Source organism: Chryseobacterium pennae (assembly GCF_003385515.1).
In the GTDB taxonomy this organism is placed as follows: Bacteria; Bacteroidota; Bacteroidia; order Flavobacteriales; family Weeksellaceae; genus Chryseobacterium; species Chryseobacterium pennae.
In genome coordinates, this window is record NZ_QNVT01000016.1 from 1 (window position 1) to 57,671 (window position 57,671).

Here is a 57,671-nt window from a genome sequence, read left to right on the forward strand (position 1 = left end):
GAAAATAGAGTCTGATACACGAAATAGTTCGTTTCTATGCATTCGTTTAGTTCACTTTATTTTCTCTGGTTCTTCAGTATTTAATTATTATCTAATTTACTTCTAAATCCTTTTGCAAATCTAAAGGCATTCGTGGCAAAAAATCAGGTCTTAGAGTTTTCCAACAATAATCTTAATGATCATCAAACTCATTATTCTTTAGCAACTCTGCAAGAACCTTTTTAGCACGCATCACGCGAACTTTGGTATTGGCAACAGAAATTCCCAGTTCTTCGGCAATTTCCTTGATACTTTTTTCTTCAAAAAACCTAAGCTTGATAATGTCTTGATAATTGGCATCCAGAGATTCTATGGTTTTAATGATTTTCTTCTGCTCTTCTTCAGAAATCAGAAGTTCTTCCGGAGATTTTGCATATTGATTTTTTACCTCATCGAGATTTTCAACGGCATCTTCGTTTTCACGGCTCTTCTTTCTCCAAAAGTCTATAACTGTGTTTTGAGCAATGGTGAGAATCCAGGTTTTAAACTGAAAATGCGGATCAAACATATCCAATTTCGATAATACTTTGGAAAAAACATTCACAGTAATTTCGTCAGCATCATTTTCATCTTTTACTTTTTTCATTACAAAAGAGAAAACATCCACCCAAAAAATATTGATGAGTTTAGTCTGGGCCTTTTGGTCTTTATCTTTGGCCTTTTGAATAAGCAGGAATAGCTGTTCGTCGTTCATTAATAACAAATATAGAGTATTTGGGGGGGAAATGCAAAGCGCATAGGCTCTCATTCGTTAATTTTGCTTTGCAAGTAAATGGCCAATCAGGAAAAGTATTAATTTTATCTCCTGTTTGAGATATTTTGCCATTTTACCTTCCCTGGCTTTTGAATTTATACTTTTGAATTTATTATCTTTGCAACTTAAAATTTTAAAGAAAAAAATCAATGAATTCCTTTATAGAAGAACTGAAATGGCGTGGTCTGTTTGCTGATATGATGCCTGGAACCGATGAACAGCTGAATAAAGAGGTAACCACTGCATATATTGGTTTTGATCCCACTGCCGATTCTTTACATATCGGAAGTCTTATTCAGATTAAAATTTTAGCTCACTTCCAGCAGCATGGCCACAAACCGATCGCGTTGGTAGGAGGAGCTACAGGAATGATCGGTGATCCATCCGGAAAATCTGCCGAGAGAAACCTTTTGGATGAAGAAACTCTTTTACATTATGTAGACTGTCTGAAAAACCAGCTTTCAAGATTTCTGGATTTCGCAGGAAACGGGCCTAATAAAGCTGAGCTTGTAAACAACTACGACTGGATGAAGAATATTTCTTTCCTTGATTTTGCTAAAAATGTTGGGAAGAATATCACTGTAAATTACATGATGGCTAAAGACTCTGTAAAGAAAAGATTTTCAGGAGACGGAGGTGCAGACGGAATGAGTTTTACAGAGTTTACTTATCAGCTTATTCAGGGGTATGATTTCCTTCACCTATACCAAAACAATAATGTGAAACTTCAGATGGGAGGTTCTGACCAGTGGGGAAATATCACTACAGGAACAGAACTGATCCGTAGAAAAGCTCAGGGTGAAGCCTTTGCATTAACGGTTCCCTTGATTACAAAAGCTGATGGTTCCAAATTCGGAAAATCTGAGAGCGGAGAAAACTATTGGTTGGATAAAAAGAAAACTTCTCCATACAAATTTTACCAGTTCTGGCTGAATGCTACCGATGAAGATGCTGAAAGATTCATTAAATTCTATACTTTCCTTGGAAAAGAGGAAATTGAGGCTTTAGTCGAAGAGCACAAAACAGCTGCCCATGAAAGAAAACTTCAAAAAAGATTAGCAGAAGAAGTAACAGTCTGGGTACACGGAAGAGAAGAATATGAAAAAGCGCTTAAAGCTTCTGAAATTCTTTTTGGACGCTCTACTGCTGAAGATTTGGTAAGCCTTGATGAGGAAACTTTCCTTGAAGTTTTTGACGGAGTTCCACAAAAAGAAGTAGCAAAAGCGGATGTATTGGGAGTAAACATTGTTGAGCTTCTTTCTGAAAAATCCGGATTCCTGAAGTCCAAGAGTGAGGCACAGAGAGAAATCAAAGGGAATGCAATCTCTATCAACAAGCAAAAAGTAAATGATACTTTTACAGCGAATGATACGGATCTTATTGACGGCAAATTCTTATTGCTGCAAAAGGGTAAGAAAAGCTATTTCATTGTAAAGGTTATTTAATTTTAATACTACATAAAAAACGGCCGCCGAGATAAATCTCGGCGGCCATTTTATTTTAAGTCAAACAATATTTTTTCTAAAAAAAATTAATTGACCTTATTGGAGAATTCCCGAAAGCGGTTGGCTCTTCTGAAAGTCCCCAGATCATTAAACCGGACCCCATATTTCCTCAATATTTCCTGGGCCTGTTTTCTTCCTATATGACGTACATAAAATGTCTCGTTAACCACAAAATGATGAATGCTGTGGGTCCAGCCAAAAAAGAAACAAAACACCTGCATAGGGAAAGTCCACCATACATTCAGGACCTGTGTCTGTTCAATCACATTTCCTTCCTCTATATCACCGAAATAATGCATATTGGAGGTGATAAAATGTAAACAGAACTGTCGTAATAAATTGGGAAGAAAAATCGTATAAATAACCACATGTAAGCTGCTTAATATGTTTTCAATATAAGAAGGAAAACCGAAGTCTGTCATCATCCTTGCATTGATCCAGTGCAATAGCAAATCTGCAAAAAAGAGATACAATATCACATGAGCCAAAATGGTCACGGGTATTAAACTCAAAAATGTAATTCGTTTTAAGGTTAAAGAAGTTTCTTTCTTAAGGTTTCCGTTCTCCACTTCCCTGTCCATATCCTTAAACATTTGCTGGAGACGCAGAAGGCCACCTAAAACAATATCAGCCGTGGTCAATAAACGTTTGATGGACCAGCGTTCACCATTCGTTACCCCACGTTCCTCCACGTCATGTAAGGTCCCTGAAAATTTATGATGATGATAATGCAATGTACGTCTGATCCAAGGATTAATCGTTAATGGACGTAAAATCCAGACACTTAAAAGCATAAAATGATGTATTGGTTTTTGCTTCTTAAAATAGAGCCAATGAATAAGGTCATGCTCGATCTCGTGAAGAACTCCCATAAAAAAGGCATTCATAATAATCATCAGCCAGGTTGGAATAATTGCTTCATACCAGCCAACAGATGTAGCAATAATCGCAATAATTGAAAGTAAAAATATAGAAAACCCAATGCTGTCCTGCCTCTTCAATAGAGGATATTGTTCCTTAAGCTCCTGATAGGATTGATTAATCTCTTTCCTTATGTATCTCGATTTCTCCTGATGTTTCACTATTTAGTGATTTTGTAATCAAAAATAATAAATTATACAATCACTCAACACATAAATAATTATTATTAATACAAATACATTAAAAAATAATATAAATAGCATCATATCTAACTAAAACAAAACCAGCGTTAAGATGAATCTCAACGCCGGTTTCTTTATTTTGAAAGTATTAGTTTTTTTTAAAATACATAACTGGAAGAAGCAGAAAGGTACTGACCGCTGGAAGTTCCTTCTTTTTTCAGTTCACCGTCTACCCAAATCTGAACTTTTAAAGTAGAAGATGCGTTTGCACCTACAGCATTTACCGCTACATTTGCATTATAAGCTCCTTTTTCTGCAGTCACTTCAGGGCTGGACCACGTTGTTCCGCTAAGGCTGGAAGCTGTAGTTGGGTTACCATCAATTCCATACACTGCTACACCTATATCACTTCCTGCAGAAGCTATTGCCTTGAAAACCACTTTATGACTTTTATTTGCTCCATTCACATTGTTATCATCATCGTCATCTTTACTGCAAGAAGTTACAAACCCCAATAACATAGTTGCAAGAAGTACTACAAACGTACCTTTCAACAGCTGACTCATTCCTGGTTTTTTCATAATTTTTTTGTTTAAATTTTAGTTACTTTATTTGATATTCTATGATTAGTGATTCTGTATGTGCAAAGCTATTAGAGTCATCAAACATTATCAATCCTGAAAAATGTGTAATTTTTTCTACCTAAATTCAGGTATTTTTTATGCTGAAATTTTTAATTAAATTCAGCGTTTATAAAAAAGATATTCTACAGAACCGATACCCGATGAAGAGATTACTGATCCTGTTAAGTCTATTGCTGTCTTTTGGTGTACAGTCACAGCAACTGATTCCCCTTAATGAGAAATCTTACTTAGACAGCTTACAAAGCGTAATAAAGAGTAACGGAGCAAACACGGCAAAGGCAAATGCTTCTTTTCTGCTGTCCAATTATTACAGAAATATAGATTCTCTTTTAAGTAAAAAATATCTGGAAAACGGTAAAACATTCATTAAAGGCGATGACTTTCTATCTGCAAAGTATAATTTCTATGAGGCTCAGTATAACCTTGACCGAAATAAAGGGAAAGCAGCTATTTCTTATCAAAAGGCTATTAAACAATTCTCAAAATTCAAAAATGAAGAATCCGATCTCTTTCAGGCTGCAGCCTGGTACAGCTATGGAGTAACACAGAAGGACAAGGAAGGATATCCTTTTTTGGTAAAGACAATCCTTGAAAAGAGTATTCCACTGGCAAAAAAATATGAGAACAGCAGAAACCTGGGATTTTTATATACTCAACTTGCCGTGATCCTTACCTATAATGCAGAATTTAAAAAGTCTGAAGATTATAATACTAAAGCTTTACAGATTCTTGAAAAACACGATCCCAATTCTCCGGAATTATTTTTCACTTACTTAAATTTAGCCAACAATTTCTGCTATCAGGCCAAGGGAGATGAAGCTAAAAAGTTTTTGGATAAAGCCGAAACTCTTATTGAGCCTCATCCGGATTCCTCCGTTAATGCTTTTTATTATTATGGTAAAACGCTTTATTATATTACCAGACAAAAGAACCCGGAAGCCTTACCCGTTATTGAAAAAGGGATTTATTATGCTAAAAAGTTTAATCAGAATCTATTGGCACAGATGTTCTATTTCAATAAATATGACATTTTAAGAAAGTTAAAAAGATATAATGACGCAAAAAATGTTCTTGAAGATGTTTTAACAGAAAAATCCCTTGCGCTTGATCTTAACAACCGAAAAACCATTTATAAGCAGCTCTCTTCTTTACATGAGGAAATGGGCAATACTAAACAGGCTTTGATATGGGAACAGAAATATTCCAAGCTTAATGACAGTCTGAATACAGAAAATGTAAAACTGGAAATCAATAAAATTGAATCCAAGTTTAATGCTGCAGAAAAAGAGAGAAAAATAGCTACGTTAAATTCCGAAAAAAAGCAAAAAGAGCTGGAAGTTAATAAGAAAAATTCCTATTTATGGGGACTAAGCCTTTTTTTATTACTAGTCCTAAGCCTCCTGATTTTTCTTTATATCATCTTCAGAAAAAACAAAAAAATCTCTGAGCAGAAGATCAATGATATAAAACAGAAAGAAGAACTTTCCTTAACCAAAGCCATTCTGGACGGAGAAGAAAGGGAAAGAGAACGTATCGCAAGAGATCTTCACGATGGTTTGGGAGGAATGCTTGCCGGAGTAAAGATCAATTTTTCTACGTGGTCAGCCAGTCACTTAGACCCTGAAAAAGATGCAGAGTTTTACAGGATTCTTGGGCAACTGGATAACTCTGTCAGTGAATTACGACATGTTGCCAGAAACCTAATGCCTGAGTCATTGCTTAATTTCGGTTTGGAAACAGCCCTGAATGATCTGTGTGAATTTTACAGCAGAAAAGATATGGACATTGATTTCCAGGCGATCAGCATTGAGAAAAATCTGCCAATCAATATTCAGCTCAATATCTACAGGATTGTACAGGAATTATTGGCTAATGCCATTAAACATGCTGAAGCCAGCAGTATTCTATTACAGTGTTCGCAGTCTGAAAAAGACTTCTTCATTACTATTGAAGACAACGGAAAAGGATTTGAAAGCAACAGGGAACAGAAAACCAAAAGTATGGGACTCCATAACTTAAAAAACAGAGTAGATTATCTGAAAGGAAATATGGAAATCAGTTCCGACAGTCAGGGCACAACGATTAATATAGAACTCAATATAGATGGGGACTGAAAAAATAAATATTGTCATCGTAGACGATCATCCTATCGTCATCGAAGGACTGAAAATGATGCTGAGCAGCCAGCCATTCTTTAATATTCCGGAAACTTTTACTTCCGGTTCTGAAATCATCAGCTTTATCGGATCCAATAAAGTGGACATTATCCTTTTGGATATTACACTTCCGGACGCCAATGGTACAGAGCTTTGCCGGGAGATTAAAAAAATATCTCCCGATACTTCTGTCATTATGTTCAGTAACCGTTCAGAAAGAAGTATCATCATGCAATCTATCCAAAACGGAGCGAGTGGCTATCTTCTTAAGAATACCTCTATTGAAGAATTAGTGATCTGCATTAAAGGTGCGTTATCCGGAGACATTGTTTTTTGTAATGAAACCAAACAGATCATCAGTAAACCTTCTCAAAATGAACTACCAATTCCAAGACTTACCAAAAGGGAGAAACAGATCCTGCAGCTGGTAGCACAAGGGAAAACAAGCAACCGGATTGCGGAAGAGCTGTTTCTAAGTCCGCTTACGGTAGATACTCATCGTAAAAACCTTCTCCAAAAATTTCAGGCTAAAAACTCTACAGAACTCGTTAACCAGGCTATAGAGTATCATCTGATTGAAAAATAAAAAAACCGCTCCAGGAGCGGTTTTTGTTTTATATAATAGTTTTATTTACGGTTCTAGGAAACTGAAAGCAACTTTGGCAACTTTGTTATCACCTTGTCCTGTAACTTTAGCAGTTCTGGCAATTTCTCCATCTATATAAAGAGTAATTGTCATTTCCGAGTTCGCCTGTGGCAACATAGCATTAGCTGCAAAATTAATCTGTGCCTGGCTTGAATTTACCCATACTTCTCCACTTGACCAGCTTTCTTTTAAAGGCTTAAGATCAGTACTGTAGGTAGTATTCTGAGCAGTTCCTATCTGAGTTACTGTAGAGATAAGTTCTCCACCTGTACTGGTTTTAGCTACAAATTGAACCACGTGATCCTTAAATTCTTCATCTTCATCTTTTTTACACGAATTTACAACAGTAATCACTGAAAATAACAAAACGAATAAAGAAGAAAGTCTAAGTAAACTTTTTAAATTGTAAAATTGCTTCATTTCTCCAAATAGATTTTTTAATGTTCCAAATATAAGTTTTTTATTAATATAAAAATATCTTTGATAAAAATTTTACAACATTTTTTTACAAAAAATATCAAATTAATAAAAAATAAAATCAAGTTAAAAAACCCAATAATACAATGTAATTCATTAATTATTAAACATAAAACATCTTTATATTTAGAATTATTTTAATACTGATAAAAACAGAATATAAATATTCATAATGATACGCTCTCAGATCAGAGATCAATCCTTGCTGTAGCCGGAAAATGATTTTCAGATTCCTCTATATGAATAATAAAAGATAGGATTTACAATGTAATTTATTAATTATATTTGCTGTATGAATTTAGATTACTTAGTAAGAGAGCCGGAAAATATTACATCTTCGACCCCTATACTTTTTATGCTTCATGGCTACGGCAGCAATGAGCAGGACCTTTTCAGCTTCAGAGAAACCCTTCCTAAAGATTGGATCATCATTAGTTTCAGAGCTCCCAGAGATACTCAGTTTGAAGGGTATTCATGGTTTGATATCAACTTCAATGATCCTGAAAACTATATTGATGTTCCTCAGGCTAAAGAATCTTTAAATTCTGCATTGGAAAGCATATTAAAAGCAATCAATCATTATGGTCTTACAGAGAGTAAGGTCCATTTGTGCGGCTTCAGCCAGGGAGGGATATTATGCTATGCCTTGGCCTTAAAACACCCTGAGTTATTTACAAATGTTGCCTGTCTGAGTGCTTATGCGGAAGAAAAGATTCTGGACGGAATTGTAAAGGACAAAAAGAAACTGGAAAAACTGAGATTTTTTGTATCCCATGGTACGGATGATGCTGTAATCCCTCTGGAATGGGGAAGAAAATCGGCTGAGTTACTTTATGATCTTAACTGCTACTTTACATTCAGAGAGTATATGAGTGGTCATGGTGTGAATCAGAAAAATTATATGGATCTGATGGATTTTTTCTCTAAATAAGCAGAATTCATTTTTTCAGATAAATTCAACACAAAACAATAATTCATTGTAGTTTATATAAACATTCCTGCATTTGGGATGTTTTTTTATTACAATAAAGATAAATTCAGTAAATTCAGTAAATGAAACTAAAGCTTCTTTTACTGGGTTTATTATTAGGTATTTTTATTAATGCCCAGGACACTTTCAGGCTGATCAATACCAACAAAACGGTTATTCCTTTTCAGCTTATCAATAATCTGATTTTCATTCCTGTCAATATTAATGGAGCTGACCTTACCTTTATGCTGGATACGGGAGTAGCAGAAACCATTCTGTTCAGCCTGAATAATAAAGAAATTAAACTGGAAAATGTTGAAAAAATAAAATTCTCAGGTCTTGGAGGAAGTTTAAGTATCGATGGGTTAAAGTCTGAGCGTAATCTTGCCAGGGTCGGTGATCAGATCATTAATACTTCCATGTCTATTTATGTGATCCTTGATGAGGAATTCAATATTTCTTCCCATGTTGGAATCCCCGTAAACGGCGTTATCGGCTATCATTTTTTTAAGGACCATCCTATCGCCATTGATTATATTTCTAAAAAAATAACGGTCTACGAAAATATAGATTCTTTAAAAAAGAAGATCAGAAAGTTTGATGAAGTTCCGATCAGCATTGAAAAAGATAAACCTTATCTTATTGCTGATGTAGAAATGACCAATGAAAAGAAAGGCTCAAAACTGCTGATCGATCTTGGAAACAGTGATGCCATCTGGCTCTTCCCTACTCTTATCAAAGATTTTGTTTATAACAGACCTAATATTGATGATTTTCTCGGCCGTGGATTCAATGGAGATATTTATGGTAAAAGAAGCAGAATTCATAATTTTTATATCAACGATTTTAAGTTTGCCAAACCTCTTACAGCAATGCCTGATGAATTCTCCATTCAGCATGTGAAATTGGTAAAAGACAGGAAGGGCTCTGTAGGTGGCGAAATCATGAGACGGTTTTCCATCATTTTTGATTATGCTAACAATAAACTATATTTGAAGAGAAACAGAAATTTTGATGATCCTTTTCATTTTAATATGAGTGGACTGGATTTCAAACAGGATGGACTGGAATGGCAAAAGGACAGAGTTCAAATTGAAACCCAAACAATGGGTCATACAGATAATACGAGTAATGCCACCGAAGTATATAAAGACTCCTTTCAGTATAAATTCAGTCTGAAACCCATATTTTCCATTGCTGGGATCAGAAAAGATTCGCCAGCTTATGAAGCAGGGTTAAAAAAAGATGACAGGATCATCAGCATCAATGGAAATAAAACTTCAGATATGAAGCTTGAGAGCATCCTTGAGATCATGAAATCATCTGAAGGACGAACCATCACCATGATTATTCAAAGACAGGAAAAAGAAATGACTTTCCGTTTTAATTTGGAGGACCCAATTCCTTATCAAGATAAATAGTATGACAACCGAAGAAACCACCTTAGACAAAATAAGAACCCGCCCGAGATTTAAGATGTTTACCCATCTTACCAAGGAAGAGTATGCTGTTAATCTGAAAAAATATCTCGCCGAACATAAAACTGAATTCTCCGGCAATATCAATAAGGAAGTAGCTACTATCTGGGTGGAAACGAAGGATGATAATTACTGGAAACCCCGCCTTGCCCTCCGTGTTGAAATAGAAGATGATGAAACAGTAATACGTGGAATTTTTGGCCCCAGCTCTGCAGTCTGGACATTCTTTATGTTCCTTTATTTTACCTTTTCCATTTTCTGGATGACCTTCTTTACCATGTATTACGTAGAAAAACAAATAAAAAGCGCTGAATACCCTTGGGCACTGAGCGCTTCTTTTGTCATGTTATTTTTTATTCTTCTTACTTATATTGCTGCAAGGTTCGGGCAGCATAAAGGGAAAGATGAAATGCTTAAATTAAGACAATTTGCTGAGGAATCCACTTTACAGTTTGAGAAGAAGATTATTTAGACAAAGTATCTGTAGGTCTTTCATTCTGAATTGGAGTAGCCATTGCTTTGGCTGTTTTAATAGAATCGGCTACTTTTTCTCTGTTGGCTTGTTCCTTCAGCATTTTAGGAACATCCGGTTCCAACAATTTTGTCAGCTCTTCTACAGAAATGTTATTGGCATTAGGATCATCAAGAAGTTTTTTCCATGGTCTTCTTCCGCCCCAGTTATAGTCACCAAATACCATTACTGCAGTACCTCTTGCTTTTGTAGTGGCCCCACCAGGATTCAGGATCCAAGTATCAGCATAAGAATACAGCCACTGGGCATCTTTTCTTAATAATCTTAAGCAAGAGTGTGAAGCCGGATATCCCGGAAGTGTATATTCATGCCATCCGATACCACCTATATTGTGGATATTAAAGTTATAAGGAAGTTTCCATTCACTGCTGACTGTAGAAATAGAGAGTTTCTTTTTCCAGTTGGCAAAAGTAAGACCTCTTGTGGTCTGTGCTGCTTTTTTTCCCATACTCGTTGGCCCCCATTTTACAAGACCTCCATTGGAGTACACAGCATAAGCCTGAATAGGATATGAAAAGATCACAAATTTTTTCACACCGCTTAATACATCAAGCTGCATGGGAAACGGCGAATATGCCATCAGAGTAGTATCTATTTTCGCAGGAACCACCAGCGTATCGGCATTCCATTTGCTTTTAGAATCCAGCCTGTTTAAGGCTAAAATAGCAGTACGTTCCTTCTCATCATATTTTTTACTGAATTCCGCATATACAGAATCCCTCATTTTCTTGTCTTTTGGAAGGACAAAGGCATTATAAAAACCATTCTCCTGCATCATCGGCGGAGCTGATTCTTTTTTTACCACAGGTACTGAATCTTTTTTTATAGAGTCTTTTTCTGCTTCAGGAGTCTCAGAAGCAGAAACGGTATCTTTAAAAGTATCGCTTATCTTTTCTATTTCTTTCTTACAGGAAACAAGAAATACTGCACAGAAACAGGCGTATAGAAATGATTTTTTCACAGATATGTTCTTCATAAATAAAACAGGTCATTTAGTTTGGCTACCCAGTACAAATATCAGACCTAAAATTGAATCCTAAAAGACATTCTGAAAAATACCGTAAAAAAACGGTATCTAATAAGTTTTATCTACAGTAATTTATTGGTTTTAGCATAAGATAATGCTTCTGCAATATTGCTTACTCCAATTTTTTCAAAAAGTTTTTTCCGATGAAATTTCACCGTATCTGCCGTAATAAAAAGCTTGTCAGCAATTTCGCTGATCGTATGACCACTGGTATGCAGGCTTAAAATCTCATATTCGCGTGAGGACAATTTTATCTTTTCACTTTTCTCCCATTTATCTGCTGTGAGATCATACTTCCAGACTTCATCGGAGCCTTCTCTGCTAAGTACTACATTCCCGGAGGAAGTATTATTAGAAAGGGAAACAGCACATAGAGCCTTCCACACCTGTCCGTCTTCAGTAAGGAACATAGGGGCAAGTTTATGATTCACCAGGATCATATTCTTTTTGCTATTGATAAGATAAAAGTCATAGGAAATGGAATACAGCTTCCTGTCCTCTATAGGAATCTTATCATAAAACTTAAATCCTGCTTCATTGATCTTAATCAGCATTTCCACATCTTCAGGTTTTACATTCTGAAAATAGAATGCATACCCCAGATTTTTTACTTCTTCTGACGTTTTCCCACATAAAAAAAGAGGATTTTCTGAGACATATTCAAACCCTTTAGTTTGATAGTTGATGACATACAAACTCTGGTATGTGGTTCTGGCAAGTGCTTTTATAGCCTCCAGATAATCACCACCCTGGCTTAAATCAATGTCAGCATCTTTACTGACCTCATTTTTTTCGTTGAAAAACCTGTTAATCTGTTCCATATTTTTTAAAAGCGTTCTTCACTACTACACTAAAGGATAGTTTTTAGCTTTCATCCCACAAATCTACACAAAAGTGTAGCGATTCTCAAAATACCGTGATATACATTTGCAAATGATTTGCATGATTGTACCTTTTTCAGAACCGCATCATCAGGATGAGTCTGAAAAACATCACATATAGGCTATCAAAAAACACCAACTTTTGTCATCAATAACCATGATATAGAAGCTGCAGAAATTCGGTCCAAACAAAGTTGATTCGTCAAGTTTTTATCGTAAAATAACTCAGACAATGACACCTAATTCAGACTAAATATTAAATAATTGACCGAATAGAAACAGCTCAAAAGATCAGCCTTTTAAACAGCATAAATCTCTGCTTTAAATTACAAACTGATCAGCACACCATATCACTGATTTTTACTATTACTGTCCTATCAGACAGTAATTTTTTTTTATATAATATTCACCTTTTCAATTCATAATCCAAGAAAGAGATCCCATTATCTTTATGACTGAATTTTATGATTGAAATAAAGAGTTCCAAATCTCCAATAATAAAAAATCCAAATTGCAAACCAGGGCAGATTCGTAATCAGAAAAAACAGAATATCCTCTCCATTGATTTTTTGTCCTTCCGTAATCATAAAGAAATAATAGATGATAAAAAGAATCGGAAGCAAAAACCAACACAGAAACGTTTTCATTTTGCTATGAAAAGATCTAAAAAGTGAAAACAGACTACTGAATGAAACAATACTTAAAAATAAAATCCAGATAATCACCAGACCATAAGCCAAACCACTCATATCACAATTTCTTGGATGTTCCCCCATCTCGGGTTTAGTAAGGTTCATAAATACAATGAGAAGAATGGTTGAAATAATAGTTGAGAAAAACCAGGTCTTCAATACTGATAATAATATGAACTTCTTTTTTGACATCAAATTCTGCTTTAAATGCTAAAGTAATTATAACTATTCAATTTTACAAAATATACCTGATTGTTTTCTGACTGATATTTAATAATTTGTTAAAGATACCATACCCATATTATCTATAATTTTGACAAAATATCAGTTATCATGTTATACATCATTATGGTAGTTGTACTACAGGCACTTATCACCCTAACCCTATTACTCTATCTCATTAAAAACAGGGAATCTGTCCTGAACATGCTGATACTGTATATCGGAGTGGTTGCATTGGATATGGGATATGAATATTTCATTATTCAGAGATTCGGCTATGAGTCTGTTCTTTATGAAATTCCGGGAAGTCTCCGGGTTTTTAAAGGGCTTATCTTTTTATATATTACCACTTATTTAATTCATGCCAAATGGAGAGACAAGCTTAAATATCTGATTGTTCCACTTACATTAATTGTTGTTCATCATGCCATTGCCTTATCTGCAAAAATCTTTGATCTGTCCTGGGCAGATATTGCTATCAGGTCATACCAGGCTTATTTTACTTATTATAGCTATTATTGGGTAGCATGTCTTATTACCTGTATTTATTTTCTTACAAAATACCGTAAAAGCATCACTCATCCCGTGGCCAGTAATTTCCGCTATCTGGTCTGTTATGTATTAATGGGTGTACTGGTTTTCTGGACGGTTTATCAATTGGGCTGGGATACACTAATCTATCAGAAGGTCTACAGTCTTCTATTTCTTTTCCAGTTTGGATGGATTTTGTACGTTTATATTTTAACGTACCAGCATAGGCTGCTGGAACAGCAAAATACATCTCCCTTTCAGGTTCCCAAAGAAACCTATCAATATAAAGACCTCTCAAAAATAGATTTTGACACATTACAAAATGCAATTATCTCTTTTTATAAAGAAAGTGATATCTATCTGGATGAAGAATTTACTTTGGATCAACTTTCCAGCCATTTAAAAATAAGTAAAGCAGATCTAAGTCTTACTTTTAATAAGCACCTCAGCACCAATTTCCATGAGTACACCAACAGAAACCGGATTCAACATTTTAAACAAATCTTATCAGAGGATCCGTCTGCCAGTGTCATTGATCTTGCTTTTCAATGTGGTTTTAAATCCAAATCAACTTTTTATAAGTATTTTAAAAAGGAATTTGATTGTCTTCCCTCTCAGCTTATTCACTAATTTACAATTATTTAATATTAACAACCCATTGATTTACAATACAGTTCACCTCGAACCCAGCAGAATTGGTTGTCTTAAATTTAAATGAACTAAAACTTTTTGATGAGCCGGCATCTTTGTAAAAATTTCACTAAGATGTCACGAGAAAGTCTTTTTCTAACAAAAGCAGCATTTTTTCTTTTAGGCCCTTTAGCCTTTGCACAGACCTCAGTTCACGGAACTGTAATAGACAGTCAGGGAAATCTTCCCAATGCCCTGGTTTACATTGAAAACAGTGGTCAAAAGGTTACTTCCGATACCGACGGATCCTTCGTTTTGAATAATGTTCATGATGGCAGTTACAAGCTTGTTGTAGAATACAAGGGCTATGATACCGTTTACATTCCTTTCAATGTAACAGACAAAAAAGAGGTAGATCTTGGATTGGTTAAGTTTGGAAGTAAGCCTAAAGAAAACAGTATTCAGGAAGTAGTGGTCACCAGTGTTTACAAAGCCTCACAAGCCAGAGCCATTACAATGAAGAAGAACTCCAACACCATCACAGAAGTGCTTTCTGCCGATGCCATTGGGAAACTTCCGGATCGTAATGCAGCAGATGCGGTACAACGGATGCAGGGAGTATCTATTGAACGTGATATGGGTGAAGGACGCTTTGTAGCGGTAAGAGGAACTCCTATACAGTGGACAGCTTCTACTTTAAATGGTAACAGAATGCCTAGCGCAAGTGGTGACAATGCCAACCGTGGAGTTCAGATGGATATCTTCCCTTCAGAACTTATCCAGAATGTTCGTTTATCTAAAGCCCTAACTCCGGATCTGGATGGTGATGCCATTGGCGGAAATGTAGATTTTATTACCAAAACTTCCCCCAATAAAGAAACTTTAGCCATCAGTATGTCTTCCGGATATGTTAACATGTCGAAATCCCCAACGTACAACTCTTCCATTGTTTATGGCAACAAAATTACCAACAAACTGAAATTTATTTCTTCTGCCGTGATTTGGGAACGTTCTACTGCCATAGATCAGATGAGAAATATTTTTAACTATGGCCTGAAAGACAAAACAGCCTCCTACTCTATCAATCAGCTTCAGCTCCGTGATTACCTGGCAAACCGAAGAACACTTGGATTTAATCTAGGTTTGGATTATGAGATCAACAGCAGGAATAAATTATACTTTAAAGGGTTGTACAGCCAATATAAGGATGGGCAGTCCGTAAGGGAAACCTATTTTAATTTTGATAATAAAAATGTAACCCTTCAGGCCCGTCATGCAGATTATCTCACAGACCTCTATTCTATGCAGCTGGGTGGAAATCATCAGGTGGGACAACGTTTGGAAGTAAACTGGTCTTTATCCAAAGCCCGTTCAGAGTTCAGATTCAACTCTCCGGAAAATCTTGACAGAAATGAGAGAGGCTATCCTATGGTCAATTTTGTACAGCCAATGACCTATGGAAATCTTTCTGCAGATGGAAGAAAATATATGGCAATGGATGCTCCTGATGGCATCGGAGATACCGGAAGCTACATCTTACCTTATAACCAACAGGTTATAGCAGCGGATAAACTGAAATTAAATCAGGTTATCCTCAGTCAGAATCACAACAGTGAAACAGACCTTAGAGGCCAGGTGGATTTAAAATATAAAGTCTCTGATAATTTTGAACTTAAATTCGGGACAAAATATAACAATAAGAATAAAAACGTAGACAGTTCTTTACTGGTATGGATGCCTAAATCCGCACTTGGAATTCCCGGAGCTCCGGTAACTTTTATGAGCCAGCTTGAACGCGAAGCATTCCCATATAAAGGAGGTTTTATGAATCCTCTTGGAAATCCTTACAATCCTGTTATCATGGATCAGATTACGAACGGACAGATTGATCAGATGTACAACCCCGGTACACAGAACAGTTTAGGACTGATGCAGGTAAGCAGTAAAGACAGCAGTTCCAATATCACCAGCTCTTACCGCGGAACCGAAAACGTATGGGCTGCTTATATGATGGGAACATGGAAAGTGACCGATCAGCTTCAGATACTGGGAGGTTTCAGAAATGAATACAATGATATTACGTTCTGGGGTAAAAAAGTAGTTTCGGATAAGGATCATAAAACGGAAGATATTAAAGACAGTAAAACCTACAATGTTATACTTCCCATGGTCAATATGAAATGGAATATCAACAGTAACCGTATTCTAAGGCTGGCTTATACCCGTTCCTTTGCAAGACCTGATTTCAATGACCTGAATCCGGGAACCATCGTCAATGATATCACTAACACCATCACTCAGGGAAATACTAAACTGGATCCTACATTTTCCAACAACTTTGACCTGATGTTCGAGAACTACTTTGGAAAACTGGATCTGATTACCGCCGGAGTATTCTATAAAGACATTACCAATCTCATTTATAAAGATCAGTCAGTGGCAGATATTGGAGGCAGAACCTACACCTTTACCGCTCCTAAAAACCTTGAAGGAGCAAAACTGTTCGGTTTTGAGTTGGGGATCTCCAAACGTTTTGAAAACTTACCAGGATTTTTGAAAAATCTAGGTTTTGAAGGGAATTATACCTATATCTCTTCCAAAATGAATATGCCGATTTATGAAAACGGACAGCAGAAAGGAACCATGTCTACTACAATTCCTAATCAGGCAAAACATATCTTCAATACCATCTTATTTTATGAAACCCCTAAACTGATGCTTCGTGTTGCCGGTAATTATAAAGGCAATTATGTAAGCGAGATTAGAGCTGCTGCAGGGGCAGATCATTATCAGTATTTTGATAAAAACTTCACTGTGGATCTTTCTACCTCATACAGTATTTCAAAAAATGTCCGGTTATTTTTAGAGCTTAACAATATTTTCAATGAACCCAACCGCTATTATATGGGAACTAAAGACCGTGTAGAAAATATGTCCTACTCAGGGATGCGTGGACAAATGGGATTCACTTACAATTTTTAATCAAAAAATTTATTCATCAATGAAAAAGTATATCTATGGAGCTGCATTCTGTATGACAGCATTATTACAGGCACAGAACCAATGCCAGAATCCAAAGATCAATCAACTGCAGATTGTGGGAACACATAATTCATATGCTCAGCCTGCAGACCCCAAAGTTTTGGATATGGTAAGCCCAATCATTAAAGGGATGATGCAAAAATATGACAGTATGATGTCTGAAGAACAGAAAGCAAAGTTCAAGGAATATCATCCTAACGGAATGGATATCCAAGAAGGTTTGAACTATAACCATCCTGATTTTACAGAACAGCTCAATGCCAATCTGCGCGGCCTGGAAATAGATGTTTATTATGATCCGGAAGGCAACAGGTTCAGCCATCCCGCCTCATATGAAGCTTTAAAATCAAAAGGAGTAACAGATTTAGCTTCTTTTAATACCAAAGGATTGGATCAGCCTGGATTTAAAGTGTTACATATGGCTGATATTGATTTCAGAACCCATTATCCTACTTTGAAAGATGCCCTTATCACTCTTAGAACATGGTCGGATCAACATCCCGGACACACCCCTGTCTTTATGATGATTGAAGCAAAAGATTCAGGGTTTCCTATTCTTGAAAACAGTACAAAGGTTTTAGCATTTGATAAAAAGGCTTATGATGATCTGGATGCTGAAATTGTAAAATATTTGGGAAAAGATAAGATCATTACCCCAATACAAGTTCAGGGAAAATACAACACCTTAAAAGAAGCAGTCACCCATAATAACTGGCCAAAACTGAATGACAGCAAAGGGAAATTCATCTTTATGCTGCTGCCGGGAAGTGCAGGAACCTTGTCATCTAAAAACAATCCTTATCTTATAAACGGCTCACTGAAAGAAAGAGTGATGTTTCTGAACAGTGAACCTGAGGATTCTTTCGCAGGATTTATATTAAGGGATAATGCCATTGTAAGACAAAAAGAAATTCAGAAACTGGTAAAACAGGGATATATGGTAAGAACAAGATCAGATATTGAAACCTATGAAGCCAAGGTTAATGATTTTATACGATCTAAAGCAGCCTTCAGTAGCGGAGCACAAGTAGTCTCCACAGATTTTTTCCGTCCGGGAAACACCTATGGTACTCCTTACTTTGTACAGCCTCCTCAAGGAAAAGACTTCCTTGATAACCCTGTCAACAGCTCATGTAAATAAAATTAAAGCCGGCTCTGTTTCCAGAGCTGGCTTTTTACAATATTTTATGCTGATCTTTTACACTTTATTTTTATCGTAAATCACTTTTCCTTCTTTAATGGTTTGAAGGACCTTAATGTCTTTAATTTTCATCTTACCCTCTTTTAACGGATTCTTATCCAGAATGACCAGATCTGCAAGCTTATTTTTCTCCAAAGTTCCTTTAGTAGCCTGTTCCATATACTGAATAGCCGGGTGTATCGTAATAGCCTGAAGTCCCTGATAAGGAGTAATACGTTGATCTGGACCTATTGACACATTATCCGATGAAATTCTATTGACTGAGGACCAAAGCACCATCATTTGATTCAATGGAAGAACCACAAAGTCTGTATGATTGGTTGGCTTTAACCCCAATCCTATCGCATCTTTCATTGGACTCATATACGCAGCCTGCTTAGCTCCTCTGTTTTTAATATGTGCATCAGCAAAGTAGTATGTATGCAAGGTATAAAATGAAGGTAAAATTTTATATTCCGGATATTTCTGCAACTGCTTGTTGTTCACAAACTGAGAATGTATCATTGTCACATGTCTCTCTTTTCCAAGGTCATGTTTGGCTACCATCTCATGAGCTTTCAGAAAGGTAGCAATCGCAGAATCCCCATTAGCATGAAGATTCAGAGGAACTTCCATTTCATACACCATTCCAACCATAGCATTGATTTCAGCTTGTGAGAAAGTAAGTTCTCCTGTCCAGTTTTTGTCATCTTTATTACTAGGGCTTCCGGTAAGATAAGGGTCCTTAAAGAAAGCTGTTTTACCTTGAGGTGAACCGTCTATTGTAATTTTAACGCCTCCTATTTTAAGGTGATTATCATATTTCAACCAATCTTTTTTAGGGTATTTTGCCAGAATAGATTTCAAATCTCCAATAAAGGGAAATGCAATAATATCAATCATATTCACATTTGCTTTATTAGCATTTTTCATAATTTCCAGGTCATTAAATTTGGTAGCTCCATCATGAGCTGTTGTAATACCAGCTTCTGCATATAACATCTGACCTCTTTTTGACCACGCAATCTGCTGGTCCGGACTAGGTTTCGGTAAATTGTCAAAGATTGGTAAATAAGCAGTTTCCATAATTAAACCATAAGGTTCACCATTGCTGTCCCTTACAATCACACCTCCTTTTGGAGTTGGAGTATCTTTCGTGATATTAAATCTTTTAAGAGCTTTAGAGTTTAATACCGCCCCATGCATTGAAATATGTCCTACTATAACAGGATTATCCGGAAAGGCTTTATCCAGATCATCCCTGTTCAGCAATCTTCCATCCGGCATTTTTGTATCATCATAACCATACGACTGAATAAGAGAATCTTTAGGAATGTTCCCTTTATCCTTAAGCTGTTTTATGGTGGCAATAATTTCATCTACATTATCACCTTTTCCATCAGTAATAGGCTTAGGAGAAACATTTGCCTGATCTGATACCGTTAAAGAATTGATGTAATGACTGTGAGCATCAATAAAGCTAGGCATTAGAGTTTTTCCTTCAAGATCTGCCAATTTTGCGTCCGGAGCCTGTTTTTTTGCTTCCTCCAAACTGCCTATATAAGCAATTTTTCCATCTTTAATCCATACCGCTTTAGCATAATTTGGAGTATCTCCTGCCATCGTGAGGATATCGCCCCTGAAATAAATAACTCCATTACCTGTAGCTTCCGTAATGTCTTTGTACGTAGTGGTTGAGTTCTTACAGGAGATTAAACCGGCAAGAGCAATACTCAACAGAAAAAACTTAATCTTTTTCATGTCAATTTTTGATTTTTGTTATTAGTTTTTTATTATTAAACCGTCCCTACTATCAGGACTAATTTTTTAAACAATAAAGAATTACCTCACAATCAACATCATACAGGAGGCTAGTATCATCATCAATTTATTTGAGAGTGTTCCGTAAAAGTATTTTGAGAATGATAAAAAGAAAATGATATTGCCGATCCTACAATCCAGGGTGATCTTTTCTTAGTTTAAAGCTGGTCTGATTTTTAAATTTAATTAAACACAGATCTACAAATTCCTTTCCATGGAACTTTCACTCTTAACGGCTAAGCAATATTTACAAAAATAAAAGAAATTAAAAGATAAATTTAAAATAATTTGTAGAAATAATTACAACTATTAATAGAAATAATTTTATATAATTAAAATAATCACAATACAACAAACGATTTAAAATCCTTATTATTCAAAAATTCTTAAAACCGATACAAATAAAAAAAGTCTTCCGATGATAGAAGACTTTCTTTTTCTTTTGATAAGTATTGTCCGGAATTTTCCGTGGAAATCTATTATCCCGGAATATCTGAACCTTTTCTGCTAATCATCATTCTTGTCGCCAGAATATGTTCGCAAGGCCCTTGTCTCAAACCGTTTGCTTTATAAAAGCTGCATTGGCAGTTTCCATCAGTTAAACGTTGGTCTTTATCAACAAAAGCTTCCGTTTTGTGAGTGAAATTATTTTCTTTTATGGTTCCCTTAATATGGAGAACCTCATTTTTTATACTGTAATCAATTTTTACCTTCCCTTCGGAAATGAACTGATCAGCTTTTTCTTCTAACGGGCTGGAGAAGCGAAGCTGTTTCATATCCAAAGGTTCCTGAGTCAGTTCACGAACTCTGTACAATCCCGAATTAAGATCATAAATAACCCTTCCCGCCTGTGTATATGAGGTAAGTGAAGCTGAAATGGTAGCAGTATCAAGATCTAGTTTTTTGGAAAGATCAGTAGTTGTTCCAAACCATGTTTCCTTTAAGGCATTGAAAACTTTTTCCTGTGTCAGTAAATCTACATGACCTCTTGGAGCCATCAGATCAAAATTTCCAGCTCGGCTCCAGTCATTGGTTGTCCAGCCTGAAAGTCCCAGTGTAAAGGACATGTCTCCAAGATCTGCAATATAAAATGAAGGCAGCCCATTTCCCAGCAAAACCACTCTGAAATTTTGAGTGATAGGAATTAATCTTTCCAGAATCAGCAGCCTTCTTCTCCCCCAGATTCTGATCGTCTTGCTTTCCGGTCCTTTATAAATAGAGCGGTGAAAGGTTAAAACTTCATACCATGGCTCAAAAACGGCCTGAATAGGTTTTCCAGGCTCAAGAATAAAACGCAGTGCTCTCGGCCCTTTTTTCTCTTTAAACCTTCTTAGATACTGACAAATACTGAAAATATCCATCGGATGAAGATCAAAAGTGGTGGCTGGTAAAGTCATTGCAGAGCTTACCTGTAAAAATCCACGAACCCAGGAATCAGGTAAATCTATTTTTTCTTCTTTGTAAACTTCTTCATTTGTAGTAAGCGCTTCAAACCCTGAAGGATCAATTTTAAACTCGGTATCCTTATAATCTCTTATTTTTTGGAACTCATTATAAAGTGCAGCTGAATAATCGATATTGGTTGTTCCACATTTGAATTCGTTGATTTCTGTGAAAACATTATAGCTGCTGCTCAGTTTTCCGTAAGTGGATTCGTCCTGACTGAAACATTCAAAGAAAACTTCATCAGGATGTACCGTAATAACAGGATCAAGAACAAACCAAGCATCTTTATCTTTTTGATACAGATAATCAAAGTAGGCCTTTTTTGCGGTATTGAAAGGGCCTAACACCCTATTTTTTTCTTTATAAACATGATCCAGCTCTCCTCTTACTTCAGCCATTCTTTTCCGGACTTCTTCTATCTGAAATTCTGCCATATAATCACTCAGCCAAAGTTTTTCCTGTTCTGCAACCCATTCTCTGTACTCCTCTCTATCCTTTGGTTTGAAACGAAGATCGGAAACCACCACATCATGCAAAGCTGAAATCGCTTCCCTGAAAGGTATTTTTTTATTGAGCTTACCCACAAAAAATGTTGGGTCTCTTTGCAGATCAGGAGAAAAGCTCATCTGCGTACTCGTTGCAGAGTTGGTAACCGCAGTATCTTTATGAAATTTATAATCGAATTGCATGGCTTAAGAGATTAATTGAAGATGAACATTCAGTTGAGGATAAATCATTTTCAGCTCAGAAATAATATTGATGCATTTAGCTTTATCCTGAATGGCTGTTGTTGCTGATAAATCGTCTAAAATTTTACTGACAATTTCTGCCGATTCCGTATTTTTTCTTCCTTCTTTTTCCAGAAAAGTGAAAATCCTGTTTTTGGCAGTTCGCGCCCGGTTTACCCTTGAAAGTACAGAACGGAAGTAAAATTCCAACTCTTTAAGTTTTTCAGCATTATCTGTTGCATATTCTTCAAGATAAGAAGTCACAAAAAGCTGTATGTTCTGGCTCGGATGTTGGCTCAATTTTGTAAGATATTCCAATCCCTGTTCTTTTTTGAAGAATTTCATAATGAGATTTTTACCGAAAGTTTCCACATCAGGACGTACAGAATCTGCAATTCCTACTAAGCAATCGGTATCCCAATCTTTTTCTGTGAATTCGGTTTGGAAGAAGTGAAAAGCAAACGCTCTGCTGTCATCCCATTTTGCATCCAGGATTCCCAAGGCATGATTCCGGTCTGATTTGATTCTTTCCACATTATTTTTATAAAAACTCCAGGCCCACTGTCTTATTGCCAAAAATTCGTGATTGGCCAGAGCTATAACCTGTTTTAAGGTGAATCTACTGTCATCATTTACTTTTTTAAGCAACTCGAAACCGAAAAGCTGATTTTTCACACTGTTCGCAAACACTAATCTGATCATCCATTTTACAGGAATATCGTTCTTATATTTCACAATCATTTTATCCAGATAATCACGGAATAACTGATGTGAATTTTCAAATTTCTGTTCGGCCATCAATACATCAAACAGTCTTCCAATGGTCTGCTGCTGAATTTCAGGCTGGGACTCAAATCGATCATTCAATGAAAGAACACTTCCTGTAACTTCCTTGTAACCAGAAGAAAGCAATTGAAGGATTTGCGGCCAGTTTTTCCCGATCTCTTCTTTCGGATATTGCTGCAAAAGGCTAATCCCGTTTTGTCTGATGGATTCATTTTCATTATTTAACAGCAGCTCAATAATTGAAATTGGGATTTCTGTAACAGGATATTTCTGGGACTTGGAAAGCAGAATTTCACTGGCTAAAAACCTGTTATTATTCAACGGAGAAGTCAATAATTGGGCAATAATATCCCAACTGATCTCAGAAAAATTAGAAGAAGCCGTTATCTTGAGTTTTTTTGTAGCTGCTTCCGCGATTTCATCATTTTCCTCGTTATTTTCCAGAGCAATCAATTGTATGATTACTTTTCCAAGCACAGCTTTTTGCCTGTCTTCCGATAAAGATGCTTTTTGAAGTAAATTATTAATAAATTCATTGGACTCTTTTCTTGAATTCATCACCAGAATGGCCATAAAATCTATAGAGGAAAGAAAATATTGTGTATTATTTTCTATGTTCACTTTCGCCCAGTTTCTTGCTTTTTCATTTCCGGAAACTAAAACCTGTGCTACAAAGCTTTCTTTTTGTCTTAATTCCGTTTCTCTTTTCTCCAAAGCATCAAACCCTAAATTTTGAGGATATTTTGAAGACTTATTAAGCAATCGGATCATCATTTCAGGTTCTATTTTCGACAGCAGATTTTTATAATCCGGATGAACAGAAAGATTTTCATACGCAAATCTCATTACCCTATCCATTTTTCCCTGCATCAAAAGCTGAATGTAAGCTTCAGGCATTTCATCCCAAAATTCAGGATAAAGTTCAGACCTTGATGCGCTTACCTCAGGTTCTATTACAGCTTCTTCCTGTATAGATTGAGGATCTGTCTGTTTTTCTTTATTGGAACCAAAAATATTTTTAAATGTATTGATGATATTGTCTAAAGCTCCATCCTGTTTTTTAACAGAAGAGTCTTCTGAAGAAACCGGGTTGCTATTTGTTACTGATTCTATTTTTGTTACCTTATTTTCCTGATAATAATAATCTGAGCTCCAGAACTCTTCTTTTTTTAAATAAAACTGAAGCCTGGAATCCATTTTACGGGTTCTATCGTTCCCAAAAAGTATAGTAGTAAGCAATAATGATTGATAACATTCAGGGAAATCAACTACAGTGTAATGATACCTGCTGCTTTGCCAGTCATAAGTTCCATATACGCTTAAAGGCCTTCTGTTGGCAGAAGTATAATCCTCGTCAGAATACTGGATAAGAGCGTTTACAGCAAACCTTAAATATTTTTTTGCTTCATTTTGTTTTCCCAGCTCTTTTAAATAGAAAAAACCATTCTTCTGGAAATAAAGTTTGGTGAAGTTTGAAAATGCCAACCGGCTTTCATTATGGGAAAGCTCTTTTCTTACGTTAATATAATCTCCGAACTGAGAGAAATATTGAGTCTGATTCCACGATTCTTTATCCAAACTGGCCGTTCTGTTGAACGTTGGCGTTTTCTTTTCGAATAAAAATAAAAGCATTCCCAGAATTTGAGCATCATCTCTGAAACGTGCAAGCTTGTATATGGCCCGGATATTTCTAAAATAAGGTACTTCAAACGGAATCTGCCACATTACGTTTTCAATGATTTCAACCAAAGAAGGATAAGCTTTTGATAAAAGATAAAGAGAAACCAGCTCATCTGTTTTTTCTTTTTTGGAAAATTTTTCAGTGTAATGCTTTTTCAGACTTTCATAGTCTCCTTTATCAATAGCGTATCGAATTTCAGAAGGTAGGCTTTCCAGTAATTCTGAAACATTTTTTTCAAGCTCTGAGCCCTCATTAATTGTTAAAAGCGCATCAAAAGCAACATTTTTGATGTATTGTTTATGTCTTGTACTGTGTGCAATGCTGTGAAGCAGTTCGGAAGCCTGAACAATTTTCAATCTTCTGATGGCAAAAATGGAAGCGTACAGCTGCATTTCATCCCCTTTTGTTGCCAATTTCAGAATGTAGGGAACAGCTTCTACCATTTCCATTTGAGCTGCTTTCCAGATGACACGGGAAGTTTTCCATTCTGTTTTGAAAGAATTAATACTCTGTGTGGCATCCTCCAGACGCTTCAGCATAACCCCTTCTTTGGAATCCACATTCAGTGTTTCCAGCGAAGGAAGCTCTACGAATACTTCTACTTCAGACTGGTATCCTTTATTTCTTTTTTCTTTTTCGAGTTGGTCAAAAATATTTCCCGCCTTTTCTATGGAAACAAATTCAGGAGTTTTAGTTCCTTCTTTCAATGCAGCTCCTCTTCTTCCATAGCGGAAATTGACAATGAAGGCATCGGGATTAATTTCACAAAGATCGATTTCGTAAACTTTATCTGATTTTCCCTCGTGGAAGAAGAGCTTGGTTTGTTTGATGATTTTCATCTATCTTATGGATTAAGATGTTGTTATTATGTGTTGGGTTCAGGCTAAAAAATATTCCACCAATCGGTTTTGTCTTCTTTTGGTGCTATTATTTCTTCTTTAACTTCGGAAACTTCAATTATTTCTACCTTTTCAGGAATTTCTTTTCCGGTTTCTACAATCGGTTTGCCGTGTTTTGCAATGATCATGTTTAATTTTTCTCTGAAAATTAACGCCTTTGAAGGATTTACCATATTAATAAAATTGATATACCCTTCAATGGCATTGATCAGATGAAATGCTTTTCCCCAGGTTTGGTTTTGCCATCCATTGACTTCAATATTGTGTAAAAGGGCTCTGAATTTTCTCAGTTTATTCCTTTCCACATTCAGTTTTTCATTCACCACGATTCCCGTTACCTTTTGCTGATTCTTTCTCCTCATGATGTGAAGCTTATCAGGATGCACCGTAAAGTTTTCGTCTTTGATTATCTGTTTTACAAAGTATAAAAGCTTATTAATGTTTTGTTCATTATCATCATTGGTAGAAAAAGTGAGATCATCTGCATACCGTGTATATACAAATCCTAATTTCAGTGCTAAGCCCTGCAATCTTTTATCCAGCTTATAAGCAATACTATTACTGATTGCCGGACTTGCAGGGGAACCTTGAGGCAGAAACCGGTCTCCTTTATGTACAAAGTATTTAACACCATCAAGCAGAGCTTCTTCTGTATGAGCATGGGTACAAGCTAATGCAAAAATAGTTGCCAGCTGTTCTGAATACCCAAGTTTAACAAATAAGCCTTTCACTCTTTTATAGCTGATTGACGGAAAAAAATCCTGAAGATCTATATTAATGATAATATCCTTACCAAGATGCGGTTCGGCATTGGTAACAATTGATTTTTTTGCTGTGAAACCATGAACAACCTCTCCTACCAATATTTTATTCAGTATATTATCCAGAATCCATTGCTGGAAACCTTTCAATTGTGATTTCGGAGCAGAAATTTTTCTTTTCCCACCTGATTTTTTTGAAATTTCAAAAACATGATAATGAGATTTTTTTGAAACTCTCCGGTGAAAAGCAAGATATTTGATTACTGAAAGGCTGTACCCTGACTTTTGACTGAAATCTAATATGTTTTCAAAAACAGGAAGTGAAAACTGAAGTAGCTTTTCGGTATCAGAATCCGTTTTATGAAGCCCCTTTGAAACATTTTCGCCAAGATAAATGATTTGCTGCTGTTGCAGCGTTTTCCAGTGATCAGCTTTATCCTGTAGCTTTTGTTCGTTTTTTTGTTTGGTGACTTCTCTTTTGGCTTTGGCTTCCTGCATCCGTTTTTTACGCATTTCTCGAAGCATTGCTTCCTGATTGCCATACTTCCGGTCTTTTGCCAGTAATTCCTGTAATTCCTGCTGTAAAACGGCTTCTTTTTGGATCAGTTGTTCCGGCAGAGAAGGCGTAGATGTTTCCTGCCAGAAACCAAGCCTTTTCATTTCTTCCAAAATATAGCTGTCTTTGGAAGATGCCTTTATACGATCATAAATCTGTTGCCTGGTGAGACTTTGTGACATGATTTGGTGTATTTTTATAAATAAAAAGCCCTACAATTGAATAGGGCTTTGTTTTTGGATATACCTTCGTATCTTCTGAGAACTATATCTATCAACTCCAGAAATGGTACTAGTGCGTACCTTTATTTTCCCGGAAAATGAACTGAAAAGGCACGCACTAGTACCAATTTCACCATTAAAGATAGTATGTAGTGCAGTATGCTAAGCAATTTTACATCGATGACGAAACATCATCATTTCTTAAAAAGAAAAGCAAGGATCTATCTTTTCCAAATATATAAAAAAATTGGTTATAGCATCCAATCTCATTTTAAAATTCTTTATTATTTTTTAGACTGAAATGAACTTCCAAAAGTTGGAGATAAAGGGTTTAATTCTGATGCAAAGTTTTAAGAAGTTGATATCACATTTTTAAGGAAGCTAAGATAGAATCAATTTCATTGATCCTTCTAAGCGGCTAGATCACTATATTACCTCATCAGCGGTTTACCACAATTTTTAGTTTTCTTAAAAATAAAGCAGTTGAATAATTGGGTTGGTATTAAAAAGCAGACTTTAGTTCTGAGGGTAAGTTCCCTCCCGATATGACATCTGTTTTTCCAAAGTGCGTATAAATAAAAAAAGCCTTCTATTTCTAGAAGACTTTTTGCGATCCGGACGGGACTTGTACCTTTTCAGAAAAACCCCTATCCATCTGCTTTATGCTGTTCTCTTGTTTAGTAGGTCACCGAATAGGTCACTTTTTTAACAAGATTAAGAGCGTTTGTTTTTAACTGGTGCAAATATATAGTTTTTTTTGTTTCTTGCAAAGAAATTATGTCTTTTTCATTTCAGGTAAATATAAACCTCAGACTATCAAATATAAAAATTTAAATAATTCATACAGGCTTTTTTTATTTCAATATAAATCTATAATATAGCCAATATTTTACAAGTCTTCAATAACTTCTGCCTCGTCTTTCTCTTTCGTAGTTTGAACTAAATCCAAAATCATATCTAAAAACCCTGTATTTTTATAGAAATAATTAGGACTTTCTTTTAGCTTTTCTTCTATTTTGTGAAAGCCATAATTAGAATATTTTTCCATCGTATCAATTAGATAATCAATAGCTTTCCGCTCTGTTATTTCTCCTTTTTCAAGAGCAATTAAATCTAAATCATCAGTTTTTGCAAGTAAGGCTGTAAAGATATATTCTCTTAATTTTGGATACGCTTTCCTAAGTTTCTTAGAATCTAAATTTCCCCAAAACTGAATAGGCTGCCCAAGACCTTTTGTTTCCCCAGCCAATTCTTTTTGTTTATTCGCATACAGTCCAATAAAAAAAGCATAAATATAAAGCTCATATCCAGCACCAAAAATTTTCCCTTTACTTGACATTGATTCAACGGATCCTCCTCCATATTCAGTAAATTGTCGTAAAAGTGATTCTTCAAAATGGATTTCAAATTGTGGATTTCGTCTTCCCCACACATCATATAAAGTATCTTTTGCCATAATTACTCTTTTATTAAAGTTAATTTAGTTTGAATTGTTGACAAATCTAAATTGCTGAAGGGGCGTTGTTTTTCCATTCGATAAATTGTGCAATTCTGAGCATCAATTTTATTATTGTCTAACATCCCATTTTCTGTTAAAAAGCTTTTTGTAAATATTATGCATTGTTTATTAATATCAGAAATAACCTTGAAAAAATCACTTTCTTTTTGTGGAGAAAATGAGCTGGTGGGAGCATCAAAAATAAGTGGATAATCATTATCCCGTTTCAATGCCGTCAGGTCTGATACAGCAAATAATACAGACATATACATTGTTGTTTTAAGAGCTTGATTTGGACTCGATATAAATGTATCATTTCTGTCTTGCAGAGCAATTCTGGCAGCACCATCTGCTGATTTAATTATTTTAATTATTCCATAAAATCCATCTATATTAAGCCTTTCAAGATATTGATTAGCCCTATCTTCTAATTGGAAAAGAAAATCTTGTGTGTTTTTTTCTTTAGCATTTTTGAAAGCATTTTTGATTTTATCCAATGCACTGTGAATTTTTCGATAAGTGTCAGCCACAGACCCCTTAGCCAAATTATTATATTCTTCTTGATATTTTTCTAATTCTTTTTGCTTTTCACTTTCTTCCTTTTCAAGGATTACAACTTGTTTCTCTGCTTGACCTTTATAATCCCACCAATTTTTGATATTTTCATATGCGTTTTGTAGTTGCTCTTCCGTTAATCCATCATTTTGAGCTAATAATTTTTTTTTATTTTCTTCTTCTATATCAATACTTTCCTGAATTTTATTAGTGTCAGCCTTTCTTGCTTCATTAAATTCGATACTATCTCTGATTGTGTTAATTAAATTGTTTATTTCCGCTTGATTATATTCTAAATTACTACTTTTTTGCTCTAATTCTCGTAAAAAACTATTTGGGAAAAGTTGTTTTTCAGTTTCTTTTTCAATTGGTTGTTGACTCTTAATTAAGTCATTAAGTTTATTAACCATAAAATCGTAAGCATCCGTTCCTTCTTTTGCGTCACGACCACACACCTTGCAAAACTCATCTTTAATCATCTCTTGCATAGAGATTTTATCAGGAATATTAGGCGATAAAGGAATAATACCTTCAGCTATTTCTTTGGCTAATTCTTGTTTACCTTTCAGTTTATCCTCCTCACGTTCAAGCTTTCTTTTCTCTCTACTGAATAGGGAAACTTTTTGTTGAAACTCTTCAAAAATAGAAGAAAACCCGCCGAGAATCCAAATATCATCAAGAAGTTTTATAGAATATTCTTCATTGATATGCTTTTCTGTTTGAGTCTTTTTTTCTCGTAATGATTTTAGTCGCTCATTAATAGCTTTTAGTAACTCACTTGCTTCTTTACTATTTTCAATTTCATTGAGCTTTGTTGAGTAATTGGTTGCATTTTCTCTATTACTTTTTAACCTTTGGCGTATATCACTTAAGTCTTTTCTTAACAAATCTAGCTTTGAACTTAAATCCTTTTCTTGTTGAGAGTTTTGTTTATCTGATTTCATCGCTTTTTCAAACGCTTTTCGAGATTGGTATTCAGCATAATCTGTAAAACCAGAAGTGTCATCCTCTCCATTATAATAAGGTTCAAATTGTCTTATATTTGAAAAAGTTTCAATTAGATAATTTAAAGCATCGGGATTATTGAAGACATTAAGATTTTCTTCTCCTTTGAAAAGACAATATTTACGTATGGCCGCCTCAAAACAACGGTCCAATAATCTTCCTCCTTGAATTGGAATCCTTTCAGCCCCTTCATTTTCAAAACCTTTGAATTGAAAATTACTTGTCTTTATTTCGTTATTAGCATCTTTTGAAAACGAAAATGATTTTTCTACAATTTTCTCTCCATCGTGGTCAAAAGTCATAGATACACGCAGAACCTCACTTTCAAATTCAGGTAACTCTGATATTTTCTTTTCCGAGATAAGACGTAAGTCAAGATTTTGTTTTGAAGTATCAAATAACCATTCTAATGCTTCAAAAAAAGTAGTTTTCCCATCCCCATTATCTCCAATGAAAATCATTAATCCATCATTAAATTTAATCGTATTAACTCCATAATAACTCCTAAAGTTTTCTATTGTGATTTCTTTTATAATCATAGGATATTTTGATTAAGATAGTTAATTACCTCATTGTAAGTTTCCTTAAAAATACTTCTATCAGAACTTCCTGCAACTCCCTCAATAATTTTTGCGACAGTTACAACGATGGGGTTTTCAGAATTTAAGGCATCTTCTACGGTAGGAAAGTCATCAGCATTAAATTCATAAAAAGAATTTAATTTTTCGTCAGAAAGTACTAACTGTAACATTTTATCTTTATTATTCATTATTGTAAAGATTTAGATTATAGTAATTCATAGTATCTAAAAGCGTATTGATTGTATAAGAGCTATTTTCTGAAAGTAAAGCAAAATTGTTAACACGTTCCAACTCCTTTTTCAACATACTTCTTTCCATCCTGTAGTTTTCACTATTAGGGTTTATTTCAGGAACTACAACCAAATCATGTATATATGCAAACTGTTTATCAGGATGTTTCCTAAGAATCCTGCCACGACGTTGCACAAATTGTCGAGGATTTCCAGTGCTCGCACAAAAAATAGCCAACTCAGAACGTGGCACATCAACGCCCTCATCCAAGCACTTCATTGAAGTAAGCACATCAATTTCTCCGTTTGCAAATTGCTCTAAAACATTCTCTTTATCATTTGTTCCTGAAATAAATTGCTTAATTGTTGTTCGTTTATTAATATCCTTTACTGCTTCAGTAAAAGCATCAATTAAGTGTACAGCAACATTATCATTTTCAATTTCATCATTTTCTGAAAAATAATCTGTCTCAAAATATTCGTTCGGGTCGTTACCCTCCGGAACATAAACCAATGTGTACTTTAAGTTGCCTTTCTTTTTATATTGTTTCTTTAAAATATCAGTAAAAACAAATATTTTATTAGATGCTTTATGTATAATTCGTTTTCTTGCTAATAACAATGCTGTTAAAATAGAATTTTTGCTGAAACTATCAGATTCACTTTTATAGAATTTTGATATTTTCAGCGATAACTCCATATAATCTTTCATTTCAGATTCTGTAAGGGTAACTATATGAGGATAATAATAGTAACGGCATAATACTCCTTTATTTATAGCTTCCTCCATTGAATACTCATATGTGTATTCATTTTCGCTATTAAAAAATGAAAAAAGTTTTTTGTTTCCCTCTTCATCAAATTGACGTTCAGGTGTTGCTGAAAGACCAATTCTTCGTTTACAGTTAACTTGAGGCAGAAATTTTAATAAAGCTCCTGATCCCATATTGTGGCATTCATCCGCAATAAGTAAAGTTTTAGCTGGTAACTGATTTAGCTCACTAAATATGTTTTCTCTTGCAAAAGAGGCATACGTTGAAATTACAATATATGAAACTTGCTCCGTTGCTGAAAGACGTTCACGAGTTAAAATGGCTGAAAAATCGTTTTTCCAGCGACTTTTTGAACAAACTTTTACAATATTTGTAAAATTGAACTTTTTACATTCATTTTCCCACTGGTTAACCAACGTGATTGTAGGTACAAGAATTAAGGCTTTATAATAACCTGTTTTTTTATAAATTTCAAGTAAACAGTTTAAAGAAGTGATCGTTTTCCCCGTACCTGTTGCCATTGCAAACAATCCTTGTTGATTATTATTTTTCCAATTATTAAATGCAATTTTTTGATATTCTCTTGGACCTTCAGAATATGGAAACTTCGGATTTCTTGAATTTTTGTCAATATCATCGTAAAGCTTAACAATAGTTTGTTTTAGCTTATGGTTTTTAATGAGGCTTCTTTTCTTTTCAAATAATTGTTCCTCCTGAACAATTAACTCATCTATATTTTTATTGCCAAACTTATCTTTGATCGCAACTTCTATTTCATTTGCAGACAAATACTCAACATCTTCATCCTGTTCAGAAAAATAATCATTAATTACTTTTAATTGTTTTTTGATTAATTTGTTTGACCTCTCATCTTCCCAACCTAAGAATGCTTCTAACTCTTCCAAATTTTCAGATAAGCCAAATAAGGTAAAGTTACAAGAAGCCTTATATCCCACAGAATTTTCTCCATCGCTGAAAACTCCTGATTTATAATGAGCAATTCCTCTATTGTGCTTAGGTTTGATTACTTTGATTTCAATTCGCTTTTTAGCAATCAAATATGCCAGGCATTCAAAGAAATGTGTATCATATTCATCAAGCACTTTTCCAAGAGAAACTACATCGGATAAATCAAAGACTTTGTTCAGATTATTGGGACTTTGTCCTTTTTCAAAAGCTTCTTTGTCTTTTTCTGAAAGCAAATGATTGATAACCATCCGCATTTTACCCCCTTTACTGATAAATGTTGCAAAACCAACAGAAAGTAAATTGATAGCTGCCGAACTAAAATAACCTAACAACAAATGAAATTCGGAACTATTAGCTAAACCATCCAAATAAAATTGTAAAGGCTCATTTTCTGTACCTGTCTTATAATCTCTATCTATTGACCAATCACAATCTTTAAGCATATCCTAGCATCATTTTAGTTAATTCAGAAATCGTTTTAATTGCTGTTTTTATTTCTGCTTCTGTATTAAATTTTCCTAAAGAAAATCTAAGTGAAGTAAAAGCGTTATCATTGCTCAGTCCCATTGCTGCAAGAACATGTGAAGGTTCAATTACCGCAGAAGTACAGGCAGAACCATTGGAAACAGCTACATTTCTCATTCTACCTATCATAACACTGGCATCACATCCCTTGAAGCAAATATTACTTACATTGTAAATTCTATTTTCTGTACTTCCATTCACGAATGTGTCAGGAATTTTTAGAAGTTCACATTCTAGCTCGTTCCGTAACGATATAATTCTTTCAGCATCTTGCTTCATTTCTTGTTCCGCAACTTCACAAGCTTTGCCAAGAGCTACAATACTTGGAACATTTAATGTTCCACTTCGTAAACCATTTTCGTGTCCGCCTCCATGCGTATATGCAGAAAGGTTAATACCTTTCCTTATATATAAAGCACCAATTCCTTTTGATGCATACATTTTATGTCCGCTTAAACTCAACAAATCAATGCCAATATCATCCACATTTATAGGAATTTTCCCTGTTGCTTGTGTTGCATCAGTCATAAACAAAGCTCCAATCTCATGAGCAAGAGAAGCAATCTCTTTTATTGGTTGAATTACACCAGTTTCATTGTTTACATACATTACAGAAACCAGAATAGTATCTGAGCGTAGAGATTTCTTCAGCTCATCCAAATCAATTAATCCACTCTTTTGAACAGGTAAATAAGTTACTTCATACCCTTTAGTTTCAAGATTTTTACAGGTATCAAGTACTGCTTTATGTTCGGTTGAAACAGTTATTATATGTTTTCCTTTTTCCGAATAATTTTCTGCCACTCCCTTCAATGCGATGTTGATGGCTTCCGTTGCATTGCTTGTGAAAATAATCTCTTTATTATCTGCACCAATTAAATCTGCAACTTGTGTTCTTGCTGATATGATTGCTTCAAGTACAGTTGTTCCAAAATAGTGTGTACTGCTTGGGTTAGCAAAGTTTTCTTTTAGAAATGGAAGCATCGTACTCAATACCCTTGGGTCTATTTGAGTCGTAGCATTATTATCCAGATATATAAATTGCATATGAATTAAAATTTTAAAACGAGAATTTTTTCAAATACTCAATACCATCATTTAAATTATCTAAGATCACTCCTGATGGTTTATGAAGGATTTTAAAATATTTTGCAAATGTTTTTTCCTCTCTCGATTTTTCATCAACTAAAATAATTGTTTTATTTAAAGAGTAGGCAACACCTAACTCAAAGGCTAATCCGTATCCAGAAGGATTAGTGGTCTCCATATAGGCAAAGAAAATATCACATTCCTTTACAAAGTGAATATCCCATGTTGTATAGAAGTCTGAATGCTCAAGATTATGTTCCCTCGGATTGAAAAAAGTAAATTGCTCACTAAGCTCTTCAATGACTTTTGATTGCCAATTACTTTTAAATCCGCCCGATAAGAAGACTTTTGATTTATAGCTCATAATTGGGTGGCTTTTGCTGTATATATTGAAAAAGGCAATCCCAGTGATATATTATAAAACTTATTTCGTGTTTCCCTTAATAAAAAGTAACTAATAATTAAGCACACATAAATTATATAATGTGATATCGCTGTATTGAAAATATCTAAAGAGAATGGCTTGAGAATGGAAAAAATTAACGCTAAAACACCTAACATCATAGATACATTTCCAATTTGATTAGAAAGATCAGCTCTAAAAGTAAAGGTATAAATTTTTTGATCGTGCTCCGGAACAAAGCCCATAACAATACTTCTTATATCTCGCAGACTTGTATCACTTAAATCATCAGTTATACCTTTTGTTTGAAGAGATTTTGACAATAATTCTTTTGAAAGCGAAAACGTTTTCCGATTCTTCACATTTCTTTCTGTTTTCTTTATATAAGAATATTTTCCTAAAATATTTTCCTTCATAACGCCAAGTCCATAGATAGAATAGCCTAATAGGTACGATATAACTATAAAAATAAATGGATAGAAATCATCGGACTTTGTTCCAATTGTTGGGTAAACAAAATAATCTTTTTTAATAATTATTGATAATAGTATTAACAAATAACTTCCCGGCAATAAATATCCAATAATATCCCACACAAATTCTTTAAATGAATCAAAAAAACTTTTTATATTTTCCATAATATTCATTTATATAAAACACGAAGCACATCCAATCCCTTCTTCCTCGTCTAAAATATCTATCAAGTAAGGAGATTGATTTTTAGATGCTTTTCGTTCCATTCTTTTAATATATTCAGTTTTAATTTTTGCCATTCTTTCAGGATTTATTAAATCTTCTAGACTTTCACCTTGAACCCAATTATAGCCATCCTTTTCATATTCCATTGCTTTCTTGTACAAATCGGGATGTTGTTCATACAGCCAAACCCATTCGATTTTTTGCTGAAAGAAACAAAAATAACAACCTGAACGACTTCTTGCATATTGACCCGTTTTTCCATTTATTTCAAAATCAATTTTGTTGTAATAAGCAGGAACACCAACGCCACTTTCTTTTAAAATTCTGAAAATATCATCTCGTACTAAAACATCTTCATTGTCAAGTAATGGAAAAGATTTTTCACTTGCCAATGGATAGTCTGTTGTTTTTAAAAATTCAAAAACTAAATGATTAAAGCCTTTTACATCAGTATCCAACAAAGCTTTTAACTTATGTGCCTGTGTAAAAGAAGTATCTATTTTTTTTGAAACAATTTGTAAAGCTTTATCCTGAAACCTGCCAAAATCAATATTTTTAGCATAATCCTCAATCATTCCTATATTTGAATTGGACAATATTTTAGCCACAACATCCTCACTCCATATATTCTTTCGGAATGGAAAAATAGACTGTATATTTTTCTTTGTAGAGATATATCCCTCTCTTTCTTCATCACCTCTTATACCAACATAAGAAACAACAGGATCTGAACCAACATATTTTTCAAATGGATCAAGCTTCAACTTTTTGGTACACCAACGAGAATTTGAAGATGGCAAAAAACCTCCATACATTTTCAAAAAATGGTCAAAAGGATCTTCTGAACTGTTTTCCGCAGCTTTTAGAATATTTATTTTTATACCTAGATAAACTTCAAGGTTTTGGATTAGTTGGTAAGTCTCATCAAGTTCTTTTCCTGTGTCGCTTGAATAAAAATCCAACTCTAACTCCGGATATTTAGTCTTCACATAAATAGCTAAAGCTGCACTATCCTTACCTCCTGAAATTCCTAAAACATGTCTTATTTTACTCATTGCATTAATTCTTTTAATAAATTCAACACTGCTGCAATATTTGAAGTCTTATCTTTTCCTAGTTGAGTTTTTAATACATTTTTCAAGTCTTCAATCTCTCCGCTCTTGCTTTTAGGTACTCTCACAACTTTAGGGTCAATCTTACTAAAGAATGAATCAATCTTAACTCCAATTACATCCTCATTAACCTCATCAATATCTGCTTTTGAGATATTGGTCAGACTATCCAGTTCCAAAATAATCGCTTTGAATTTTTCATACAGCAAGATTTCATCTTCATCAGTAAATACTTCAAGTGTTCTTCCTGTAACTGCTTGTGCAATAGAATTGAGCCATGCTTTTTTATCGTCCAAAGCTGAATCAATACGCTGCACAAATGTTTTTTGATTAGCTAATAACAAATGTTTCTTTAGCTTCTTGAAACGTTTTTGTAAATGCTCTTTGTATTCTTCAAAATCAACAGCTCTTCCCACAAATTCTCCACAAATAAATTCTTCAAATCTCTTTATTAGCTCATCGTATGAAGTCCTTAATTCCCGAACTGCATTTTGTAAGTTTACAGCATAACTTTGCAATTTGGACTTATCTTTTTGCAACGTAATAAGAGATAATCCCAAAGCAGTTGGAAAAGCCTCAAAGAATGTTTCTTCAGGGTCCTTGCTTGTAGCTATCGCTTTACGAATTTTCAATGCTGATGATGATAATCTTTTTGTTTGTTTAGAATATTCTGGCAATTGCTTATAAAATACTATAAAAGGTTTTATGGTTTCTATAAATGATACATTGTCAAATTTTTCTTCAACAGATTGATTTAAAAAAGTCCTGTAACTATTAAAGATATCCAATTTTACACCTTCAATATCAAATGCCTTAATAGTATATTCTTGTGGATATTTTGCTATCAATTCAAGGTTTTCTTCAGACATGTATGGAATGTAGCTATCTTCATTGAAAATAGCAAAATCATCACGTTTCAAAAACAAAAAAGTTGGAATCCAAAAATCTATCAATCCCTGTTTCAGTTTGAATGGTCGCTTGCTTAATATTTCAACAAAGTCTGAAATCCTTTTTGGTTCATCTTTAGCTTCTTCCAAAAAAATTTCAGAAGTTTTCCATAGTCTGTAAAACGATGAGTTATTATCAATAGAAATAACATCAATAGAATTTTCTCGAATAGGAGAAATCCCATTTTCCTTTAATAATGATAAATAGATCGTCTTTTCAGGTGGGAATTTAGCATCTTCAAAACCTAAATTTTCTTTATCCCAATTATTTGCTAATGCTTTAAAATAACTTCGTTTGGCAGTGTGAATAGAAGATGATATTCTATGTCTGTTTACTAATTCATTCTTAAAAACAGGTGTTGCATCATAGACGATACTACAAACCTGTGAAAGTAATTTGATAAAGTCTTTTTTATTTGCAATTGTTTTTTCATCTCCTTTGAAAAACCATTTTACATCTTTACTTCCGGTATAAATATTATCAGTGATATAATGATTTAATAGTCGTTTTTGAGAATCGGAAATATTTTCTAATTCACGTTTGGCAACCTTATCATCTTTATTCTCATCAATTACCTTTTGAATTTTCTCAATTTCAAAAAGCAAATTTTTTATTTCAGTTGAGTTTTCAAAGAAACAATAAATAATAGCTTCTTTTTGAAGATTTGATACTTCTTCAATATCTTTTGAGGTTAATTTACTATTGAAAACAAGATTGATATAACCGTCTACTTCTCCTTCTGGAATTTCTTTCTTTATAGGGTATTCCGAAATCTTAAATTGAAAAAACCTTGGAGTACCTGTTTCGTAAGAGTAAAGTTTAGCAAATACTGGCGAAAAATTAAAATATTTATTGAGTAACGCAGTAACATCGTTTACCTCTGAAATTTTATTTCCTGCTTCAATTAATGCTGTTTGAATATCTAAATCTGTTCCCTCAAAAAGAATGTATCGTTTGCTATGAGAACGGAAACGAATAATATTCTTGGAATTAAGATTTTTAATAATGGTTTCACTGTTTGAGACACCACAAGCAACTTCGAGGTAGCTACTTAAAAAATCCTCATCTAAAATTGCTCCATTTGCTGAAAAAATATTCAACAATCCTATTGTTTTGACGACTTTAATATAATCATTTATAGACACATCAAATGTCCGTTCTATGTTTTCTATTGTGGAACGGATAGAACTCCAAGCCGAGAAATCGGGACTATATCTAGATGTAAGAAACGAATAAAAATTGAAATTCAAATAGTCATAAACACAACTCAAATTATAAAACGGATTCTCCTGTTTATTGAATTTTGCTAATCCTGTATGGTCGGTAGACTCAAGGAAAGTAAACAATGACCTTTCGTTCTGTCCATAACGCTGCAACGCAAGTGTCAGTGTATTTGCGGCCATTATGTCAAGCGGATATAATTTTGATGCTATCTCGTCTAAGAAATCATTATTAAAATTGAAAGCCTTTGTCCCGATTGACAACCCCAAACATTTTTCTATAATTGATTTAGATTGTTTACTTTCAAAATTTTCAGCAATATGCTCAGAAGCCAAATATAAAAGCTGTTCGACAGGCTCATTAAAAGTAATTTCACGAAAACGACCTTTGACTTTCGTCCATTCTTGTTTGTGAGTATTACTCAATGAATAAGCGTAAGACTCAAAACTTTGATGAACCGTAGTTATTAAAACAATGTTGTATTTTGGATTATTACAAAATTCTGCTAATTGCTGGATGAAATATAATTCGTTTTCAGGGTTATGTTTACTCGCATATTCCAAAAATTTACCAAACTCATCTAAAAACAAAAATAATATACCATTATTTCCTAACGAATGGTAACGATTAAATATCTCTGATAAAATATTTTCGTGTTTATTTTTATTGGTGTTTATTTGAAAGGTATCCGCAAACTCTTCTATAATGGAACTGTAAGCTCCAATAATTTTGATAAACTCAGCTTTAGGGTTTTCTATAAAATTAGGTTCAAAATATCGTTTTTTCCCTCTAATACTTTGCTCAAACGCTAATAGAAATGATGACTTTCCTGTTCCGTAAGTTCCAACAATACTAAAAGAACGAATGCCTTTTTTAAAATCGTTTACAATTTGGCTCACAACTTGCCCTGCATTGGGCGTTGGAATATAATTGAAATTTCTTTCCGTATCCCTAATTATATTTACTGATGTAGTGAAATTATTTGCCATAATATTTATCTAAAACTGAATATGCATCAGGTTTATTTTTAAATTGAAGTTCTTTGATTCCTGCGTGGTCTGTGAATGTAATATTTTTACTATCACTAACAATATCAGAAATTTTATTTACTAATCCTGAACGGTTTAATGCAAAGATTGAACCTGGACTATTAGTATCAAATTCTAAAGAATTTAAACTAATTGAATTTCCGAAATTAGAATTATCCAAAATTGAGAAAAGCATTACCGCATCAGGTAAACCATCTCTTTCGTTATTTTCAATTTGGAATTGCTCATCTTTACCCTTCCCAATTTGTTTCAGTAACCCAATTTCTGAAAGTATCCCTGAAAAACTATCTTCCACCTCATTGCCGCCCTCATCATTTTTATACATATTCAAAAAGACAGAAAAATCTTTTGCAACGGTATTTTCATTAAAATTTAGTTCAGGATTTGCCTCCTGAATTCGTTTTAGATAATTTAAAAAAGTCTCTTTTGTAAAAAAAAGTTTTTCCTTTCTAAATTCATTAAATATAATTGTATATATGGAAGCAAGTCCTGTTTTTATAAGTTGATAATGTAATAACCATAAACTGGCCTCATCTTCTAAAAATGGGTCATATCCGCTTTCGGTATCAAAAATTTTTATTCCAAACTTTGTTAATTTATCTTTATTGTCGATAATATTAAAAGCTTTCATCCAATAGCGGATTGCAGAAACCATATTTTTCCCGACACCAAGTTTTACAACCGCATCCTCATTATTGAATGATTGTTCTTCCTGAACAAAATCATATCCCTTTTTTAGCCAAAGTTGTCGGCACTGAAAAGAGTCATGTCCGGAAAATGTGAATTTTAATATATCTGAATTTGTTAATATCATTATTGTTTTAAAAAAGTAATATTTTTTATATTGTAAAAGTAATCAAAATTAGAATCAGAGACAACGTAAATGCTTAAACTCTCATTGAGATCGCTTCTCGTGCGCTTATAGCATGTATTAAAGGGAAAAATAGAAGAACTTAAGGCAAAAATAATTCAACTTCAAAATAAGGGGTACAATGGTAATATTTATATTATTTCTCCCTTCAAATCTGTTGCAAGTCGATGTGCTCGGGAATTTTATGACAAACCAGAAATTTCCTGTAGAACCATTCATAAATTCCAGAAAAAAGAAACTGATGTTGTATTTTTGGTATTGGGAAACGATCCCAAATCTTCAGGAGCAATAAATTGAATTGGGCATCATCAAAACCTAATATGCTTAATGTGGTTCTTACAAGAGCTAAAAAAAAAATCTATGTTATTGGAAATAAAAATTTATGGAGACAATGTTCTTATTTTGATGTAATGGCAACTACAATTTAATTTTTAAAGACATAGGGATAAAACCTAAAAGAGGCTGTTTTGTCAGCCTCTTTAGGTTTAAACAAGCATGGGTTATTAATACTTATATATCTATTTTAGTATCTTATATGATGTATAATCTTTTATGGTCTTCAGCTCATAAAATTCTTGCTTATCTGCATCTATAATCCTGATATCACCTAAAGGAACATTTTGACAATGAATGAAGTTGATGAATTGCCCAGCATTAAACTTACCTTTAACAATAATATCAAAACCTTTTTCTGTTTCTACGGAGCTATACCATTCCCACTCTCTTATTTTTTGGAATTTATAAACAGACATATTTACGCTTTTTAATAATTCATCATATTTCTTATCATTATCATCCAATTGCCTTATCTTGTTTACTATACCTTGTGGTAATAACTGCTCCCATTTTGGGTCTTCATCATTTAAATTCTTGTTTTTTAAGATGGTTAAAACTGCATTCTTAAAATTGTCTAATACTTCTTTTGAGTGGGCGACATTTCTCACCCTAACAATCTGATAACCTTTTAAAGGTTTCTCTCCTTTTGTGTTATATTGTATGTTTCCTTGTTCTGTCATCACTTTATTTTTTTATAATTACTGCTTTGTCATTAAATATCTTCTCAAAGTCTTCTATCTTCATAGAATAAGAAGCTCCTTGATTCATAGGCAAAGGGTCTCGTAAAAATACCTTTCCACCTTCCACTTTTTCCAATACTACAGCATGACCTTTAAACTCATCTGTCCTTAAACTTACTACTGCTTTATCTCCGTCTTCTAATTTTTCTAATAACTTTGATAACTTGATGTCTTTTTCTGCAATAGCTGTTACCTGATCTTCCAATCTTTTAAAATATAGAGCATCAGGGATATCTAAAATTGAAGCCCCATAAGTATCGGTTTTTAAAGCTCTTGCCAATTCATCTTCTAATAATAAAATACCTTTGTCATGTAATGTCATTCTCAAAGAAGTAGCAGCACAAGTATAATCTGTAGATTGTCCAAAAACTTTAGCTTCACTTATCCATCTTTCTATTCTAATTCCTGCATTCTCAGCAAAGGATTTGGTTGCATCACCACCACCTCTCTGAAGTTTCCTGCCTCTGATTATTACTTCCTCTAAATCATGAACTTCATCAGCTAGTTCCTCTGCTTTAGCACCGTTTTTAGCCCCTTGCAATAATTCTTCAATGAATCTGGTAAAGCCAGCAAACCCTTTAGTACAAGCTTTTCCAAATCTAATAATAAATCTTGAAAGAAAAGCCAGTAAATCTGTAATTCCAAGTGTAGCCACAGAAACAGTTTCCCTTGCCAGAACCTTTAATAAACTTACAGCTTTTTGTACATAAGTAGCTCCTTTTACAACATTCCCTACACCCTCTGTAAAGATAAGGAGGACAATATTAATCAGTAGTTCAAAGGCAAAAATACCTACATAAAAAGCTACTGTATATCTTGAAACATCACCGAAGTACTCTTTCATCTTATCCAGTATTCCTTCCATATCAGACTTTGAAATACTTCCACTTGCTTTAAAAAGGTCTTTAACTCCTTGTAAGAATTTAGGTACATTCTCTGTTACCCAGTCTATTACATCCTCTGCTTTTTCCATTAAATCTCTTCTTTCAAGGTACTGCTGATAAGAAAAAGAAGTTGTAGGCTGTAAAAGAAATTCTAAAATATAAAGTAAACACTGGATAAGGCTGATAATTCCACTATTAATACCACAATAGAAAGCATTAGCTAACTTAAGGATTTCTACACCTTGTTTTGCCATTTCACTAAGATCATCTGTTACATTGGTAAGAAAGGATTTAATATCATTAATGACACCAGTAACTTTGTTAATCAGCTTTTTAAAGGCATCAGGAAGGTGCTCTACAGAAGCATCCTTAACTTTACTTGCTGCCTCTTTCACCAATGACCATACCTTTGAAAAAGCAACTTCTGCTCCCTGAACAAAAGGATTATCTCCCAAGTTCTCAAAGAACTGTGCAGCTTTATTCATATTAACAGGAACTGCAACACCTCCTATAATGGGGATTAATGGAGAATAATCTTTAGCTTCAGGGTTATAATTCTTCTCTGTGGGCTTAAAGGCTTCCAACTTCTCAGCACACCATCCAATGGCATCGGCAGGAATAGATGAGATATTTCCTATAATCTCTTCAAATCTTCTGTCACCTGTATAAAACTGATACTCTCTCATCAAAGCCTGATGAACAAGAGTAGCATCTATTTTATCCCTCTCAAAAGTATAAGCTAATTGAGCTAGATAAGCAGCTTCATCTTCCATAGAAGTAATATCCCTAAAGAATTGACCATTTATACTGGAAGGTATTGGTTCTGGAAATTTTTTGAACAATTGCACAAAATAATCTCCCATTTTGGCAATATAGAAGTCACCAGAGAAGTTTGATTTGTTAGAATTAGGCTTCTCATAGAACAGAAATAAAGCCTGTTTTTTTCTTGCATTGGCTTGATAACTTCCATATACCTGTGAACCCGTTTCACAAGGTAATACTTCCGAATAATATTCATATCCCTTTTCTCCTTTCTCATTTACTCCTGTTGAAGCAAATACAGATACTGGATTATCAGTTAAATAAGAATAACCTAAAGGAGTATTTCTGTAATCATGGAACGGACTTCTGTAATCAGGTGAGTTATCTTTATTGATTATATGGTCACCCAAAGCATTTTTATCTCCTACAAATCCCTTGTTTAAATCTTCTATGGAAATGACCTTGAACTCAGAGAGATCATCACTCCACTCATCATCAAATAGTTTCTTCATAAGCTGTGTTTTAGCAATTAATATTTTGTTTTAATGTTTCTAAAGCAAAGCTAATCCTCACCCACGCCAGAACTTGACGTGTTATATTTTCTTTATAAAAACTCATCCAAAATAAAATGAGAGAATAATAACTATGCCTTACTTTCTGCTAAACTCAATCCGTCTGAAAAATTAATTTCTCGGAAAAAAGGGAAAGAAGGAATCTCTAAATATTTTCCATTATCTTTTTCTTACTACAGTCGATTCATCTTCCAGATTCATGTTTTCTCTTGGTAATGGCATTACATCAACAGAATTTTTGAACTCCAGATTATTTATAGAATCCAATTTTCCTGAAATCTTATATAAAGTCCAATTTTCATCTGCCCTTTCTTTTACATAATTTATAAGCTCATTCATTTTGAGCTTCTTTGCTTTTTCCTCTGCATATTTAGATATTAAATTTGCTTTTATTTCAGGAAGCTCTTCCAGGTTTTTATCCAGTTCTGCAATTTTATCTTCGGTAGCCTTGGTTTGCTTTTCAATTTCGGTAACATTAACTCCTTTTTCTGCTAAATTTTGAATTACCTCCTTAACTTGAGCATTATGCAGGTCAATTGTTTTTTGATAGGACGGAAGTTGAGACTTCCACCAATCTGCATTATCATCTCCATTTTGTGCATAGCCCTCTATCCTGTTGTAGGAATGTTCAGCTTTGGTAACCAATTCCTTTACTTTTAGAAAATCTTCATACTTTCTCAACACAAAAGCACTATCTGCCAAATGTTTATTTTTCTCACTTTCAATGCGTTTTTTCAGCAATTCAATTTCGATATTGGCTCTGGTTTCCGGATTGGTAATAATCGAAGTCTTCAATTCCTGCGTACTGATATCCGAAACATCCAATACATCTGCGCCTTTCTTCATGGCCTCCATGTATCTTGCCTGCTTAGCCTGCAATTTTTGAAGCATAAAAACATCAATACTGTCATTGGTCAGCATAAAATTAATCCTGACATTTTCGTTTTTATTGCCTTGTCTATGCGCTCGTCCTTCCACTTGTCGTAGAGAAGTGAAATTATAGGGTAAAGAAAGGAGATACAGATCGGTTGTATTTTCCTGAAGATTCATTCCTTCCTGAATGGCTTCGCTGCCAATAATTATTTTAATTTTCCCGGAATTAAAATCATCCTGGATTTTTAACCTGTTGGGTTTACTTGTTGCTCCGGTAATGATTCCAACCTCTTCAGGTTTATAGCCAACTTTCTGTACAAGATATTCTTTCAATTTAGGAAATTCTGCAACTGCTAGTTCTGAATAAATAATTTGTCCTGAATCCGGAATGTCTTTTTTATTCTGTCGGATAAGATCCATCGTCTGCCTTAGTTTCGGAGAGTTCTCTATAAATTCCTGTACAGAAGGTTCGTCTTCATAATAAGGTGATAAATACGGAGAAATGGCAATCAACCGGGCATTAAGGATATGAGTAAGAATTGCTCCTTTCTCTGTTTCACTAAAGCTTTCATTAAGTAAATCATATTGCTCTTTCGTCAGATCATTTTGTTCAATTTTGTATTCTTTATTGATTTTGTTGGGACGAACCAGTTCCGGATTATCCTCCTCCCCCTTTATATCGATGAACTCTGATAAAAGTTGTTGAAACAAAGAATTGTTTTTGAATCTTCGGACATTAGCTTTAAATTTGACATCCCCCTTTGCATCAATTTCCATATCATTATCCGCCTCCATAAAAGTTTCAAAGAAGGTATTCACATTGAAATATCCCGATTCTTCCAAACGTTTATTGGCAATCAGTGATAAAATCGAATAATATTCTAACGGTTTGTTAGTGAAAGGCGTTGCGGATAATAAGGTGACATTTCTGCCATTTTGCTTTTCCTGAATGTATTGACACGCCATCCATGTGTTAATTCCCAATTTGGAAGTTTGCTGGTTTTGGCTCCTGAAATCCGAAGCAAATCTTCGATCTTCTACCCTAACCTTACCGACGATATGATTGGCATTATGTACTTCATCATAAGTGAGATGATCAAAGCGAAAATCTTCCCAATCATAAATTTTACCACGCTTCATTTTTCCCTCCATCTCTTTTTCTTTCTCCAGTTCTTTCTGAAAATCCCTTTCGCTAATGGAGTTAATACTTTTTAGTTCACTTTCTGAAATGTAAGAAAACCTGGAAGCCAGCTCCTGAGTAATATTTTCAGAAAAACCGATATTATTGAAGCCTTCATAGGTAACTATGGTAATCTCTCCGTCCTTATTATCAAACTTTGAGAGGTCATAATCTTTACCGAGATTTCCCAGTACATTTACTTTCGCATGAGGAATGGTTTCAAAAATCGTTTCCACCCATTGTTTGAGAATACTGTCGTTGGGAACAACAATTAAAGGTCTTTTTGCATTTCCACGTTCCATTGCCTCATGAATGGATAGGATTCCTGATAAAGTCTTCCCAAAGCCTACTTCATGAGCTAATAATCCAACCCCTTTTGTCGTTTGCCTCCCGATTCCTGCTTTCTGAACCTCGGTTAATTTCAACTCTCTTCCTTTGAAATTGAGATGAATTTTAGAAAAAAGAGGGAATTTGGAATAATCCGGAACATGGATATTATTATAGTTCCTGTTAAAGTCTTTTACAAAACGTTCCCTTAGCTCATCTGATAATTCTTCTCTCAAAAATTTATAAAACAAATCGTTAGCAGCGGCTTTTCTCCTTTCACGGACAAGCGCATTTCTTTCCTTATCACTTCCTGTAACGATTTCATTATCTACAAAGCTTCTGACTTCCCATGCCGAAGAGCCGGCAAAAGCCTCACTGGATAATGTTCCGACAAAATCTTTAAACTTTTCAGCAAGATTGTAGGATATCATTACGGTTTCCGTTTGTCTTGTATTAGAATTCCACTGATCCTTTTCTACATAACCCAACCCAAATTGGTGAATAAATTCGTGATTGGGACTGATAAAAATCTCATCCAGTGATTTAGGTTTGGGAAAAACACTTTCCAACAGTGCTTTTTGTTTTGAATATTGAGTTTCAGAATATCCTTCCGAAAAAGAGTCTTTAAAATCAATTTCTAATTGCTGTAATTTTGCATAAATATTCCCTTCAGCATAATAAAAATCATGCACCCATTTTCCATGAATAAAATTGGCATATTGATGGTGTTTACCATTTTTATTTAAAACTCCTTCGTAATTTGTATCTCTAAAAGCCTCAATTTGTGCCTTTGAAAGTTCAGCGCTGTTTTGAAGCGACGTATTTACTATTTCATCGGATTTAAGGAATTGATACTTTAGAATCCCCTTTTTAAGCTCCGGCTTGGTCTGAATTCTATACTCCGTATTTTTTTCATGTTGCGACTGAAGGATTTTATCCGCTTTTTGGAGAATCTCATCAATTTGGTTTTGATCGAGCTTCTTTGGCTTACTGGCAATTTGGGATTGAATTTCCGAGTACTTCGCAATTTCCCTTACAACTGCCGGAGATTTAAATTTTACAGCATTGAGCGATGAAAGTACCTGTTCCACTTTTTTCAGGACTTCAGTAAGATCTGCTTCACCAGGCTCAGAATTCGTAATTTTTTCCGGTTGAACCTCCGAAACCTTATTTTTTAAGGGGATTTTTGGTTCTTCTTCAGCTTCCAGGAATAAATCTTCAAAAAGATTCCCGATTCTTTCGGTTTCCTTTTTGCCCCTCAGCTGTCCTATTTTTAATAAAGCCTCCTCTAAATTTCCATAAACATAGTTTTCCAGACGCCCGAAACGGTTGGTTTTTTCCCGAGTTTCACCAAGAATTTTATCCGGATTAATTTCAAAATAGTCGGAAATATCTGTAAAAATTTTCTGAGGGTCTTTTCTCAAAATAATAATATCCGTACCAATGGCGGTTCCGGCAAAAGCACCACTGGGCAAACGGAATCCTTCTATCAATTCGGAATTTTTCAATTGACTTTGACGATTTAGCCAGCCCGACGGTAGTACCATAGCCAGAGTCCCACCAGGTTTTAGGCAGTCTAAAGAACGTTTAACGAAATAATCTTCATATTTTGAGATTTTCGGTTCTTCTCCCAAACCTTTGTACAATCCCCGATGCTCTCCGTAAGGTGGATTACCAATAACCAGATCATACTTTTCAGAAAATTCTTTTTTATGACCTTTCTCATCAATAAATTCAGTTTCAAACGAGCGAAGATAGATTTCTGCTTCGGGATGAAGGATTTTGGCAATTTTTGCTGTGGTTTTATTGATTTCAAAAGCCGTAAGGTTGGTTTTAATCCCCAGCTGTTTTGCAGCATAGAGAAAGTTTCCTGTTCCTACGCTAGGTTCCAATACCGAAATTTCCTTCCGGTTTTTAAATCGGTCTTTGATTAAATTGCGGACAGTATCTACAATCCTTGAATCGGTGTAGTATTCATCTAAAATTCCTCTGCCTTCCTTTGATGTTCCACCACTTTTGAACTGACTACAAATATCTTTCAGTTCATCTGTGGGGTTAAGATTTTCATTTAGAATAATTTTGTGGTCATTTGAAACAAAGCAAGCTGCAGAAACTACTTCCGCAACTTGCTCATTAGTCAGCTTCTGACCTTTATATTTTGATATGAGAATATCTACATCCTCATTATTTTTATGGGATACATCTAATTCTGATCCTGTTCTATCGGATAAAGCTCTCCCGGATATGACTCTGCCCACGGAATGTTTTCTTCCTTCATTTTCTTCATCATTTTGCGGTTGTGCTCCGTTATTGGATCTTCCTCCTCCTCTGTTTCCCGGATCGCTCCACTCTGTGCCTGTAAGTCCATTTCCAGCATGGTTGCTGCCCATAGCTTGTCCTCTCGGGTGATTTCCGTTTTGCCCGGATTGGCCGTTTTGGAGAGATTCTCCAGAATTTCGTTCAGAAAGTTCGGATCCCACGTACTGAGTGACGGAAAGTCCGTTTCGTTTAATATTAAGGTTTGCATCTTCTGAGTTTTTTGGTTCGACTAAAGTAGTATTTTTATTTTGAAGACCTAATTTGTTTTCTAAATATTCACTTAGGTTTTGATTACCGCTTTCTGAGATTCCATATAGTAGACGGATGTCCTTTATATTTTTCTCATTCAATTCAGTAAGGACTTTGAGAGTCATCATATTTCCCGTTCTGTCTCCATCCAGGCAAAGAAATATTTTACCCTCATAATTCTGATACCTGTTGATAAACTTTTTGGTATTTGCAGCGGAATGAAGGGCAACAAGAGTCCTGTTATTGTTTTGCTGATTTAATTTCAGAAGTTCAAGAAATGAATCCCTTTCCTTAGTGTTTTTAAAAACAATGAGTTCATTTTTATGCCCTTCTATTACGGAAATATCATCAACGTTATATGTTAGCTGATTTTCACTCACTTTTCCTGTTTTTTACAAAATGATTAAATTCAAATAGTTCTTTGGCATCAGCATCCCAATTCTTTCTGGGCAGTAGTTGGAGCGTTAAAAAAGCATCATCCTTTTTATTGTAAGAATCAATACGTTCCAACCGTCCGTGATAATCCTTTTCAGCATGTCTGTACAGTGAATAAGGTAAAATGGTATCTGTTGGATATATATAGAATCTTGTATACGTCCAGGGAGAATTGATCTCAAAGCGTTTGTATTTCTTATGGAATAAGATCGTATCGGTCAGGTTTCTTCTGTTCCTGTAGTTGGGAATCCATTCTTTTGAAAACACAGCCCCTTCTTTCTTTTTCCAAATCAGAAAAGGTTGCTGTTTTTTGGAAAGATCAGAAAAGATGAGATTACGCTCCATGGGGTCAATTGGATAACAGAGTGAATCTCTTATATAATACACCTGTCTGTTGATCTCGGGAAATGAAAGGTCCGGAACATATTCTATAAGCTGATCGTGGGAATAATTTATTTTCGATACATGAAAACTCTGCATTTTGTTTAGTCCCTGGGAAGCATCAAAATAGACATTGGAAATAATATCAATTCCCCCTTTCTCGGATTTGATTTCTTTATGGCAGGAACCGGCGATGAAAAGAAAAAGCAGGTATGGCAGTATTAAATGTATTTTCATATGGATAGATTTAAAAAAAGCGGCAAATCATCATCGACTTACCGCTTCTGGATAATGAGTAAGTATAAATTTTATCGTTTAATGCTTTGCTCTCTTACATTGGCTTTCTCATGCTCTCTCTCATCTTCCAAACCCTGTAGAGGCTTGTTGGTATTGATCCTGTTCATATCCATATCATACAGGTTAAGACTTTTGTACTGGGGATTAAGAACTGCTTTTCCTTCTATCACACCATCTTCCAATTCAAACTTCACTTTCACTACATTTCCTTTTTCCAAAGATTTTATCGTATTCTCCTTATATTCAGTCTTGTCAAATATCAAATTGGACTTTTCTACAATTTCAGCGGTGTCAATACCATAGTTTTTATAAAAATTCTGGAAATTATAATTCCCTTTTTCGGTTTTGGGCTCCTTGAAATCGAGCTTGACAAAGGCAAGTTCTATCTGGTCTGTTTTCGGATTGTGAAATTCTATTTTCACAGAACGCCCTTCCAGAAGATTGACAGCCTCTTTAGCGGTAAAAGTGCTTTCTTTGCTCACATAAAAATTGTGGGAAAAACTTTCATTTTTTTCATTTTTCAGCGTTGCCTGGTAAGAATTAAAGAAAACACCTCCTTTTTCGCTTTTATTGAATTTTAAAATAAAGTCTACTGTATTTCCGGGTAGTGCTTTGTCGGATTTCCTTTTGATTTCAAACTGCTGTTTGGTAGACTTAATACCTTTTTCCAGATCTTTGTGAAGCTTTTCATCTTCACCAAAACCAAGGTATTTTAACTGGTCTTTTTGGTATTGAACCTGATCGAATTCTTTTGTTGTTTCCATAATGTTGGGATTTTGATTGTTATTAATTGATTTATGATGAATAAGGCTTTCAAGTTCTTGTATTTCACTATTAATAAAAGACATAGCGCTCAGATCATCATTTGCTTGTTCTATTTTAAATTGCTCTTTCTTTAGCTTTAATAAATGTTCCAATTCGCCATCAGACAGATTCATTAATTCACTGCTGCTATACCCCTCGATAGTAGTTTCCAAATGGGAATTATTTTTTTCCATTTGAGGGGACGATATTATTTCATACGTTTTCCTATCATCATTGGCATGAATTATTGACTGATCTGCATTAATGCCTTTAATTATTGCTTTAGTTTCAGCAGAAAACTGATTAGATAGGTCATGCATTAAGACTTTGAATGCATCCGGTGCTCTTTCGACATTGGATTCATGGATCATATGAATATCAAAATTGTACTGATCAAAAACTGAATAAGCATTTTCTAAAAAAAGATTATATTTTTCTATCTTTAACTTATAGGATTCCTTTGCTTTCTCACAAGAAGATTCTCCCCTATCATAAGAATCATCCCGGAAGTCGTAGAAATCAGGCTGTAGTGGTGGCTCTTTAAAAATGTATGTCAGAACTTCTTTCTTTAATCGTTCATCTGCATTTTGAAGAAATAATGCCAGTTCCAACGTCTTAATAGATTTCGGATGGGTAAAATCAAACATACTTTCCTCCTGATTTTCATAATATTGAGTAAGCATATCCGTGAGTTCATCAAGCTTCGATTCTCTGTTCTCTGCACTACCTAAATTCTCTTGCATAACATTATTTCGGACACTGGGATCAAAGCTTAGATTATCTTTAACAGGTTCATTCCTGATATCTTTTGTTCTTTCCTCACCGGGTACAGATTCGCTCCTTTCAGGAGAAAAAGCATTCGCTTTATTTTTAGAACTTTTATACTCAAGAATCTCTAAAAACTTGATTTCTCTTGCCGTAAAGATTCTTTCGCCATCCTGAAAAAAATGTTCAGGTGATATATTTTCTTTTTCTTTTACAAAATCTTTATAAGCCCGGGTTCTCGGAGTAATATTCTTATCATACCAGCTTAAATCATTTGTTGTTTCCATAATGTCTGGATCTTGATTGTTAATGGTATGGTCTTGTAGTTGTTGTTCTAATCCAATGGGGCGTAAATCAATAGGTACCGCATCCAGTCCGTAATCAAACGTATAGCCGATAGCTTCACATTCTTTCTGAAAATTTTTACAATCATTATATCCAAGTCCCCCATGCTCTTCTTTTTTCTGCCATTTATCGCAGACCGCCTTCAATTCTTCCGAAAGGAGCTCATAATCTTCAAATAAATCCATTTTTAAATTTTACTTTGAGGTTATTTATACTTTGTGCTGAGACAGGTGTATTAAATTGATCCATAGGATTTATCTTCTAAACCTTCGTTTTTCTTCTTGCTCCAGCTCCTCTTCTTCTCTCATCCGGTTGGAATCCTGATAGAGATCCGGGTCGTTTATATTTAACTGGATATCAGATTCCTCCTGTTTTTGAGAATTATCATGCTGCTTAGTGAGAATTCCCTCAACTGTACCGATCTCTTTGGAGATAATATTCAGATCACTGGTAATTTCTTTAGCTATCTCCGGCGGAAGTTCCGCTTCCAATTTGTCCTGCATGAATGCTTTAAGCTTTAGTAACTCATTTTTATATCGCCCAGTTTCAGTTGCATCTCTTAGATCAGCAATAATAGCAGTCAACTCTGTTGTATGCCTGATGAAATCAAACTCAGCTACTTTGCCGGTTTCCTGATCGAAAATAAATGCTTTCTTTTCCAGCGCCGGAAGCTCCGGTGGCAATTTATTTGAGAATTCCATTATATCAGAATATTCGATTCTCTTTTCACTGTTCTTAAGGATTTCCGGTAGGCTTTTATCTCTTTCTAAGAAGATAACTTTCAGCTGGGTATTGTTATTGGTAAGCTGAAATGTTGCCCTGTTCTTATCGTTGTCAGCGACAATGGCGTATCCTTGTAAGAATTTCTGAATATCTTCTGCACTTAGCTTTTTGGAAAATGTGTGGTCTTCACCAATAATTCCATATTTTTTCAGTTCGTCTGTGGGTAAATTGCTGTTTTCCATTTTTAATTTATTTAGTAGGGTTTGTATGAGGCTGTACTGGTATTATGGTAGGTTGACATGAGGTGAGTGGCTCTTATTAAATCATTTAAAAAATGAGCGGGGTTAATTCTTTGTCCGAATTCTTTCACCGAAAAATGCAGGTGAGGCCCTGTAGAATTTCCGGTATTTCCGCTTCTTCCAAGGATAAATCCGGCTTTTACCATTTCTCCAACTCTATAATAAATTTCAGACAGATGCAGATAAGCCGTTTCAAAGCGATTAAAATGTTTTATTTTGATAAAATTACCCCCACCTTTGGAATCCCACCCCGTTGCCGTTACAATTCCGTCCATGACGGAATATACATTTTCATAATAAGCTTTCAGATCAATACCGTTGTGCATTTTCTTTGTTCCGGAAATGGGATGGAGTCGTGTCCCATAGGGAGATGTGACCGTCATTTTACCCGCCAAAGGCATTACAATTTTTGATAAAGGTTCTTTAGGCTCTTCCATAAAATCATGTAAAGTCTGAGAACTTTGATTTTTTAAAAGATCCTTTTTCTGTTCAGCTCTACGCTTAGTAGCCAATAGTAAAGAATCTTTCATTTTTTGAAAGCTTTCTTTTCTGGAATTGTTGGCATGGCTGTACTCTTTTACCAGTATTTTTAAAGAATCCAATTCATTTTTTAAATCCGACTTTATCGTCGTATTGAAGATTTTCTTCCAGAAGTTTTTCCCTTTTTTTTGCTCCGGAGAATCTTCTTCTTTTGTTGTTTCAATACGAGCTTGACTTTCGGGCTTTTGGGGCTGGGCAGGCATTAAGGTATTGAATTGGGCAAACGTAAAACTGCTTACCAACAGAAACATCGAGACTATCATCCTATAAATTCGGATACTTATTATTTTACTCTTCATAAGATTATGCTTTTACTGATTCGCGGACGATTAATTCTACTTCCTTATTGATTTTCCTGAAGTTGGTCATTAAGACTTCTTCTTTACGGTTAATTCCTGCCTTATCCACAAAAGAGTAATAGGCTGGCATGTGCGGAAGTTCCGCCTCCTCTTTTTTAATACTTTTCATATCCAGGTTGATTTTGCCGTTCACAGCGGAAGTTTTGTATTCTTCGGTATCATTTTCTTCTCCCTGGGCGATCATTCCTACCATTTCTCCGGTCTTGAGTGTTGCAATTTTTCCGGCGGGAATCATATGATCCATTTTTTCATTGATACTGGTCGTTGTACCTTGCTGGGAAATAGATTGGGAATACGACTTCTGCTTTATTTTTCCAAACAGTTTTTCGAGCCAGTCGAGTGTATTTTTATCTCTTGCAGAGCCGGACAGGATATTTCCGACAATGGCAGAAATGGTATCCGCCACTTCTTTCTTGTAAAACTGACGGAGTTGAGGAAGTTCCTGAAGCCCGAGCAAAACGGCAACCCTGTTGCTTCTTGCAGTAGCCACGACATTATCAATCTTATGAATGTAAATCGTTGGAAACTCATCGGCAATGATTCCTCCGGGGAAATTGTTTTTGGAGTTAATTAAACGTAAAGTCCTGTTGAGCACTGAAGAATACAAAGCGGAGTTGATATCCTGAGTTCCCGGGTCTGATGCTAAAATAATAATGGAAGGATTGTTCCGGTCTGTGATTTTAAGTTCCACTTCATCCCCTGAAAACACCCAAAAGCTTTCTTTAGTAGCCAGTCGGGACAGGAAAATCTTTAATGTTCCTACCTGCCCTTCCAATTGGTCGAAAGCCTTGTTATCATAGGCTGATTTAAAAGGTGATAATAAAGAATACAGTTCTTCATGTCCAAAAAGTGTATCAAAAATTTCCTTATAGCTACGGTTCATAAAAGAAAGAATATGAGGCAGATCCGAATACTTTCCGTTTTCGTGGGTCGCAAAAAAATAAATACAGGATGAAAGGAAATTAATCGCGGATTGGGTAAAGAACGCTTCTGATCCACCTCCGGAACTGGTACTACCTTTTTGTAGAGAAGATACCATAGCTTCAGCCATTTCCTGTGCTTCGGCTAATGTTTTCACATATTCTTTTTTAAACGGATTGACTCTTCTGGATTTCTCAACTTCATTCAAATTGATTACGTGGAAACTATAATTATAATCGGACTCTTTACTTTTTTTCAGTAAGTAATGATAATAAGCAATCTGGGCCAGATCAGGGAATTTAAAATCGTAAATGCAGAGACAAAAACCTTTCGCAATCATCTGCCGAATGGCAGGATTAATCACACCAAACGATTTTCCTGAACCTGGAACTCCAATTACCATCGTCCCCCTAAATGGATCGATATTAATCCAGCCTTTATAGATTTTACCTTTGTATCGAAATAAATAAGGGATATTAATCGTCGTGTCGGATTCTACTAATTCCTGGTTCTGGTCAAAAGACTCTTCTTCTACATTCCATCGATCCTTACCCATTTTCTGCTGTATTAGCTTGGAGATACTATCAGCACCCATCTGAAGGATAACCGCCCCCAAAAACGAAAGAAAAGCATAAACCACCTGATAGAGATTCATTCCCGGAAAGATTTTAGGGAGCGAAGGGTTTCCGGCTTCACGTTGCCAAACCAAAGAAGAAAACATCATCATCAGCCCAAATACCATAGGAACGACTATTTCCATAGTGATGTTAAGGTCTTTCTTTTTCTTAGCTTTTGTTCCAATTGCTACCAACCCTATCAATAGAAGTGTTGCCAATTTTGCATGGACAGGAGGATAAATGAAACTTATCTTAGAAAAGTTCCTGAGCAAATTCGAGAGTACCGGAATATCTGCGTGCAGATAAAAGAGCGATATACAATCCAGCGCCACAACGGCATATACCGCTTTTTGCAGGAATCCGTAAATTTTGATCTGATGTTGTTGCTCTTGCATTAGGAATAATTTTCAAAGTATTCATTCAGTAATTTGTGCTCCTCCAGCAGATTGTTGTGCAGCTTTTGTTGCTGTTGCTGTAATTTTTCATGATCTTCCTGTATTTTAACAAGATTGGCATTCAACTGATTCAATCGGTCAATTAATTGACGTCCTCTTTTTTCAACTCTTTCTAAAATGTATGATCGATTTGCTTCTTCAGGTACTTTCTCATACCAATCTTTGAGGAGTAATAATTGTTCATAGTCTTTTATAAGTTCTTTCCGCTTTTTCTCGAAAATGCTTATACAAACAGAATAGTAGATCATTACAATGAGCATCAGCCCAAAAATTATAATGGCGATAATTGTAAAAGTGTCCATGGCATTAATAATTAAAAAGTGTCTGCTTTAAGTATATCTGAATAATTAACTTTCATCTCGATGGTTCTTCCGGAAAGCTGCTCTTCTATCAGGCGGATCATCATCACTTTAGAGTTCGGGTACGTGAATTTTTTGAACACATAAATATTCCTGAAATTCTTCCTGAAATGCTTTTGAGGGTTCAGTTGAAACACAGGAGTCATTTCAATGCTCTGATTGTTGGTCGCCTTATGTATTTTTTTATCTTCTACAGAGAATTTCAAAGCTTCTATATCATAGCTTAAGTTGGAGTTGTTTTTAAAGGTCATATCCAAAAAGATATAGTCACTAAAAACATAGACATTATTAAGCTGAACACTAAGCCCGAGGTTTTTCTCTTCCCGGATCGGATTTTTTTCTGATTTTTTCTGAATGATGTTCATCGCAGATTTTCTCAGCTCAAGATTGGAGAAAACCATTTTATCAAATTCTATGGGCTGCATTTCCTCCGGTTGAATATGGATATTGGTAACGATATTCAGGTTTTCAGGATTTCTGTAAACTGCTTTGTATTGGGCAATAAAGGATTGACCGACCACCGTAATCACCCCGATTTGATCCCCGTTAGAATAATACAGAAGTGTTTTTCTGTTTTTATCTTTATCCGAAGCATCGGTAAGATCTACAATTTTAACACGAGCAATCTGGGTTGAAGGTAAATCTCCGGTGAGCTGCTGAGTGGATAGATCTACATATTGGATGGGTTCCGGAGAAATGATATGAAGGCTGATTCCTTCCGTAATTTCGAGTTCCGCTAAATCCGAACTCAACTGCTGCTTCGTGACGGTTTGTGCAGTAAAAAGTTGGGTTATGAAAATCAGTAAAGTATACAATATGGCTTTCATTTCTTTATTTTTTTTGTTGGTTTTGTGAATCTTTCAATTGTTTTTCGTCAATCAGGAATACATAAGAGTTGTACTTCAATTTGGCTTTGTTGGTTTTAATCAGGTTGGCAATGGATTTGGATGTGGATGTGAATAATTTGGAGCCGATACTGGTAAAAAATCCCTGTCCGCCCATATCCATCTGCGTTCCCTGTACAGAGTTGCTTCCCATTTCCCGGATCATATCCCGGAAAACGCTCTCGGGAACATACAACCCCTTCATTCCATCGACATCATAAACCGATAAGTTGACAGGATAAATTTCTCCTTTAGTGAATAAGGATATGATACTGAGATTAACCCTTTGCATCACAAATCCTGAAATTT

At 34.8% G+C, this 57,671-nt stretch carries 41 protein-coding genes (1 of these 41 running past the window's edge); 9 read left to right on the plus strand and 32 right to left on the minus strand.

Annotated features, from left to right (window positions below):
• Positions 1 to 172: 172 nt before the first annotated feature.
• Positions 173 to 733, minus strand: coding sequence for an RNA polymerase sigma factor (locus tag DRF65_RS16150; RefSeq protein ID WP_115971798.1), 561 nt, complete (start codon positions 731 to 733; stop codon positions 173 to 175).
• Between the two features lie 209 nt (positions 734 to 942).
• Here DRF65_RS16150 and tyrS point away from each other — a divergent pair, with 209 nt between their 5' ends.
• Positions 943 to 2,238 (plus strand): tyrosine--tRNA ligase, encoded by a 1,296-nt coding sequence (tyrS, locus tag DRF65_RS16155; RefSeq protein WP_115971799.1) that lies wholly within the window; start codon positions 943 to 945, stop codon positions 2,236 to 2,238.
• Positions 2,239 to 2,324: 86 nt separating this feature from the next.
• On the opposite strand, the gene DRF65_RS16160 is transcribed toward tyrS, so the two are convergent.
• Together DRF65_RS16160 and DRF65_RS16165 are read right to left on the minus strand one after the other, a co-directional pair.
• Complete coding sequence (locus DRF65_RS16160; RefSeq protein WP_115971800.1) at positions 2,325 to 3,380, minus strand: fatty acid desaturase; 1,056 nt, start codon at positions 3,378 to 3,380, stop codon at positions 2,325 to 2,327.
• A 179-nt stretch (positions 3,381 to 3,559) separates the two neighbouring features.
• Positions 3,560 to 3,982, minus strand: a complete 423-nt coding sequence (locus tag DRF65_RS16165; protein WP_115971801.1) for a hypothetical protein — start codon at positions 3,980 to 3,982, stop codon at positions 3,560 to 3,562.
• A gap of 140 nt (positions 3,983 to 4,122) precedes the next feature.
• Between DRF65_RS16165 and DRF65_RS16170 the strand changes: the two genes are divergently transcribed.
• Together DRF65_RS16170 and DRF65_RS16175 are read left to right on the plus strand one after the other, a co-directional pair.
• Positions 4,123 to 6,159 carry a tetratricopeptide repeat-containing sensor histidine kinase gene (locus DRF65_RS16170; protein ID WP_115971802.1) on the plus strand — a complete coding sequence of 679 codons (2,037 nt, stop codon included), beginning with the start codon at positions 4,123 to 4,125 and terminating at the stop codon, positions 6,157 to 6,159.
• The gene (locus DRF65_RS16175) at positions 6,149 to 6,787 is read left to right on the plus strand and encodes a response regulator (RefSeq protein ID WP_115971803.1); all 639 of its coding nucleotides are present in this window, start codon (positions 6,149 to 6,151) and stop codon (positions 6,785 to 6,787) included. Before DRF65_RS16170 ends, DRF65_RS16175 begins: the two co-directional genes overlap by 11 nt.
• 45 nt (positions 6,788 to 6,832) lie before the next feature.
• Here the strand turns inward: DRF65_RS16175 and DRF65_RS16180 are convergent, their stop codons facing one another.
• Positions 6,833 to 7,267, minus strand: a complete 435-nt coding sequence (locus DRF65_RS16180; protein ID WP_115971804.1) for a hypothetical protein — start codon at positions 7,265 to 7,267, stop codon at positions 6,833 to 6,835.
• A gap of 349 nt (positions 7,268 to 7,616) precedes the next feature.
• Here DRF65_RS16180 and DRF65_RS16185 point away from each other — a divergent pair, with 349 nt between their 5' ends.
• The 3 genes from DRF65_RS16185 to DRF65_RS16195 all read left to right on the plus strand — a co-directional run bounded on the left by DRF65_RS16185 (position 7,617) and on the right by DRF65_RS16195 (position 10,244).
• A complete protein-coding gene (locus DRF65_RS16185; protein ID WP_115971805.1) occupies positions 7,617 to 8,255 on the plus strand; it encodes an alpha/beta hydrolase in 639 nt (212 codons plus the stop codon).
• Between the two features lie 122 nt (positions 8,256 to 8,377).
• Positions 8,378 to 9,715 carry a PDZ domain-containing protein gene (locus DRF65_RS16190; RefSeq protein ID WP_115971806.1) on the plus strand — a complete coding sequence of 446 codons (1,338 nt, stop codon included), beginning with the start codon at positions 8,378 to 8,380 and terminating at the stop codon, positions 9,713 to 9,715.
• Position 9,716: 1 nt separating this feature from the next.
• Positions 9,717 to 10,244 (plus strand): hypothetical protein, encoded by a 528-nt coding sequence (locus tag DRF65_RS16195; protein WP_115971807.1) that lies wholly within the window; start codon positions 9,717 to 9,719, stop codon positions 10,242 to 10,244.
• Here DRF65_RS16195 and DRF65_RS16200 read toward each other — a convergent pair.
• The 3 genes from DRF65_RS16200 to DRF65_RS16210 all read right to left on the minus strand — a co-directional run bounded on the left by DRF65_RS16200 (position 10,237) and on the right by DRF65_RS16210 (position 13,096).
• Positions 10,237 to 11,280: a L,D-transpeptidase gene (locus tag DRF65_RS16200; protein ID WP_115971808.1), complete on the minus strand. Its 1,044-nt coding sequence runs from the start codon at positions 11,278 to 11,280 to the stop codon at positions 10,237 to 10,239. The genes DRF65_RS16195 and DRF65_RS16200 overlap by 8 nt on opposite strands.
• Positions 11,281 to 11,393: 113 nt before the next feature.
• Positions 11,394 to 12,152 (minus strand): response regulator transcription factor, encoded by a 759-nt coding sequence (locus tag DRF65_RS16205; RefSeq protein WP_115971809.1) that lies wholly within the window; start codon positions 12,150 to 12,152, stop codon positions 11,394 to 11,396.
• Positions 12,153 to 12,661: 509 nt separating this feature from the next.
• Positions 12,662 to 13,096: a hypothetical protein gene (locus tag DRF65_RS16210; RefSeq protein WP_115971810.1), complete on the minus strand. Its 435-nt coding sequence runs from the start codon at positions 13,094 to 13,096 to the stop codon at positions 12,662 to 12,664.
• A 141-nt stretch (positions 13,097 to 13,237) separates the two neighbouring features.
• On the opposite strand from DRF65_RS16210, the gene DRF65_RS16215 reads away from it, so the two are divergent.
• From DRF65_RS16215 to DRF65_RS16225, 3 genes are all read left to right on the plus strand, one after another.
• Positions 13,238 to 14,287 carry a helix-turn-helix transcriptional regulator gene (locus DRF65_RS16215; protein WP_115971811.1) on the plus strand — a complete coding sequence of 350 codons (1,050 nt, stop codon included), beginning with the start codon at positions 13,238 to 13,240 and terminating at the stop codon, positions 14,285 to 14,287.
• A gap of 135 nt (positions 14,288 to 14,422) precedes the next feature.
• A complete protein-coding gene (locus DRF65_RS16220; RefSeq protein WP_115971812.1) occupies positions 14,423 to 17,269 on the plus strand; it encodes a TonB-dependent receptor in 2,847 nt (948 codons plus the stop codon).
• 19 nt (positions 17,270 to 17,288) lie between these two features.
• On the plus strand, positions 17,289 to 18,470 hold the full coding sequence (locus tag DRF65_RS16225) for a phosphatidylinositol-specific phospholipase C domain-containing protein (RefSeq protein ID WP_115971813.1): 1,182 nt from the start codon (positions 17,289 to 17,291) through the stop codon (positions 18,468 to 18,470).
• 57 nt (positions 18,471 to 18,527) lie between these two features.
• Here the strand turns inward: DRF65_RS16225 and DRF65_RS16230 are convergent, their stop codons facing one another.
• From DRF65_RS16230 to traM, 25 genes are all read right to left on the minus strand, one after another.
• Complete coding sequence (locus DRF65_RS16230) at positions 18,528 to 20,270, minus strand: amidohydrolase (RefSeq protein ID WP_115971814.1); 1,743 nt, start codon at positions 20,268 to 20,270, stop codon at positions 18,528 to 18,530.
• Between the two features lie 539 nt (positions 20,271 to 20,809).
• The gene (locus DRF65_RS16235; RefSeq protein WP_115971815.1) at positions 20,810 to 22,465 is read right to left on the minus strand and encodes an SWIM zinc finger family protein; all 1,656 of its coding nucleotides are present in this window, start codon (positions 22,463 to 22,465) and stop codon (positions 20,810 to 20,812) included.
• Between the two features lie 3 nt (positions 22,466 to 22,468).
• The gene (locus tag DRF65_RS16240) at positions 22,469 to 25,810 is read right to left on the minus strand and encodes a WGR domain-containing protein (protein WP_115971816.1); all 3,342 of its coding nucleotides are present in this window, start codon (positions 25,808 to 25,810) and stop codon (positions 22,469 to 22,471) included.
• Positions 25,811 to 25,854: 44 nt separating this feature from the next.
• Positions 25,855 to 27,369 (minus strand): reverse transcriptase family protein, encoded by a 1,515-nt coding sequence (locus tag DRF65_RS16245; RefSeq protein ID WP_115971817.1) that lies wholly within the window; start codon positions 27,367 to 27,369, stop codon positions 25,855 to 25,857.
• Between the two features lie 928 nt (positions 27,370 to 28,297).
• On the minus strand, positions 28,298 to 28,864 hold the full coding sequence (locus tag DRF65_RS16250; protein WP_115971818.1) for a glycoside hydrolase family 15: 567 nt from the start codon (positions 28,862 to 28,864) through the stop codon (positions 28,298 to 28,300).
• A gap of 2 nt (positions 28,865 to 28,866) precedes the next feature.
• Positions 28,867 to 31,005 (minus strand): AAA family ATPase, encoded by a 2,139-nt coding sequence (locus DRF65_RS16255; protein WP_115971819.1) that lies wholly within the window; start codon positions 31,003 to 31,005, stop codon positions 28,867 to 28,869.
• Positions 31,002 to 31,217, minus strand: a complete 216-nt coding sequence (locus DRF65_RS16260) for a hypothetical protein (RefSeq protein WP_123947367.1) — start codon at positions 31,215 to 31,217, stop codon at positions 31,002 to 31,004. Before DRF65_RS16260 ends, DRF65_RS16255 begins: the two co-directional genes overlap by 4 nt.
• A gap of 10 nt (positions 31,218 to 31,227) precedes the next feature.
• Positions 31,228 to 33,462, minus strand: a complete 2,235-nt coding sequence (locus tag DRF65_RS16265) for a DEAD/DEAH box helicase family protein (RefSeq protein ID WP_115971821.1) — start codon at positions 33,460 to 33,462, stop codon at positions 31,228 to 31,230.
• Positions 33,455 to 34,591 carry a cysteine desulfurase family protein gene (locus tag DRF65_RS16270; protein WP_115971822.1) on the minus strand — a complete coding sequence of 379 codons (1,137 nt, stop codon included), beginning with the start codon at positions 34,589 to 34,591 and terminating at the stop codon, positions 33,455 to 33,457. Before DRF65_RS16270 ends, DRF65_RS16265 begins: the two co-directional genes overlap by 8 nt.
• Positions 34,592 to 34,604: 13 nt before the next feature.
• Complete coding sequence (locus tag DRF65_RS16275) at positions 34,605 to 34,997, minus strand: nucleoside 2-deoxyribosyltransferase domain-containing protein (RefSeq protein WP_115971823.1); 393 nt, start codon at positions 34,995 to 34,997, stop codon at positions 34,605 to 34,607.
• Complete coding sequence (locus DRF65_RS16280) at positions 34,994 to 35,674, minus strand: hypothetical protein (RefSeq protein ID WP_123947368.1); 681 nt, start codon at positions 35,672 to 35,674, stop codon at positions 34,994 to 34,996. Before DRF65_RS16280 ends, DRF65_RS16275 begins: the two co-directional genes overlap by 4 nt.
• Positions 35,675 to 35,683: 9 nt before the next feature.
• Positions 35,684 to 36,790 (minus strand): phosphoadenosine phosphosulfate reductase domain-containing protein, encoded by a 1,107-nt coding sequence (locus tag DRF65_RS16285; protein ID WP_115971825.1) that lies wholly within the window; start codon positions 36,788 to 36,790, stop codon positions 35,684 to 35,686.
• Positions 36,787 to 40,005, minus strand: a complete 3,219-nt coding sequence (locus DRF65_RS16290) for a hypothetical protein (RefSeq protein WP_115971826.1) — start codon at positions 40,003 to 40,005, stop codon at positions 36,787 to 36,789. The genes DRF65_RS16285 and DRF65_RS16290 overlap by 4 nt, the downstream gene beginning before the upstream one ends.
• A complete protein-coding gene (locus tag DRF65_RS16295; protein WP_115971827.1) occupies positions 39,995 to 40,879 on the minus strand; it encodes a DUF4007 family protein in 885 nt (294 codons plus the stop codon). Before DRF65_RS16295 ends, DRF65_RS16290 begins: the two co-directional genes overlap by 11 nt.
• Before the next feature lie 575 nt (positions 40,880 to 41,454).
• The gene (locus tag DRF65_RS16300) at positions 41,455 to 41,952 is read right to left on the minus strand and encodes a hypothetical protein (protein WP_115971828.1); all 498 of its coding nucleotides are present in this window, start codon (positions 41,950 to 41,952) and stop codon (positions 41,455 to 41,457) included.
• Between the two features lie 4 nt (positions 41,953 to 41,956).
• On the minus strand, positions 41,957 to 44,170 hold the full coding sequence (locus tag DRF65_RS16305; protein ID WP_115971829.1) for a cysteine peptidase family C39 domain-containing protein: 2,214 nt from the start codon (positions 44,168 to 44,170) through the stop codon (positions 41,957 to 41,959).
• A gap of 219 nt (positions 44,171 to 44,389) precedes the next feature.
• On the minus strand, positions 44,390 to 49,558 hold the full coding sequence (locus tag DRF65_RS16310) for an Eco57I restriction-modification methylase domain-containing protein (RefSeq protein ID WP_115971830.1): 5,169 nt from the start codon (positions 49,556 to 49,558) through the stop codon (positions 44,390 to 44,392).
• On the minus strand, positions 49,551 to 50,231 hold the full coding sequence (locus DRF65_RS16315) for a hypothetical protein (protein ID WP_115971831.1): 681 nt from the start codon (positions 50,229 to 50,231) through the stop codon (positions 49,551 to 49,553). The genes DRF65_RS16310 and DRF65_RS16315 overlap by 8 nt, the downstream gene beginning before the upstream one ends.
• Positions 50,232 to 50,302: 71 nt before the next feature.
• A complete protein-coding gene (locus tag DRF65_RS28740; protein ID WP_185148470.1) occupies positions 50,303 to 52,390 on the minus strand; it encodes a hypothetical protein in 2,088 nt (695 codons plus the stop codon).
• Between the two features lie 69 nt (positions 52,391 to 52,459).
• A complete protein-coding gene (locus DRF65_RS16325) occupies positions 52,460 to 53,170 on the minus strand; it encodes a hypothetical protein (RefSeq protein WP_115971832.1) in 711 nt (236 codons plus the stop codon).
• Between the two features lie 11 nt (positions 53,171 to 53,181).
• Positions 53,182 to 54,066 carry a M23 family metallopeptidase gene (locus tag DRF65_RS16330; protein WP_165852245.1) on the minus strand — a complete coding sequence of 295 codons (885 nt, stop codon included), beginning with the start codon at positions 54,064 to 54,066 and terminating at the stop codon, positions 53,182 to 53,184.
• A gap of 4 nt (positions 54,067 to 54,070) precedes the next feature.
• Positions 54,071 to 56,059: a type IV secretory system conjugative DNA transfer family protein gene (locus DRF65_RS16335; protein WP_115971834.1), complete on the minus strand. Its 1,989-nt coding sequence runs from the start codon at positions 56,057 to 56,059 to the stop codon at positions 54,071 to 54,073.
• The gene (locus DRF65_RS16340) at positions 56,059 to 56,421 is read right to left on the minus strand and encodes a hypothetical protein (protein ID WP_115971835.1); all 363 of its coding nucleotides are present in this window, start codon (positions 56,419 to 56,421) and stop codon (positions 56,059 to 56,061) included. The genes DRF65_RS16335 and DRF65_RS16340 overlap by 1 nt, the downstream gene beginning before the upstream one ends.
• Before the next feature lie 11 nt (positions 56,422 to 56,432).
• Entirely contained in the window at positions 56,433 to 57,305 is an 873-nt protein-coding gene (locus DRF65_RS16345; protein ID WP_115971836.1) for a DUF4138 domain-containing protein, read from the minus strand.
• Between the two features lie 4 nt (positions 57,306 to 57,309).
• A protein-coding gene (gene traM, locus DRF65_RS16350) for a conjugative transposon protein TraM (RefSeq protein ID WP_115971896.1) crosses the window boundary here: on the minus strand, positions 57,310 to 57,671 show its 3' end. The gene runs 853 nt beyond the window's last position; 362 of the gene's 1,215 nt are visible here — the last part of the coding sequence; its start codon lies off the right edge, out of view; the stop codon is at positions 57,310 to 57,312.

Coding starts and splice junctions, on each gene's coding strand:
- DRF65_RS16150 (WP_115971798.1), bottom strand. CDS start 733: ATGAACGACGAACAGCTATTCCTGCTTATTCAAAAGGCCAAAGATAAA.
- tyrS (WP_115971799.1), top strand. CDS start 943: ATGAATTCCTTTATAGAAGAACTGAAATGGCGTGGTCTGTTTGCTGAT.
- DRF65_RS16165 (WP_115971801.1), bottom strand. CDS start 3,982: ATGAAAAAACCAGGAATGAGTCAGCTGTTGAAAGGTACGTTTGTAGTA.
- DRF65_RS16170 (WP_115971802.1), top strand. CDS start 4,123: ATGCTGAAATTTTTAATTAAATTCAGCGTTTATAAAAAAGATATTCTA.
- DRF65_RS16175 (WP_115971803.1), top strand. CDS start 6,149: ATGGGGACTGAAAAAATAAATATTGTCATCGTAGACGATCATCCTATC.
- DRF65_RS16180 (WP_115971804.1), bottom strand. CDS start 7,267: ATGAAGCAATTTTACAATTTAAAAAGTTTACTTAGACTTTCTTCTTTA.
- DRF65_RS16185 (WP_115971805.1), top strand. CDS start 7,617: ATGAATTTAGATTACTTAGTAAGAGAGCCGGAAAATATTACATCTTCG.
- DRF65_RS16190 (WP_115971806.1), top strand. CDS start 8,378: ATGAAACTAAAGCTTCTTTTACTGGGTTTATTATTAGGTATTTTTATT.
- DRF65_RS16195 (WP_115971807.1), top strand. CDS start 9,717: ATGACAACCGAAGAAACCACCTTAGACAAAATAAGAACCCGCCCGAGA.
- DRF65_RS16200 (WP_115971808.1), bottom strand. CDS start 11,280: ATGAAGAACATATCTGTGAAAAAATCATTTCTATACGCCTGTTTCTGT.
- DRF65_RS16205 (WP_115971809.1), bottom strand. CDS start 12,152: ATGGAACAGATTAACAGGTTTTTCAACGAAAAAAATGAGGTCAGTAAA.
- DRF65_RS16210 (WP_115971810.1), bottom strand. CDS start 13,096: ATGTCAAAAAAGAAGTTCATATTATTATCAGTATTGAAGACCTGGTTT.
- DRF65_RS16215 (WP_115971811.1), top strand. CDS start 13,238: ATGTTATACATCATTATGGTAGTTGTACTACAGGCACTTATCACCCTA.
- DRF65_RS16220 (WP_115971812.1), top strand. CDS start 14,423: ATGTCACGAGAAAGTCTTTTTCTAACAAAAGCAGCATTTTTTCTTTTA.
- DRF65_RS16225 (WP_115971813.1), top strand. CDS start 17,289: ATGAAAAAGTATATCTATGGAGCTGCATTCTGTATGACAGCATTATTA.
- DRF65_RS16230 (WP_115971814.1), bottom strand. CDS start 20,270: ATGAAAAAGATTAAGTTTTTTCTGTTGAGTATTGCTCTTGCCGGTTTA.
- DRF65_RS16235 (WP_115971815.1), bottom strand. CDS start 22,465: ATGCAATTCGATTATAAATTTCATAAAGATACTGCGGTTACCAACTCT.
- DRF65_RS16240 (WP_115971816.1), bottom strand. CDS start 25,810: ATGAAAATCATCAAACAAACCAAGCTCTTCTTCCACGAGGGAAAATCA.
- DRF65_RS16245 (WP_115971817.1), bottom strand. CDS start 27,369: ATGTCACAAAGTCTCACCAGGCAACAGATTTATGATCGTATAAAGGCA.
- DRF65_RS16250 (WP_115971818.1), bottom strand. CDS start 28,864: ATGGCAAAAGATACTTTATATGATGTGTGGGGAAGACGAAATCCACAA.
- DRF65_RS16255 (WP_115971819.1), bottom strand. CDS start 31,005: ATGATTATAAAAGAAATCACAATAGAAAACTTTAGGAGTTATTATGGA.
- DRF65_RS16260 (WP_123947367.1), bottom strand. CDS start 31,217: ATGTTACAGTTAGTACTTTCTGACGAAAAATTAAATTCTTTTTATGAA.
- DRF65_RS16265 (WP_115971821.1), bottom strand. CDS start 33,462: ATGCTTAAAGATTGTGATTGGTCAATAGATAGAGATTATAAGACAGGT.
- DRF65_RS16270 (WP_115971822.1), bottom strand. CDS start 34,591: ATGCAATTTATATATCTGGATAATAATGCTACGACTCAAATAGACCCA.
- DRF65_RS16275 (WP_115971823.1), bottom strand. CDS start 34,997: ATGAGCTATAAATCAAAAGTCTTCTTATCGGGCGGATTTAAAAGTAAT.
- DRF65_RS16280 (WP_123947368.1), bottom strand. CDS start 35,674: ATGGAAAATATAAAAAGTTTTTTTGATTCATTTAAAGAATTTGTGTGG.
- DRF65_RS16285 (WP_115971825.1), bottom strand. CDS start 36,790: ATGAGTAAAATAAGACATGTTTTAGGAATTTCAGGAGGTAAGGATAGT.
- DRF65_RS16290 (WP_115971826.1), bottom strand. CDS start 40,005: ATGGCAAATAATTTCACTACATCAGTAAATATAATTAGGGATACGGAA.
- DRF65_RS16295 (WP_115971827.1), bottom strand. CDS start 40,879: ATGATATTAACAAATTCAGATATATTAAAATTCACATTTTCCGGACAT.
- DRF65_RS16300 (WP_115971828.1), bottom strand. CDS start 41,952: ATGACAGAACAAGGAAACATACAATATAACACAAAAGGAGAGAAACCT.
- DRF65_RS16305 (WP_115971829.1), bottom strand. CDS start 44,170: ATGAAGAAACTATTTGATGATGAGTGGAGTGATGATCTCTCTGAGTTC.
- DRF65_RS16315 (WP_115971831.1), bottom strand. CDS start 50,231: ATGAAAATACATTTAATACTGCCATACCTGCTTTTTCTTTTCATCGCC.
- DRF65_RS28740 (WP_185148470.1), bottom strand. CDS start 52,390: ATGGATTTATTTGAAGATTATGAGCTCCTTTCGGAAGAATTGAAGGCG.
- DRF65_RS16325 (WP_115971832.1), bottom strand. CDS start 53,170: ATGGAAAACAGCAATTTACCCACAGACGAACTGAAAAAATATGGAATT.
- DRF65_RS16330 (WP_165852245.1), bottom strand. CDS start 54,066: ATGAAGAGTAAAATAATAAGTATCCGAATTTATAGGATGATAGTCTCG.
- DRF65_RS16335 (WP_115971834.1), bottom strand. CDS start 56,059: ATGCAAGAGCAACAACATCAGATCAAAATTTACGGATTCCTGCAAAAA.
- DRF65_RS16340 (WP_115971835.1), bottom strand. CDS start 56,421: ATGGACACTTTTACAATTATCGCCATTATAATTTTTGGGCTGATGCTC.
- DRF65_RS16345 (WP_115971836.1), bottom strand. CDS start 57,305: ATGAAAGCCATATTGTATACTTTACTGATTTTCATAACCCAACTTTTT.